Origin of the sequence: Sphingopyxis sp. (assembly GCF_035686825.1) — a bacterium.
Lineage (GTDB): Bacteria > Pseudomonadota > Alphaproteobacteria > Sphingomonadales > Sphingomonadaceae > Sphingopyxis.
On sequence record NZ_DASRYZ010000003.1, the window covers coordinates 559,331 to 614,994 of the forward strand.

The window sequence follows — 55,664 nt, forward strand, 5'->3', positions numbered from 1 at the left end:
TCTCATAGGCGAGCAAAGGATGATCCCACCGGTCCTCGCTCTCCCAGATCAGCCCCGCCAGATCCTGCTTCTGATAAAAGACCGCCTCGACCCGCAACGTGCCCGGCGCGTCGCTCGTCACGCTCGCCATCATCGGCCGCGCGAAATCCACCGTCCAGAAGCGCGGATCGAACCGCTTGAGCCAGGTTTTCCGATGATGCGGCTCGGCCGAAACCAGCGCCCAGCCCATTAATCCTCTCCCTGCGCCACCGCGCGCCGCACCGCGCGCGCCAGCTGCCGCCCCGTCTGCGCCAGCCGCTGCGGTTCGCTGCCCGCCTCGCCCCGCACATTCACCGTGATCGCGATATTGCGCACGCCGCCGCCCGCCGCCTCGATCCGGCCGCTAGCGGTCGGCACGAACAGCTCGGGCCCGCGCTCGCCGACACGATAGGCGCGCCCGGCGCTCACCGGCCCGCCGGTTGCGCGGCCCGGCGCGCCGAACAGCGCCATCGCGATCGACGTGCCCAGCGACAGCAATCCCCCGCCGCCCGAGCCGCCCCCTACCGCACCAATGCCGTTCGAAATCGCCGCCCGCGCGATATCGGCCATCACCGACAGCGCGAGCCGCTTCAGATCCTCGAACCCCATTTTGCCGTTGACGATCGCGCGCGACAGCGCCCGCTCGATCGCCCGCCCCGCCCGATCGGCTTCCACGACCAGCGGCCCGCCCAGCTCGGCGCGCAGCGCCGCGATGTCGCGCCGGAACGCTCCGGTATCGGCGCGCACCGCGACGACCATTTCGTCGACCTCATCCATCGGGAAATCTCTCCATCATCGCCGCCAGCGCCGCACCGTCGAAACAGGCCGCCTCGCCGGGGTCGACCCACCCCGCCAGCACCGCGCGGGCATCGGCCGGCGTCGCCGCCCAGAACTCGCCCGGCCGCCATCCCGCTACGCGCGCCATCACCCCCGCGAGCCTGATCGCCGCGGGTCCCAGCCGATCGTCCGCCACCTCATCGTCCCTGCAATATCTGCCCCAGCAGCACGCGCAGCGCCGGCGTCACCGCGGCCAGCCCCTGCGCGACCACGGCTTCGCCCACCGCCTCGCGCGTCAGCGCCTCGGGCCGCTCGCCGACGCAATGCCAGAACAGCCCGGCCAGCTCGCCCAGCCCCAAGCGCCCGTCGGCGGCGCGCTCGACCAGGCCAAATAGCGGCCCCAACTCGGCCTCGGCGGCGACCAGCGCCGCAAAGCTCGGCCGCAACACCAGCCGCCGCCCGCCGACCATCAGTTCGGCCTCGCCGCGGAGCGCATTGGCCCCGCTCACAGGCTCACCACCGCGCCGCTCGATTCCAGGTTCAGCGTGTAATTGCGCTCGCCATTATAATCGCCGGCATAGTCGAGCCGCGTGACGAGGAAACGCCCGCGCATCCGCTCGCCGCTTTCGAAGCTCAGCTCATAATCGTCGATGGTCCCCGACAGGGCATGACCGCGAAGCCGCACCTCGGCCTCCGAGCCCGTAAAAATGCCCGCCGCGCTCACCGAAACCGACCGGACGCCGGCCCCCGACAGCAGCTCGCGCCAGCCGCCCGACTCCTTCGTCGTGACGTTCACCGCCTCGCCGTTCACCGACATCTGCGTGGTGCGCAGACCCGCGACCGTGCGATAGGTCGGCGGCGCTTCGCCGTCGCCGATCTTGAGCAGAAAATCGCTCCCATTTTCGATAGCCATGGTCTAACCTCCTCAAAATATAGTCATGCGGAATGGGGAGTCGCAGGATGCTGATCACGACATTGCTTTTGGCCGCCATGGTGCAGTCGTCGCCCGCGGCGACCGTCGCCACGACGCGCGTTGCCTTCACCAAATGCCTGCGCGACGACATGAAGAAGGCGCTCGAGGCCAAGGTCGAAGACGTCCAATATGAAATGCAGGTGAAATCGAACTGCGGGACCGAGCGCGACGCCTTTCGCAAGGCGGTGATCGCGCTCGGCCGCGCGAGCGGCGATTCCGAGCAGGTCGCGACCGAAGACGCCGACCTGCAGATCGAGGATTACCACGCCAATTTCACCGAAAAATTCAAGGACTATAAGTCGACCAACACGATGCCCGGCGAATAGCGAAAACTTCGCCCTATCCCGCCAGGCAGCGACACCGCACGATCGTCTCTCGGCGCCAGCCGCCGTCGCGCGCGAAGGTGAACCGCGTCCGCACGACCCGCGTGCCGACGACCGTCCAGCCGTCCGCCGCGCCGCGCAACGCCCCGGCCGCCGCTTCGATCCGTGCGGCGGCACCGCCGTCCGCGCTCTCGCCGACGCCGTTCAGCACCAGCGTCAGCTGCACCTCGCGCCCCGCCCGGTCCTTCGTGCCCCAGTCGCGGCCTTCCGTCCCGCCCACCGAGACATAGGGCGCGCTCGCCCGCGGCGGCACGCCATCGAACACGCCATGCACCAGCCCCGCGAGCGCCGCGTCGCCCGCCAGCAGCGCGAGCGCCTTCGCGCGCACCGCCTGCTCGGCGCCGCTCATCGCGCGCCGCCAAGCGTCAGCCGCCGCCACGGCTGCCACAGCGCCGCGATCACCGCGGGCGGGCCCGCCCCCGCGCCGTCGCGCGCGTCGTGCAAATGCTGCGTCATCCGCACGATGCCCTGGCGGATCGCTTCGGGAACGCCGTTCGCGCCCTCGGCCATGCCGGCGCGATAAGCGATGCGTACCCGCGCCGCCTCGCCCGGATCGGGCACGGCGACGCAGGCGCTGCCGTCGCGCGCGATCGTCACCCGATACGCGTCCTCGCCGAGCGGCTGTTCACTGCCGTCCGGCAACAGCAATGTCACGCCGTCGACCGCGACGACCGGGCGGACGCGGAGCGGAATGCCATCCGCCGGCAGCGGCGCCTCCTCCTCGCCCGCGCGCACCACCAGCCACTGGCCGATAAACGCCTCGCAGATATTGGTCGCCGCGCGCACCAGCCCCGCGATCACCGCGTCGTCGGTCGTCGCGCCCAGCCGCAGCCAGCCGCGCGCTTCGTTCAGGCTCACCGGGGCCCCGCCCGGCAGCAAGCTGTCCGCCATCATCGCTCCTCCACCCGCAAGGTCATCGACCGTTCGTCGATCTGCCCGTCGCTCATCGTCACGCGGTTGGTGACGCGATAGACACGCCCCGCGATCCCGCCCGCCAGCGTGACGGTGACCTCCTTCAGGTCGTGCGCGCTACCGATTACGATGACGCCGCCCTCCTCATCCGGCGCGACCGACCAGTCGCTCGCCAAGACCGCCTGGCCGCCCGGATAGGCGGCCGCCCAGTCGAACTCGAAATCGATCCGCGTGCCCGGATCCTTCACCATCATCGTCATCGTCTTTCCCCTCCCGTCAGGGCTTGCGCACCGTCACGCGCCGCGGTGCCTCGCGCGCCAGCGGCAGCGCCGTCTGCGGCGCCGCCGGCTCGGGTCCCGCCCATTCGCTCGCGAGATCGCGCCGCGCGGCATCGCCGATCGCGCGCGCGGCCAAAGCCGATCCGTCCGTCATGCCGCGGCCTCTAATGCTGCGAGCCGCGCCGCCTGCGCCGCGATCAGGAACAGCGCCAGCTGGTCGGTGCGCACACCGAAACGGTCGCCCGCGGGCGGGTCTTCGCCGGCTGCGTCCTCGCCCCACTCGTCGTGGCAGAGAAAGGCATAGCGGCTGTCCGGCGCAGCGCCGTCGGTGATCGGCTCGATCAGTCCCTCGTCGGACATGATCGCCCACACCGCCTGCGCGCGCGCGCCGAAGTGCATCCGCGCACCGTCTTCGCCCTTTACGGCGATCGCGTCGTTCCACTGGAAAAAGCCCAACTCACCGATGATCCGGCACGCGGCGCGCAGTTCGGCCTCCGTTGCCGCGCCGCGCCAGCTCTTTTCGCGCGCGTCGGAGGTGTTGATTGTTCCCGTCCCGGCGTAAACGACCGACCATCGAAAGGAACCCGAGCCCAACGTTTGACCATTATCGGCGCCCGGCTGCAAAGTTCCGCCGCTGGTGATCTGCGCGACCTGTGTTCCGTTCACAAGAAACTGGTGGCTCGACGCCGCCGCGACGTCATATTGCATCGTCGCGGAGGACCGTAGCTTGACCGAGCTCGAACCGGCCTGCTCGGCGAACATCTTTCCCGCGTTCGGCATGGTCAGTTCGAGACCGGCAGCATTGAATCTACCGCGTTCGCTCGCCGCAATGTCAAAGGCGACCCCGCCGTCGAGGATACGAAGACCGTCCCGGCCCGCACTGGCCCCGGCGACGTTGAACAACCCGATTATATCCGCATTTGCGAAAACGCGCAGGCGCTGCCCGCCATCCTTGCCGATGTCGAGCGCGTCGCCGTCGGAAGCGCGCCGCACGTTCACGGCATTTCCGGATGTCGCCGCCAGCGCGCCGTTCAGCGCGTAGCGGCCGTCCGCATCGCGAAACGCCAGTGTCGACAGCGGGATATTGACCCAGCCGGCGCCGCGGCGAACCGTCACTGCGTCGGTGGCTTCGCCCGCGCCCGCGCTGCCGTGCGTCGTCGACAGCGGCTGCTTCGCCTCGACCGCATCCGCCAGCCCTGCCAGTTCGGCGCCGCAAGCCGTAACGTCGGCCGCCATCGCCGCCGCCTGCGTATCGTGCGCCGCGAACCAGCCGGCGCCAACGGTCAACGCGATCGTTTTCAGTCCGGCAGCGAAATCGACCGCCGCGCCATCCGCCGACGACGCCGCCACCATCTCGCGAAGCAAACGGCCGTCGCCGCCGATCCGGCCGGTTCCGACCTCCCATTGTTCGGGGCGGGCGATCCCCGCCACGGCATAGTGAAACGAAGCGCCGGGCTGTACCGCGTCGGCAAAGCGGCGATGGCCGGGCACCGCGCCGGTCGGCGTCAGCGGCCCGGTCCCGCCCTCCTGGGCGAGCTCGCGCACCAGGTCGGCGAAAAAGGGGGTCGGCATGGCAGGGCCATCCTTTCCAATGCAATTTATGGAGAAAATGCCGGTCGCCATTTCGTTCAGACCGAGTCGAAAATGACTGTCGCCCGCGACCCGGCGCGCAGCGTACTATTGTACGTGAGCACCGGAAGCGCGGGCGGCAGGCATTTGCAGGCCGGTATGGACGGAATGGCAACCGGCATTTGGCGCCCGGCTCCGCCCCGAAAGGGTTGGACGGGCCGGGCGCCCTTCGCGCACCAGCGCCGTTTAGCTGGCGGCGAACTTCATCAGCTTGATGGCCTGCGAATCGATGATCGCGCCGCCAACCCTTTTGGTTGCATAGAAATGCACGAAGGGCTTGTTGCTGAACGGATCGCGCAGAGCGCGTCTCGCCGCGGTCGGCGATCAGGTATCCGGCGCCGAAATTGCCGAAGGCGATCGACAGGCTGTTCGCAGCCACATCGGGCATGTCCTCGGCCTCGACCACCGGATAACCCAGCAGCGTCGCCGCCTGCCCCTCGACCATTCCCGGCTGCCAGATGAAGGCGCCGTCGCTGGTCTTGAACTTGCGGATGCGCGCCAGCGTGTCCGAATTCATCACCCAACACGCGCCTTGACGATAGGGTGCCTTCAGCGAATGCACCAGTTCGACCAGCTTGTCCTGCGGGTTCGACGCCGGAAAGGCGCCGGCGGTCCCCGTCGCCAGATGCTGCAGCGTGCCGAAGGCGCGGACGCCGTCGAGCTCGTTCGTCGTCGCACAGGTCAGGAAACCCTTCGGCCGGTTCGTCCCGTTGCCGGTCACGAACGCCGATCCTTCCGCGACCGCGAACTCGCGCCCCAGTTGCTCGGCCAGCCAGTCCTCGACGTTGAACATCGCATCGTCGAGCATCGCCTGGCTCGCCGCCGGATTGGCGTAAAGCTCGCCCGACGGCGGCACAATCTCGGCAAAGCTGCGCGTCGCGGTCTCTGGCCGCGACGCCGTCTCGCCGACCCAGCCCGCGCCCATCGATCCGGTCGCGACCAGCTTGCGATAACCGCTCGTTCCCGTCTGCACCACCGTCGCGATCGACCGGATCGGCGACAGCGCCTTCAGCGTCGCGCCGATCGAGCCATCGATCTCGCGCGGCACCGCATAGCCGCCCTCGCCGCCCGACGCCCCCGACAGGCTCTTCATCTCGACCCCGGCATCGATCCCGCGCCGCAAATATCGCTCGACGAACGCATCGCGCGCCGGGTCGGCCGCCTTCGCCCCGTCGAGGGGCAGCCGCGACGCGGCGACCGCCTGCGCGTCGACCTGGCGCTGTAGCGTTGCCACCGACGCCTTCAGCTCATCGACCGCCTCGGCCGCCAGCACCGCATCGAACGCCCCCTCGAGCACGCCCGCCTTCACTTCCATATCGTCCATGCTTGTCACTCCTTCACCAAATCCACCGCGATCACCCGCGCCAAGGGCTGCATCGGCGCCGCCACCAGGCTGACCTCCGCAAGATCGAGCGCCGTCAGCTCGCGCGGATTTTCTCCCCGCGCGCCGCGCACCCGATATCCAAAGCTCAGCCCCGTCAGCGCGCCCTTGGCGACCAGCTTCGCCGCCGCCGGATGCGTCACCCGCGCCACGACGCGCAGGCCCCGCCCATCCTCCGCCAATGTTTCGATCGTCCCGATCGGCGCCCCCGGCCGATGCTGCCAAAGCAGCGGCACCGCGCGTCCCGCGGCGAGGCTCGCGGCAAAGGCCCCGCGCCGCACCACATCACCTCCGCGATCGACGCGGTCGAACACCGACGCATAACCCGCGAAGCGCAGGCTCACTTCAGCAGCCCCGGCAGCCCAAGCTTCACCGCCAGCCCAACGACGACGAGCGCGAGCACGCAGCGCACCGCCCAGTCGACGACCGCCGCCCACACGCTCTTCTTCGCATCGCGCCACGCACCCAGCAGTTGCCGCAAATCGCTGACGTCATCGCGTGCCGCCTCGTCGGCGAGCCCGAGCCGCGCGAGCGCCCGCCGCGCGCCGAGCTCGCTCGCCTCCTCGACCACCGCACGCAGCAAGGCCGCGTCGGGCGCACCGGAAGCGCCGGCCGCACTCGTCCCCGCCAGCGCGACCAACCGCGCCAGCGCCTCTTCCTCATCCATGTCGATATCCTCATGAAAATCCCTCCCCCGGGGATGGGGGAGGGTTGCGCAGCCTTGGCAGCTTGCTGCTTAGGCGAAGCTGGGTGGGGGTGGGCCGCGGCCCGCGAGAGCTAACCCATCCCCAACAGCGCCTTCTTCTCGTCCGCGCTCAACCAGTCCGCCGCCGACACCTCGCGCCACAGCGCCATCCGATCCTCGGCCAGCGCCGGCACCCGATCGAGATCGACGCGCAGCTCCGCCCCGTCGAACCACCCACTCAAACCTTGCGAAATCGCTCCCAAAATCTTCGCGCACAGCGGCAGCACGGTCAGCCGCCACAGCGCCCGATTGGCCTCGCGATAATTAGCATAGGTCGCATCCCCTGGCAGTCCGAGCAGCATCGGCGGCACCCCGAACGCCATCGCGATCTCGCGCGCGCTCGAATCCTTGAGCGCCAGAAAATCCATCTCCGCCGGCGACAGCGACAAGGTCTGCCATTTCAATCCGCCCTCGAGCAGCAACGGCCGCCCCGCATTCGCCCCGCCGGCGAAACTTTCGGCCAGCTCCTCGCGCAGCCGGTCGACCTGCTCGGTCGACAGCGGCATCCCCTTGTCGCCCGGATCATGCACCAGCGCCCCCGAAGGCCGCGCCGCATTCTCGAGCAGCGCCGCGTTCCACTTCGCGGCGGCGTTGTGCGACGCGATCGCGCCCGCCGCGGCGCCCAGGCACCCCGCACCATAATGATCGTCGAGCGGATGCAGCGCCTTCACATGCACCACCGCGACGCGCCCCGCGCCATCCTCGGCGGGCAGCACCGCCGCCGACCCGCCCGCCTTGTAACGATAGGCCACCGGCCACCCGCGCGCGTCGGCCTCGACCGTCACCCGCTCGGGCCGCAGCGCAAACAGCTCGGCCGGCGCCCCCGCGCCGTCGGTCAGGATTTGCACATAGCCATTGCCGTGCAGCAGCAGCTGCGAGGCCAAAGTCTCGACCAGCCCCCGCCCGCCCGACGGCGCCGCAACGAGCGCCGCCAGTGTCGGATCGCTCGCCACCAAGGGCGCACTGCCCGCCGCCTCGGCGACCAGCCGCACCGCCCGCTGCACGATCGCATTGCCCAGATACCCCTCGCGCACCTGCGCTTCCCAGCTGAGCGGCGCGGGCGCGCTCCCCACTATTCCATATGTCCCGTATACACGCGACAAAGCAGGCCGCGCAGGCACCTGCGCGGCCTTGCGGCCAAACCAGTTCATCATGGTCTCCCCAACTCGTCGCCCCCGCGAAGGCGGGGGCCGCTGTCGTTTACGCTACACCGCCGCGTCGGGCCGCTTGCGGCTCCACCTGCGCGGTGGGGATGGCTAAATTCTCCGCACCCCCGGCTCCCGCCCCTTCTTCAGCCCGTCCAGCAAAGCCGCCAGCGCCCAGACACACGCATCCGCCCGGTCCGGCGAGCGTCCCGGCCCCGCATAGCCGCCACCAACCTGCAACCCGCAAAGCTGATCCTCGAGGCTTCCGAATACCCCCGCATGCACCACTTCGCCGCGCTCATATGCGATCGCGACCGGCTCGGCGCGCCGGCCCTTGCCGACGCTCGCATGCACCGGCACCACCGGCAGCGTCAGGTCGGCGTGGCGCAGCGTGCCCTCGACCATCTCGCCGCCCATATTGCTCTCGGCCACCACGCGCTCGGCGCACCAGCGCGCCGCCGCGGCCGCGACCGCCTGCGCCCACATAGCGGGCGGCGGATTCTCGACGCTTGCATCCTCGACCACCGCCAGCCGCCCGTCGCGCAGCTGCGCCGCGACCACGATTCCGCAAGCATCCCCGTTCGCCGTCGCCGGCGGATCGACCCCGATCACCACGCGCACGGGCTTGCCGACTGCATCGGCATCGACCCGGCACCGCTCGACCAGCGCGCGCGTCCACAGCGCGCCCTCGACATCCTCGAGCAATTCGCCGCCCAGTTCCTGCCGCCCGAGCCGCGTGCCGCCATAGAGCCTGTCCATCGTCGCCAGCCATTGCGGCGACAGATTGTGGTTGTTGCTCCGCGTGCTCCCGCCGGTCGTTTCAACACCCTTCTCGTCGATCAAACGCCGCACCAGCGGTACCCCGCGCGGCGTCGTCGTCGCGACGACGCGTGGGTTATCGCCGATCCGCATCGTCAGCATCAAATTGTCCCACGCGGCCTCGCCCTGCGGCCATTTCGCGATCTCGTCGCACCAGGCGGCCGAATGCTCGGGCCCGCGAAGGCTCTCGGGCTCCGCCGCCGAATAGAGCGTCGCCACCGCCCCGTTCGCCCAGCTCAGCCGGCGAAGGCTGCTTTCATAATCGGGGCGGTCATGGTCGGGCGCGATCGCGAGCAGGCCGCTCTCGCCCTCGATCATCACCTGCCGCCCTTCGTGCAGCGACGCCGCGACCAGCGCGATCCGCGCGCCCGGATGGGTTTCGGCATAGCCGCGTATCCATTCGGCGCCGGTCCGCGTCTTGCCGAACCCGCGCCCCGCGAGCAGCATCCAGACATGCCAGTCGCCCGCGGGCGGGCATTGATCGCCGCGGCGCCACCAGGACCAGTCGGTCAGCAGCGGTGCAGCCTTGTCATCGTCGATCCGGCGCACCCATGCCGCAAAAGCGGCGGGCGGCATGTCCCGCAGCTCGGCAAGACTCGTCAAGATGGACCATCCTGCTCGGCGACGTCCGCTGCCGCCTGCGCCCGTATCGTTTCGAGCTTCGCGACGAGCCTCGCCTTCGCGCCTGCGTTCGCCGCCGCCCCCACGGGCAACCTTGCACCCCGCACCGCCGCCCGGTGTGCCGCGAGCAGCGAAAGGCCGAGCCGGTATTTCTGCGCCCGCGATTTCAGCGTCGCGTCCTTCACATTGCCCGACGGCGCGATCAGCGCCTCGGACAACAGCTCGGCTTCCAGCCGGGCGAAACCCTCGCACAGCGCCTCGTGCCAGCGCGCCGCGAAGCCGGGATTGCGGCGCCGCTCGCGGTACATCGCGTTGGCCGGAAGCCCTGCCGCGCGCGCCGAAGCGGCCACGTTGGAGGTTTCGGCGAGCACTTCGAGAAAAACGCCCATCTGCCGCCGGCTGGGGCGTGTATTTGCGGAGCCTTCCGCCGCCTTACCGGTCCGTCCCATCGCCCGTCTCCCGAAAAAATCCGGGCCGGAAGCCTCCCGCAAAACGGAAGGCCGCCGGCCCGACTCGCAATTCTTCATGATGTGTCACTTGTGCCATATCAGCGTGACGATGTCAAGATATTTTAACCCATTTGGTTTTTTGCCGAATAATGTGAACAGGACGTCCGGCGATTTCCTGGGCCGTCGCGACGGAACCTACCGGGACGGCGGGCGTATCGATGCGGGGTCTCGCTCATTCTAGGCTGGAGTAACCACCGTGGAACCGAGAATCCTTGCCGCCTACGCTATCATCGTCATCATGGTGGGCGGCGCAATTTATCTCATCGCCCGGTTCAGGCGCGAGCGGGCGCGGCGGCGTGACATGATGCGCGGACGGTATCGCAAGCACCTCTAGGACCGACTGGCGCAGCGTCGACGGCTTCGCCGGGCCTTGCGCCAAGCGGCAGCTATTTCGCGATCAAAACCGATAGCGCAACGTCACGCGCGCGTTGCGCGGCTCGCCATAGATGAAGCCGCCGAACCAGCTATTGGTGTTGTAATAGACCTTGTCGAAGACATTGTTGACATTGACCTGGAGCGACACGGCTTCGGTCAGGTCATAAGCACTCATCAGGTTCACCAATGCATAGGCCTTTTGCCCAACCGGTTCATTCTGCTCGGTCACAGGATTAGGCGCCGTCTGCGGCGGCCGGCTTTCCCAGCGGAGCGAGCCGCCGAGGCTGAAGCCGCCCAGCGCACCGCCGAATTCATATTTCGTCGCCATGCGAAACACGCGCCGCGGCTGATGCGCCTGCACATCGACGCCATCCGGATCCTTCGCCTTGAAATGGCTCCACCCGACGCTGATGTCCCAGCCCCGAAGCGGCTCGCCCTGCATTTCGAGTTCATAGCCTTTCGACACCACACCCTTGGCGGGGCGTGAAGCGACGTCGGGGGTGCCGGGAATCAGATAAGGGTCGCCCGTTTCGGGGTCGATGTCGGGAACGGCAAAATTGCTCTGCTCGACGCGGAAGACCGCCGCCGACGCGCGCAGGCGGCCGTTCATCAGGTCGGCCTTCAGCCCCGCTTCGTAATTGTCGCCCTCGAGCGGATCGAGATAGCGGCCGGTCCGGTCGCGCGCGGTCTGCGGATTGAAGATGCTCGTATAGCTCACATAGGCCGAGAGGAAGTCACCCAGGTCGAGGATCAGCCCCGCATAGGGGGTGAATATATTCTTGTGCTCGATCCGATAGGGCTCGGGCGTGTAGAGTGCTTCCTGCTCGTCGCGCGTCCACGAACTCAGCCGCCCGCCGGCGATCAGCTTCAGCCGGTCGAGGATCTGGAAGCGCGTCGCGCCATAGATGGCGGTCTGTTCGGTCGTGCCGAACCCGCTCATGCGATAACGCTCACCCCAAACAGGCTCGGGATAGCTGCCGTCCCATGCGTGAAAATCGCCAACCGGGGCGACGCTCGCGGGGTCGGGATCGCGATTGGTCCAGCCGCCCTTCTGGTGGCTGTACATCGCGCCGAACACCAGCTCGTGCTGGCGTCCGAAGAGCTGATAGTCGCCCTTGACCTGCAGGTTGGCGCTCCATTGCTTCGGCTTGGAAAGATACCAATAGGGCCATATTTCCATGCCCGTCCCCGTCTCGCGGTCGGGGTTGCCCCACAGCCAGATCAGCTTCGAATCCTCGACCTGCTCGAAATAGGAGAGGTCGCCGCGCAATTGCCAGCTGCCGCCCAGGTCCTGCTCGAGCGACACGAACGCCGCCTTTTCGGTGGTGTCCCATTCGTTCCAGTCGGCGCCGGTGGTCTTCGAACGCGACCAGTCGGGACGCGAGCCGTCGGCGTACCAATAGGGCAGCTGCGCCCACATCACCCCGTCGCGCTCGTCGCGTTGATAGCTCGCCCCGGCGCGGAGCCGCGTGCCCGGGCCGAGATCGGCGGCGATCGTGCCATAGAGGGTGAAGCCGTTGCTGCTTTCGAGGTCGACGAAGGCATCCTGCGAATAGACCTCGGCGACGAGGCGCGCGCGCACCGAGCCGTCGGCGGTCAGCGGCGCGCCGATGTCGATCAGCCCCGAAACATGATTCCACGAACCCGCTTCGAAATTCACTTCGCCGGTCAGCTCGCGGGCGTCGGCGCGCTTGCGGACCATGTTGATCGACGCAGAAGGCTCGCCCGCACCTTGCAGCAGGCCGGTGGCACCGCGGATGACCTCGACCCGGTCATAGATGGCGGTGCTGGTCTCCTCGAGCCCGACATTGCCCGTCGCAAAGGGCAGACCGTCAAGCTGGAAAGCGGTGATGTCGAAACCGCGCGCCGACAGCAGGTTGCGCCCGCGATCGACCCGCTTCACCGAAAGCCCGGTGGTATATTCGAGCACGTCGGCGACCGTCGACGCCCCCTGGTCGTCGATCTGCTCGCGCGTGATGATCGTGATCGATTGCGGCGTCTCGCGCGGCGTCAGGTCGAGCCCGGTCGCGGCGGTGTTGCGGTCGATGCCGCTGCCATAAACGACGATCGTGTCGTCCTTGCGGCCGCTCGCCTCGCCCTCTGCCTGTTCCGGGGTCGCTTCCTGCGCGAATGCCGGAACCGAAAGGGCGCTGGCGGCGAGCAGCGCGAATTTGAAGACTGGACGAAACGAACGAAACATGATGCCCCCGGCTATCCCTGCAATGAACCGGGGCCGCCTAGACTAATTGCAACTGCGACGCAATAGAGTCAGATCGTGACAGGACTGCGAGCCGAGCTTGGGCCTATGTCAGACGCGTCAGATGCTCGACGAGCAGCGGCTGAAGGCGACGAATCTCTTCTCGGTGCGCCGCCGAAAGGTCCGACAAAATCTCGCTGGCCTGCGGCGTCAGCCGCAGCAGCGCCCGCCGCCGATCCGATCGCGTCGGCTCGCGCCGGACCAGACCCTGCGTTTCGAGCCGATCGATCAACTCGGACGCCGAGTGCGGCTTCACGATCAGGCGCTGCGCCACATATCCGACGGTCGCCTCGTCCGGTTCGGCGGCACGGATCGCGAGCAGCGCCTGATGCTGTTGCGGCGTCAGCCCGGCTTCGGCCGCTCTCGCTTCGCTGAACACCTGAAATTGCCGCAGTGCAAAGCGGAATTCGGCGAGTGCGGCATAGTCGATATCGGTCGAATTCGCGGTCATCAAAGCCTCGGTTGAATCATGTCGTATTACGATATAATGGCTCCGCCCGCCCCCCTGAACAATCGAAAGAGCCACGCGGTGCGCCTTCATTCTGCACGACCGGACAACAGCCAGCAACTTGCCGACCACAGCGTCGACGGCCGAATGCTGCTTCTCGCCCTGCTGGCGCCGATCGTCGGGACGGGCGGCGCGTTCGGCGCGTGGATATTGATCAAATCGATCGCGCTCGCCACCAACCTCTTCTGGTTCGGCCGGATTTCGGCGGCCGAAGCCGAAATCTCCGATGCCGCGGTCGGCCTCGCCGTTGTGGCGATCCCCGTGATCGGCAGCCTGATCATCGGATTGATGGCGCGCTTCGGGTCGGAAAAGATACGCGGACACGGGATTCCGGAGGCGATCGAGACGATCCTCTTCGGCGAAAGCCGCCTTTCGCTGAAGGTCGCGATTCTCAAGCCGATATCGGCCGCCATATCGATCGGAAGCGGCGGGCCGTTCGGGGCCGAGGGGCCGATCATCATGACGGGGGGCGCCGTCGGCTCGCTCTTCGCGCAATGTTTTCACCTCAGCGCGGCGGAACGAAAGACGCTGCTGGTCGCGGGTGCCGCGGCGGGCATGACGGCGATATTCGGCACGCCGATGGCCGCGATCCTGCTCGCGGTCGAGCTTCTCCTGTTCGAATGGAAGCCGCGGAGCTTCGTGCCCGTCGTCATCAGCGTATTGGTCGCCGCGGCGTGGCGGCCCGAGCTAATCGGCCATGGCCCCATGTTTCCGGCGGCCTGGCCGTTGCCCGAAACCGGCTGGACTGTCGGGGTCTCGGCCGCGATCGGCGTTCTCGTCGGGTTTCAGGCCGCGCTCCTCTCCACCTGCCTCTACCGGATCGAGGACCTGTTCCACCGCCTTCCCGTCCACTGGATGTGGTGGCCGGCGATCGGCGCCGTCGTCGTCGGCGTCGGCGGGCTGATCGACGCGCGCGTTCTGGGCGCGGGCTATTCGAACATTCAAGCGCTGATCGACGGCAGCATGGCGCTGCGCGCGGTGCTCGTCCTCCTGGTCGTGAAGGCCGTCGTCTGGCTCGTGGCGCTCGGTTCGGGCACCTCGGGCGGCGTGCTCGCCCCGCTCCTCATTCTCGGCGGAGCGACCGGCTATATCGCCGGCCTGTGGCTTCCGGGCTCGGCGGGCTTCTGGGCGATGGTCGGCATGGCGGGCGTGATCAGCGGCGCTATGCGCGCGCCGCTCACGGGTATCCTCTTCGCCGCCGAACTGACCGGGCGCTTCGACGCGCTTCCCGCGGTGATCGCGGGATCGGGCTTCGCCTATGCGATCAGCGTGCTGACCATGCGGCGGTCGATCCTGACCGAAAAAATCGCCCGCCGGGGCCGGCATATCTTGCAGGAATATACCGTCGACCCGCTCGATCTGCGGCAGGCCGGCCAGCTGATGACGCCCAACCCCGCGACCCTTCCCGCCGAGATGACGATCGCCTCGGCGCTGCGCTTTTTCACCGGGGAGGCGACGCATCGCAGCTATCCGGTGGTCGATGCCGATGGCCGTCTGGTCGGGCTCGCGTCCAGATCGGACGCGCTCAGATGGCAGGTGGGCGCGTTCGACGAAGCGGCTACGCTCGGCGAAACGCTCTCGGACGCCTCACAAACCATCGCCCATCCCGAAACCCCCTGCGGCGTCATCGCCGACCTCATCGTCGAGACGGGGGTCGCGCGCGTCCCGATCGTCGACCGCGACACGGGCAAGGTCGTCGGTATCCTCTCGCGGCAGGACCTGCTCAAGGCGCGCCGGGCGCAACAGAGCGCGGAGACCGAGCGGACGCGATTTGGCCGATAGACGCTTTCGTCATTCGGCGGTCGCATAGCTCGCTTCATAGGACACGGGGAAGTTAACCGAGCGCGCGATAAAACAGACCTTGTGAATTTCATGGTGAATCGCATCCGCGCGCTCCAGATCGCTGCCGCGTTCAACGACGATATGCGGTTTGAGGATCGCGCGAACGAAGCGGCCCGCACCGTCCGGCGTGCTCTCGCCCGCCCCGATCGGCGTGTCTTGATAGGATTGCACGACGATCCCCGCCTCGCTGGCCAGATGAAGATACCAGAGCATGTGGCAGGCGGCGAGCGCCGACAGCAGCATATCCTCGGGATTGGGCAGCGCCGGGTTCCCGCCCAGCCGCGGATCGTTCGAACAGTGAATGACCGGCTGGCCCGGCGTGGTCACGCTCCACGTGCGGTCATAGCCGCGATAGCTGCGCGTTCCGTCGCCGCGATTGCCGGTCCACTCGATACGGCTCGTAAAATCATGCTGGGTCGCCACCATCAGTTCTCCTCTTGAATTCATTGCGCCAATGATCGGGCGCTATCGCCTCAGGCCGCTGCGGGAACCATTCGGATCGCGTCGCCGGGCACCAGATAGTCGTCGAACCAGATATGGGGAAGCGCATCCGCCTCGCGCATCCATTCGGCAACGGAGGCGCGTTCGAGCAACGCCGCGGTCCAACGTTGCGACCGGGACCAGCTTGCGAAATCGAGGTCGTGACGCGTCAGGCGCACCACCGTCGGCACGAGCATCAGGTCCGCAAGGCTCAGCGCCCCGAACAGATACGGCCCGCCGCTCAGTTCCAGCACCTGATCGAGGTAGTCGAAGAGGCGTCCGCATTCGGTGCGCTCGGCATCGGTCAGCGTTCGCTTGAGCGGATAGAAAGCGCTTTCGAACGAGATTCGCGTGCAAATGCCGGACAGCCCCGAATGCTGCCAGGCGACGAGAGACCGCGCGCGGGCGCGCGTCGCGCGGTCGGCGGGGAGCAACGCTCCGTCCGCGATATCGTTCGCATATTCCATGATGGCTACCGAATCGAAGATCATCATTTGGTCGTCGACCAGCACGGGAACCATGGCGGGGGGCGAGAAGGCCCCGATCCGCTCCAGATTCGCGAACCGCTGCGGCCGCCGGATGTCGACGACCTCCTCGTCAAAGGCAACCCCTGCCTCGCGCAGCGCAAGCCACGCGCGCATGGCCCAGCTCGAGGCGTTCTTCGTTCCCGAATAGAGAAGCGGTTTCATAGCGAATATCCCAAATCGTTGCTACGGATTTCATAGCGCGCTATCGAATCGATAGCAAGGATATTTCAGGCCCCGCGCCTTCCCAAGCCGGGCTAGCTATCAAAATGCTAGCGCGCTACCAGAGGAGCAACGAACGTCCGCACTCGCACAGGACCGAGCCCGGCGCAGGAGACATCATGGCGAAACTGCCCAAACCCGGCCAGCCCGTTCGCGGATCGCGCTCGGGGGCGCCGATCATGGCGCTGTTCGATCTGCTCGGTCGCCGCTGGGCCATGGGCGTACTCTGGACGCTCAGCGAAGGCGGAGCGATGACTTTCCGGGAGCTTCAGGACCGGTGCGAGACGATCTCACCCTCGGTGCTGAACCAGCGCCTCAGCGAGCTGAAGGAGGCCGGATTCGTGACGCGATCGGAGCGCGGATATGTTCCGACACCGCTCGGCGAGCGCATCTACCGGCACCTCGTTCCGCTCGGCGCCGCAGCACGCGATTGGTCCGCTGCGCTGGATCAGCGCGGCCCAGACTAATCTCCAGTCAGGCAACGTCGCGGCGCCAGCAGTTCAGCGGCCCGTCCTGTTCGTCGAGCCGCTCGCCGACCTTGCTAAAGCCGTTGCGCAGCAGCACGCGCTCGGACGGCTGGTTCGCGACGCTCGTTTCCGCGGTGATCGCCTCGACCGCGGGTTCGCGCATAGCCCAGGCGACGATCTCGCTGATCGCGCGGCCCGCGATGCCGCGCGCATGGCGGCTTGGAGCGACGCCATAACCGATGTCGACCACGCCGCCGCTGGGCGGACGGGTGATCGAGCAAAGCCCGACCGCCTCGCCATCCTCGACGATCAGCCATGATGCGGGCGCGAAGGATCGGCGGACGTCAGCCGCCACTTCGGCGAGCATCTGGAGCACGCCCGGCGGGCCGATCGGCGTGTCGGCGAGCGCGAAGTTCCGTGGCCCGCGGCCTGCGATCAAGGCCGCATAATCCTCGGCCGTCGTTTCAAAAATCATCTTCACTCTCTCGAATTCGGGCGGCGTCTACGCGGCCTCCTCCAGATAATCGGTGATCGAATCGCGGCCCGGAGCCAGCCCCTTCAATTGCAGCACCGCCCCCGCGTTGCCGCGATGATAGGTGCCGTGAAGGCAGACATGCAGCAGGATATCGCCGCGCCGCATCCGGGCGGCCTTGCCGCTCGTGAAGGTGAAATCGACATATTCGTCGAATTCGTCCGGCGAGAGGCCGCCGGCATAGGCGCGATACCAGTCGTCGACCTCCTCTATGCTCTTGGCGAGCGCCTCGAAGGCCGGCGGCACATCGGACCGCGCGGCCCGAAAGCCGTGCGCGCGGCCGAGCAAATGATGCTGGAATATCTGGTCCACCGCGTGGAAATGATCCAGAATCTGGATCAGGATCGCCATTTCCCCGGGGGCCAGCCGATCGGCATGGTCCGCGATCGCTTCGCAAAGGCCGCGATCCGCCCAGCATTTCACTTCGATAAGCTGAATATAAGGCAAGTCGGCCATGGTTCGTCCCTTCCAATCTGTTGAACTTGCTTCGCTATCGCTATAATATGAGCGATAGCTCACCTTATCTACTCGCTTTCGGAAAAAGGACCGACGGTGGCGCGAAAACCGCTCACGACTCCCCGCAAAACCGCGACCCAAGACCGCGCGCGTCACACCGTCGACGCGCTCGTCGAGGCGACCGCTCGCATTTTGGTGCGCGATGGATTCGACCGCGCGAGCACGAACCGGATCGCCGAAGAAGCCGGCGTGAGCATCGGGTCGCTCTATCAATATTTCCCGTGCAAGGAGGCGCTGACCGCGGCGGTCATCGAGCGGCACAACCAACAGCTGATGGCGATCGTCCACGGCGCATTTCAGCAAGCCGAAACCGAGCCCGTCGAAACCGGGATCAGGCTTCTGGTCGCCGCCGCCATCGAAGCCCACCGCATCGCGCCGGCGCTCCACTGCGTGCTCGCCGAGCAGACGCCGCGTTCGGGCGTCCTTGCGAACGTCGAGCTATTTCAGCGCAGCGCCTACAGCCTCTTCCAATCCTATCTCGAGGCGCACCGCGATCAGGTCGGCGTCGACGACCTCGATCTCGCCACTTTCATCTGCGTGACGTCGATCGAAGCCCTCACCCACACCGCGGTCATCCACCGCTCCGACATGCTCTCGGAAGGACGCGCGGACGAACTGGTCGAGGAAGCGACCCGTCTGATCGCCGGCTATCTCAAGCTCCCCGCACGGCGCGCCGCCTGACCGGCCCGATCAGCCCTTCGCGGGAGCAGCCTCCGCCGCGTCGGCATATTTGATCGCGCAACCATAGGGCTGCGCGAAGGCCGTCGCCACCGGCCGGCCGGCAGCGTGATCGTCGAGCGCCGCGCGGACGAAATTCTTCGCGCCGTCCAGATCCTCGACCTTGTTGGTCGGCTTGTCGTCGATGCCGCCGGCGTAGATGATCCGTCCCTCGCCATCGATCACCCGCATGTCGGGCGTCGTCTTCGCATCATAAGCCTTACCCGTCGCGCCCGTCGGGTCGAGCAACAGATGGGTGAAGCCCGCATTGAAGCGCTGTTTCCAGTTTTTCGCGCTATCGCCCTCGACGAAGCCCTGCTCCCCGGGCGCCGATGAAATGATCGTCAACCAGACGACGCCATCGGCGACCGCCTCCTTCTGCAACGCCTGCATCGCACCGCTATAATGTTTCTTCACATAGGGGCAGCCTTCGTTCGTCCATTCGAGAACGACGGTCTTGCCGCGGAAATCGGCCAGCGAGACTTGCTGACCATCGGCATTGGCGAGGGTGAAGGCGGGCGCCATCTGGGCCCCGGCGGTTTCAGTCGCCTGCCCGGCGGGGGCGTCGGCCGTCTTTTCGGCTGGCTGTCCGCAACCGGCGAGCAGCAGCACCGACGCGGCGGCGATCGAAAGCAATGCATGTTTCACGGCTAATCTCCTCTCGGTCTTCCTCGTCATATCAACTCTTTTTCCCCGGCCCGCTTCACCGCATCGGCGACGATGCCCGGGGTCAGCAGCTGCGGCAATATTTCCGGCGCGGCCTTGCCCGGCGAATAGACGAGGTAAAGCGGGACGCCCGATCGGCCGAAGCGATCGAGTTCGCGCGCGATCAGGTCGTCGCGCCGCGTCCAGTCGGCGACCATATAGACCGCGTCGGGGCCGGCGAACAGCGCCCGCGTCCCATCATTGGCGAGCGCCGCACGTTCATTGACCTTGCAGGTCACGCACCAGTCGGCGGTAAAATTGACGAACACGACCTTACCCTCGGCCCGCGCCGCCGCGACGGCATCGGGCGACCAGGGCGTTTCCGAGGCCGTTTGCGTAGCCGCCGGCCCTGGGCCGGGCGCGAGCGTCGCCGCCGACGCCGTGACGGCGACCGCTGCCAGCAGCGACGCCATCGACGCGGCGGTCGTTCCGAACGTCTTGCGTCCCGCCATGCGCGCGCTCTGCCGCCAGCCCCACAGGGTGAGGCCGAAGGCCAGCAACAGGCCGCCCGCCAGGATCAGCGCGAGCGCTTCGCCGCTCGTCTGGCGCGCGAACACCCATACCAGCCAGAGCGCGGCGCCGTACATTGGAAAGGCAAGGATCGATTTCAGGCGGTCCATCCACGGTCCGGGCTTCGGGAAACGCGCGAGCAGACCCGGCGACAGGCTGACGACCAGATAGGGAAGCGCGAGCCCGAGCCCGAGCATCGCGAAAACGGCGAGCGCCATCGGTGCGGGCATCACGAGCGCCGCGCCGAGCGCGAAGGCCATGAAGGGTGCGGTACAGGGCGCGGCCACGACCACCGCGAGCACGCCGGTGAAAAAAGCGCCGGTTCCGCCGGGCAGCCGCGTCAGCCCGCCGCCCGCCCCGCTTCCCGAAAGGCCGGCCTCGAAAGCGCCCGAAAGGTTGAGGCCGACCGCAAGCATCAGCAGCGCCAGCGCCGCGGTGACCGCGGGGTTCTGGAGCTGGAAACCCCAGCCCGCCGCCTCGCCCGCCGCGCGCAATGCGAGCAGCGCGCCCGCCAGCAGGACGAAGGTCGTCAGCACGCCGAGCAGGAAAGCGATGCCGTCGCGGCGTGCTTCGCGCGGATCGTGCGCCGAGGCCGACAGCGACGCCGCCTTCATCGCGAGGATCGGGAACACGCACGGCATGAGATTGAGGATGAGCCCGCCGATCAGCGCGAACAGCGCGGCCTGGGCGAAGAGCGGGATGCTCGCTTGATCGGTGCGCGCCGACGGCGCCCCGCCCGCGTCGGCGACAATCTCCCAGGCGCCGCCCGAAGTCGCGACAACGCCCCCCACCACTTTGCCGAGACCGCTGGCAAGCACCGCACCCCCTGCCTTCATCCGGAGGACGAGGTCATCGCCCTTCCGCTCGCCGCGCTGGGCGGCCGGATGCTCGACGACGCCCCCGTCGAAGGGAAAGAAATAGGCATCCGCTGCGTCGACACCGCGCAATGCCGCGCCGCGCAGGGTGAGCACCAGATCGGCGCCATCGTGCGCGATATGTGCATCGATGTCGGCGGGCCGGGGCGCGGCACCGACGACGCGTTCGATCGCGGCGCCTTCGCCGGCGGTCAGCGGCGGCACCCCGTCGCGGATCGCAAGGTCGAGTTTCACCGTCCGCTCGTCGGGAACGCACATATCCTCGCTGCACACCATCGAGAGGACCGTGACGCTCAGCGGCACGACCGATCCCGCGTTTGCCGTCCGCGGCACGTCGATCGGCACCGGCAGATAGACCTGGCGCGAATAGCCGTAGTTCATCAGCCCCTTGACCGGCTGGCGTTCGGGGAGCGGCCACAGGATCGGCCCCGCCGAAAAGCCGGCCGGAAGCGTCCACGTCAATTCGGTCGCGCCGCCCGAGTCCCCCGGATTGCGCCAATAGGTGTGCCATCCGGGCTCGATATCCTGACGGACCGCGACGATCGCCGTCGACCCCGGCGCTGCCCACTGATGCATCGGCACCAGCGCCACCTCGACGTTCGGCGAAAACATCGGCTGCGCCGAACTGGGCGCGACGCCCGTCATGGCGAGGAAAAATGCAAGGAAGATCAAACGGAGCGAAGCGAGCATGGATCGACCTGTCGACAGCTTTCCAACGCGACGCCCCGGTTTGCCGCGGGACAGGAGCATCACGACTTTGTCGCAAGTTTATGGCAGAATCAAATATCCTGATCGAAGCTGACCGCGACGCAAGGCCCGCCGGGCGGATTCGGGACATGGGGTGAGAAGGCCGCGCCCTCCCACCCCATGCCGTCTTATCGCGTGCCGCCGGCCAGCCAGTGTTCGTGCAGCGCCTCGACCTTTCCGCCGGTGAGGAGCGGCATCGCCGCGTGCAATTGCTCGTCGCTCCAGTCCCACCACCGCATCTCGAGCAGCAAGGCGATGCGCGCCGCGTCGAACCGCGTCCGGATCGGCGCGGCGGGGTTGCCGCCGACGATCGAATAGGGCGCGACGTCGCGCGTCACCACCGCGCGCGTCGCGATCACGGCGCCGTCGCCGATCCGCACACCGGGCATGACGATCGCCTCGGACCCGATCCACACATCGTTGCCGACCACCGTGTCGCCCGCCGGCTGAAAGCCGTTGCGGGCGCCCTCGAATGCGCGAACCTCCGGCATCCAGTAAAAGGGAAAGGTGCTGATCCAATCGTGCCGATGGCCCTGATTGCCGGCCATGATGAAGGCGGCGCCCGACCCGATCGAGCAGAAACTGCCGATGATCAGCTTGTCGGCATCGTCGTCGGGCAGGAGGAACCGCGCGCAATCGTCGAAGCTGTGCCCGTGATAATATCCCGAATAATAGCTGAAGCGCCCGACGCGAATATTGGGGTGGCTCACCTGCTTGTCGAGCGTGATGCCCTTGAACGGGCTTTCGAAAAAATTCGTCATTTCCATGTACCTGAGAAGAGGCGGGCACTCATGTGCCGCGCCGCGAAGGCAATCGCCTCCATCCAGGCGCCCGGCAGAGGCGCCTGCTCATGTTCCTCGCGTCAGCCGACCGGGAACCCGATGGAGGTGGTACATGGTGCCGATTTCATCGCGGCGACGCCTAGCACCCGGCTTCGAGCAAGGCAATTCGGGTCAATCACCCGTGCGGGGTCGCTTGCCGAGCGTCAGCCGCGCTGCGACGAAATATTGCCGCCGTCGACGACGAGTTCGGCGGCGGTGATATAGCTCGCCTCATTCGACAGCAGGAAGCGGGCGACGCGGCCGATTTCTTCGGGCACGCCGATCCGTTCGAGCAGGATGCGCTTCTCGAAAAAACCTTCGGGCAGATTGTCGACCGCGGGCTTCATCATCGGCGTCATGATCTGCCCCGGCGAAAGTGAATTGATCCGGATATGATCGCGCGCCAGCCGGTCGGCGAGCGAACGGACGAGCGAAAGCATCCCGCCTTTCGCCGCGCTGTAGACCGGGTTCATCGCGTTGCCCAGCGTCGCGTTGATCGAGGTGATCGCGACGATCGCCGACCCCGGATTTGCGGCGAAGTCGCCATGAAGTTGCTGCGTGAGCAGCGCGAGAGGGCGCAGATGCGTGTTGATCCCCGCCGCCCAGCTTTCGGGCGTGATCCCTTCGAGCGACGCCGTGTCGACGATCCCCGCGGCGTGGACGAGCCCGCCGATCGCGCCGAGCGCATCGCGGCTGGCCGCGATCGCGGCGAGATAGGCGTCGAGATCGGTGAGGTCGATGCCGAAGCCGACGGCCTTGACGCCGAACGCCTGCGCAATCGCGGCGGCTTCGCCCTCGGCCTTCTCGGCGTTGATATCCCAGAGCGCGACCGCCCGGCCGACCGCGGCGAGCGCGCGCGCGGAGGCGAGCCCGATCCCCGACGCCCCCCCGGTGACGATCACGGCGGTGTGGGGCGCGCCGAGCGCGGGCGAAAGATCGGTAGAATTCATTGCGAAACAATCTCCATCATGTGATCGGTCGGATCAGTCCGGACGGACGATCGCGGCGGGCCCCTGTTTTCCGAAAAGGCCGTCGAGCTTCAGGTTGCTGACACGCGGCGCGTCCTCGGCGACCGAAACCCACATGACGTGATCGACCACCGCTGGATCGTCGGCCGTACCGCCGGGGATGCCGCCCGTCGTCCCGAGCTGGATATAGTCGGTCCCGCCGTGCGCCTCATAGGCATATTTATGGTAATGCCCCGCCAAAACGGTGTGCGGGCGCCCTTTCAACATTTGTTCGATCTCACGAAACGCGGGCGAATCGACCTTCCACGCCGGCCGGTGCATCAGCACGAAGGTCCAGCGCACCTCGGGATATTTCGCGAGCGCATCGCGCACCATTTTCACCTGGTCCGCGCTGAACGCGACATTTTCCGAACCGCGGATCTTGGCTGCAAGCTCGGCAAGCTTGGGATCGCCCGCGAACAGCGCCTCGGCCTTGGCCGGATCGCCCTGAAGCGCCTCGAACACCGCCTTCATCGCCTCGCCGCCATATTGCTCGAACAGCTTCATTCGCGCGATCTTGGGCTGCGGCGGATCCTCGGTGTTGAGCACGAGGAAGAGTGCGTTCTTGTAGGTGAAGCTATAATAATCGGCGCCCAGCCGCTTGCGCCATTCGGTGCGCTGGACCTCGTTGGTCAGGTCGTGATTGCCCGGCACATAGAAGAAGGGGACGCTGAGCCGGTCGATCGCGGCGCCCACCTCGGCCCACTCCTTGTCGAGCTGCGCCAAATCCTCGGTGTTGCCTTCGATCAGGTCGCCGATGTTGATGACGAAATCGGGGCGCAGCCGTTCGACCTTCTCCATCGCGTCCTCGAACACGCCCGGGCGGTGCTTGCCGGTGCGGTCGCCGATGACGACGAAGCGGAACTCGCCCGCACCGCCCGCAAAATCTTTTTGCGTGCGCGCGACATCGGCGGCGCCGGGACGATAATCCTTCGCCCCCTGCCCGGCGCCGAATGCGGCGCCGGGCAGCGAGAGGGCGAGCGCGCCGAGCGCGATCGCGGGGATCCTGACCCTGTTCATCGGCTCAGAACTCGACCGTCAGGTCGACGCCATAGGTGCGCGGTTCGCCGAACAGCGCGCCCGGGAGACCGATGTTGAACTGCATGATATAATATTCGGTGTCGGTGAGGTTGCGGCCCCACAGCCCGACGCGCACCCCGTCGACGCCCGGGATTTCGGCGAGCGTCAGCCGCGCGTTGAGCAGGCCGTAATCGCCGGTGATGAATTTTCCGCCGGCGATGGTCGATCCGGTGAATTTGTCGCTTTGCATCGTATAGTTGACGTTGGCCGACAGCGTCCCCACCGGCAGGTCGGGCAATGTATAGTTGGCGTCGAACGCCAGCGTATTCTTCGGCGCGTTGGTGAAGCGATAGTCGGCCGAAATATCGTCGCCCGCGGCGTCGATGATCTGGTCATATTGCGCGTCGAGATAGCCGTAGTGGATGCCGAAGCGCAGGTCGCGCGTCGGCGCCAGCGTCAGGTCGACCTCGACACCCTTCACCGTCGCCTTACCCGCGTTGAGCACGTCGGTGATCCGGACGTTGGTCGGGTCCGACTGAACGTTGATCTGGATGTCCTTATATTTTGACTGGAAGGCCGCGACGTTCAGGCGCAGGCGGTCGTCGAGCCACTGGCTCTTCAGCCCGAGTTCGTATGACCACAAAGTTTCGGAACCGAAACCCTCGTTGAAGCGCGGAATCGAGCTCGCGCGAATATTATAGCCCCCCGACTTATAGCCCTTCACCGCCTTGGCGTAGATATTGACATCGTCCGCGACGTCATAGGCGATCACGAAACTGGGGCTGAAATCGGTGAACTTGCGGCTGCCGTCGCCGAACCCCGGCACCGGCGCGATCGGCCCCGCGTTGACCTGCGTTTCGCGCCGCAACGTCGCCTCGCGCTCGTCCCAGCTGTGACGCGCACCGACGGTCAGGTGGAGCCGGCGATCGAGCCATTCGGGACTGTAGGTCGCCTGACCGAACACGGCCCAGCTTTCGTTCGCGATCGTCGCCGTCGTGAAGCTGCGCGTCAGCCTAGGCGGGCTGTAGCTGTTCGAAAAATTGCTGCCGTCTTCGGAGAAATAATAGACGCCGGCGACATATTCGAGCTGGCGGTCGAAGAGGTCGCCGACCAGCTGCAGTTCCTGGCTCCACTGGTCCTGCTTGGTGAGGCTGCTGTTCTTCTGCAGCGGATCGGGACCGGTGACGCCGCTCAGATAATCCTGGTTCTGGAAATTGCTGAGCTTGCGATAACCGGTGATCGAGCGGACCGTCAGCGCGTCGGCGGCGTTCCATTCGGCGATCAGGCTGTGCCCCTGCGAGGTGATGTCGTTGGGCAGCAGGTCGCGAACCAGCGGGCTGCCCGCCTTCGGTCGCGGCGCCTTCAGCGGGTGGAGCGGCGAAAAGGCGACATAGATCGGCGTGTCCTCGATCTCCGACCGGTCGTATCCATAGCGCAGGCTGAAGGCGTCGGAGGGTTGCCACAGCACGTCGGCGCGCATCGCCTGGCGATCCTTGTCGCCCCAGCGCTTCACCCCGGTGCCGAGATTCTTCACAAAACCGTCCTGCTGGATATTCGCATAGGAAAAGCGCGCGGCGAGCGTATTGCCGACCGGCACGTTCACCGCCGCCTTGAACCGGCGATTGTTGTAATTGCCGAGCGTCACCTGCCCCTTGAAGCCGAAATCCTCAAGCTCGGGCTTTTTGGTGATGAAGTTGATCGCGCCGCCCGTCGCGTTGCGGCCATAGAGCGTGCCCTGCGGGCCGCGCAGCACCTCGACGCGCTCGAGTTCGGCGACTTCGAGCGCCTGCCCCTGGCTGCGCGCGACATAGACGCCGTCCATATAGACCGCGACGCCGCCGTCCTGCGTGATCTGGTCGTCGCTGAGCCCGACGCCGCGCATGAAAATTTGCGTCGTCGCGGCGCTGTTCGGGTGCGGCGTAAGCTGGAGGTTGGGAACATTGGCGCGTAGGTCGGTGAGCCCGGTGATCGCCTTGGTTTCGAGCTCTTCGGCGGTGAAAGCCGCGATCGAGATCGGGGTGTCCTGCAGCGATTCGGCCCGCTTCTGCGCGGTGACGACGATTTCGCCGAGGCCCTGGCTGTCGTCGGTCGCGGTTTCGGCCGTTTGGGCCAGCGCGGGCTGTACCGCGGTGATCGCGAGCGTGCTCAGCAGCAGGCGCACCTGCGGCCCGGAAACCTTCTTCATCGTCTTCCCCTCCATGAACATCGGAGACGCGCTTTCGCCTCCGCTTCGCGATTCTACCTTCGCGTAGGTAGATTTCTACCTGCATGAAGGTAGATTGCAAGCGCGATTTGATTGCGCCACAAGGGGCGCTGCGCGAGAGCGCGGAAACGGAAGGTTTTTGAGCATTGAATATGAAGCCCATCAGGCATGTGCGCGGCGAAGCAACGCGCCAGGCAATTCTCGAGGCGGCCGAAACGGTTTTCGCCGAGGTCGGCTTCACCACGGCAAGGCTCGAGGATGTCGCCGCGACGGTCGGCATCCGCCGCCCCTCGATCGTCTATTATTTCTCTAACAAGCAGGAGCTTTACGACGCGGTCGAGGAAGACATCTTCGCCGCCATGCACCGCGAAGCGATCAGCCGCATCGCCCAGCAGGAGCGGCCCATCGACAAGCTGCTCGCGCTGTTCGACGGGTGGCTCGACTTTCTCGTCGCGCGGCCGTCTGCCGCCCGCATCATTCAGCGGCTCGTCGCCGACGTCACCCCGCGCGGCGGCGACCCCACGCAATTCTCGAACGTGCTGCTGCGCGATGTCGAGACCGTGGTGAACGAAGGCGTCGCCGCCGGCGACTTTCGTCCGCTGCCGCCGATGCATGTCGTCAACGCAGTGGGATCGAGTTCGCTCTTCTACGTCTGCAACAGCAAGCAGCTGGGCTCCAACCGCAGCTACGACGCCGCCGACCCCAAGGAACTCGAAAGCTTCCGCGAACTGCTCCACCTGCTGACCCGCGCGGCCGTCGCTCCGGCCTAGGGTCATATCATGGATCAGGGCAGCACGGCGGTGCGCGCAAGCTTGTGCAGCAAAGTCCGGAAGACCACCTTGTCCGCCGGATCGGAAGGATCGTAACGCCGCTGCTCGCCAACCTGGCGGCTGTTGCAGACAAAGAACAGGATTCCCGCCGCGACCCCGTTGACGAACGTCATCGTGGATAGGGGAACAAAAGCACCGCGCGCGATTCCATAGGCCAGCGTCCGGTCCATATCTTCGAGAGCGACATAGGAAAACTCCACCGGATTGTCGCCGCGAACGGCCGTATCGGCGACAAGGCGCTGAAGGATTCGGGCGGCGGGCGGACGGTCGATGAAGAAGTCTAGCCAAGCGTCGAGATGCGCAAGCAGCCGGGCCGTCGGATCTTCGACGCCGGCGGTGCGCGCCTCGCAGACCGCGTGCATATTTTCGAATATGCGCTGCTCGACGGCATCGTAGAGCATTTTCTTCGTCGAGAAATGATGGAGCAGCGAGGGCCGCCGAATGCCGACGGCATCGGCAATATCCTCCAGCCGCGCTGCCCGGAAACCCGTCGCAGCGAATACGCGCTCGGCTTCGTGGAGGATCGCTTCGCGGGTTGCATCGGCGCGCTCCTTGCGCGTCGCCGGCATGGGAATGGTCATGTGCATCGCGCCTTTTTGGCGCATTCGAATGACGCTTGCAAATCTCCCTTCTCCGGTTACAAATTCGTCTACTCATCAGTAGGTGAATCGACGCGGGCGACAAAAGCCCGCGCAAAATGGGAGGGAAAATCTATGTCGAACGGAGGATTGCACCTTTTACGCATCGCGCTCGCGGCGTCGGCCGCCACCTGGCTCGCAACGCCAGCCGCAGCGCAGGAAAGCACCGGAGACGAGACGATCGGCGTGACCGACATCGTGGTGACCGCCCAGAAGCGCGAAGAGAATCTGCAGGACACGCCGATCTCGATGGTCGCGCTCAGCTCGGAGACGCTCGAGGAAAAGGGCATCGGCTCGCTGTCCGACCTGTTCACCGGCGCGGTCCCGTCGATCCGCATCGCGCCCTTCGTCGGCCGCGTGTCCGCGGTCAGCATCGGGATGCGCGGTCTGGTCCCGGTCGACGCCACGCAGGTCAGCCGCGATCCCACCGTCGGCATCTATATCGACAGCGTCTATCTCGGCCGCGTGTCGGGGCTCGGCATGGAGCTCGCCGACATCGAGCGGATCGAGGTGCTGCGCGGGCCGCAGGGCACATTGTTCGGCCGCAACACGATCGGCGGCGCGATCAGCGTGGTGTCGAAGCGGCCGACCGGCGAGGCGAGCGTCGACGTCAAGGCGGGCATCGGCAATTATCGCGGCCGGTCCCTTGCGGCGCACGTCAACCTGCCTGAGGCTGCAGGGCTCAGCGTCAAGGTCGACGGCGTGTTCGAGGGCCGCGACGGTCTGGTGAAGAATCCGCTGGGCGGCGACGCGCTCGATTATGGCGAGATCAAGCGATACGGCTTCAAGATCTCGGTGCTCGGGCGGCTCGCCGAGAATCTGTCGCTGCTCTATGCCTATGATCTCTCGCGCGACAAATCGACGGGCTATTATCATTATATCACCGCGTCGGACCAGTCGCCCGCGGTCACGCCATCCTTCATCACGCTCGATACCGGCCGCGTGCGCACCGGCCGCTTCGGCTTCCCCGTCTTTCGCAACCCGCAGGAGGCCAAGGGCCACAGCATCACCGCCGAATGGGACGTGAGCGACGCGCTGACGATCCGTTCGATCTCCGCGTGGCGGAATCTCGATTCGACCCAGCTCGACACCGACGAAGGATCGAACACGACCTGGGGCCCGAACCGCCGCTTCGGCCGCCTGAGCTATGCCAATGTGAAGCAGAGCCAGTTCAGCCAGGAAGTGCAACTCGTCGGCGATGTCGGCGAGTTGAAATTCGTCCTCGGCGCCTATTATTTCAAGGAAAAGGGTCAGGACGAGGCGATCGTCTATTCGCTCGGAACGCTCAATTCGACGCTGACGGGGGTCAATTTCTTCCCCGAACCGTCGCCCGATGACGGCGCCTCCCGGCTTCCCGATCGCGCGGCGCTGGTCGATGTCAAATCCAAGGCGCTGTTCGGCCAGGCGACCTGGTCGCCCGAGGCGCTGCGCGGACTGCATATCACCGCCGGCGCGCGCTACACCGACGATCACAAGGACGGCCGCCTGCTGTTTATCGCAGGCGTCGATCCGAATCTGACATTCGTCTTCGATTCAAGCCGCATCGATCCGATGGCGACGATCGCCTATGACTTCAGCGAGGACATCAACGCCTATGTGAAGTGGAGTCGCGCTTATCGCGCCGGCGGCGCCAACACGCGCTCGGTCATCTTGCGCACCTTTGGCGAGGAAGAGCTGACAGCGTGGGAAGCCGGGATGAAGGCGGACTTGTTCGACCGCAGGCTGCGCGTCAACGTCGCAGCCTATATGAGCCGCCTGTCCAACCAGCAGGTCGACTTCCTGAACCCCGCTTTCATTTCGAACACCGAAACGGTCAACGCGCCCGAAAAGCGCAAGATCAAGGGGGTCGAGGCCGATATCACGCTCGTTCCGGTGCGCGGCCTGTCGCTGTCGGCCAATTATGTCTACACCGATGCGCCGCCGACCCCGGTGCGGAACATCTTTACCGGCGAGATCGAACAGACTTCCTCGGCCTTCACCCCGAAACATGCGGCGAGCCTCTCGGCCGACTATGTCTTTCCCGCCTTTTCCTTTGGCCAGCTGCGCGCCTATGTCGGCCTCGATACCGCCGGAAACTACATTCCCAACGGCACCGTCGACGTCAAAGCGGACAAGGCGCTGCTGCTGAACGGCCGGCTGACGCTGGGCGACATCGACCTCGGCGGCGGCACGCTGGAAGTGGCGCTGTGGGGAAAGAACCTGACCAACGCGACCTATAATCTCTTCGATTTCCGTATTCCCAGGAGGACGACCGCAACGCTGTACAACGAACCGCGAACCTATGGCCTCGAAGCCCGGGTGAGGTTCTGAAGAACACCGCCCGGCGGGCGGATTATTGGAGGAACGATATGAAAAAGGCATTTCTCGCACTGCTGCTGCTGGCGCCCGCGCCGGCAATGGCATGGAGCGAAACCATCGCCGCGCGCGACACCAGCGAAGCGCCCGCAAAGCGCGAAATCGCGCTCGCCGGCGGCGACAATTTCCGCGACGTCGGGGGCTACCGCACCAAGGACGGCCATGCGGTGGCGTGGGGCAAGCTCTACCGCTCGGCGTCGGTCGGGCGTTATACCGCCGACGATCAGGCCTTGATCCGCAAATTGTCGGTGGGGTCGATCATCGACCTGCGCTCGACGCGCGAACGCCAGGCCGACAAGACGCCGTGGATGCAGGAAGCGGAGGTCGGCTACTGGACGCGCGACTACGACCTGTCGGGCGGCAATCTGGGCGCGCTGTTCGCGAAAGGCGCCAAGCTCGATGCGGCGATGATGCGCGATGTGATGATCCACGGCTATCGCGGCTTCCCCAAGGAACAAGCCGCATCCTACCGCGTGCTGTTCAATCGGCTGCTGAATTCCGACAAGGCGGTGATCGTCAATTGCACCGCGGGCAAGGACCGCACCGGCGTCGGCGTCGCACTGGTGCTGAGCGCACTCGGCGTGCCCTATGAGACGATCATGGAGGATTATCTCCTGAGCAACACGATGCTCGACGCCGAGGCGTTGCAGGCCGACGCGGGGATGAAGGCGGCGATGACTGCGCTGCCCCCCGATGTCGCCAAGCCGCTCCTCGGGGTCGAGCGCGCCTATCTCGACGCCGCCTTCGACCAGATCAACAAGGACTATGGCAGCGTCGAAGCCTATCTAGACCGCGAACTCGGGGTCGACGCGGCGGCGATCAAACGGCTGCGCCAGCAGATGCTGGGTTGATCGGCGGCTCGTGAACACCCGGCAACGCCGCCCCGACGGGCGGCGTTGCCGGTCGCGCCGGCTCAGCGAAGCTGGACCTCGACCTTCGATATCGTGCCGTTGAAGACGTCGCCGCGCTGGTAATCGACCACCGGCGACCCGGTGTCGCGGCCGATGTCGAAGGTTTCGCCGAGCCCGGCGGCTACGAGGATGGTGCGATCGACCGTGCCCGATGCCATCTCGCGGCCATTGGCGCTGATCCGCAGCGTGCCGCCCTGCCCGGGCCCGCGCGCATAGTCGAAATCGAAACGAAGCTGCACCGGCCCCCCGGGGAGTTTGTCTTTCGCCGCGACGCGATATTGATGCTGCGGCTGCTGCGAAAAGGCGTGGACCGCCACAGGGCGCCCGCGGTCGAGGAAGAAACTCCAGCCGCCGAACCGGCTGCCGCTCGCGACGACAGCGCCCTCGCCGCCGGCCTTGGGGATCACGATGTCGGCGGTGATGCTGAACGAGCGGACGTTGATCGGCGGCGCCGCGGCCTGCGCCACGCTGACGCCCGCGCCCCAGAAGACCGATTTCGCGCGCATCGGCGGGATGCCGCCCGCCATGACCCGCGCCATGCCGAAACGATCGTCGAGCGGCAGCACCTTGTTCGCCTGCGCCTCGCGCTTCCAGAGCGCCTGAAGCTCGGCCAGTTTCGCCGGATTGGCCGCGGCGACGTCGCGCGACTGGCTGAAATCCTTTCTGAGGTCGTATAATTCCCAATCATAATCCGTCGGCAAACCCTCCACCGGACGTGGATCCCAAGGCGCGCGCTTGGGCGTCGTGTTGGCGAACCAGCCGTCGGCATAAATGCCGCGATTGCCGAGCAGCTCGAAATATTGGGTGCGATGGCGTTCGGGTGCGGCGGCGTCCGCGAAGCTGTAGACCATGCTGACGCCATCGACGCGCTGCTGGTCCGCGCCGTTGACACGCGTGGGCAGCGGCAGGCCGGCCGCCTCGAGGATCGTCGGCATGATGTCGGCGACATGGGTGAACTGGCTGCGAACACCGCGCGCCGCGATCCCCTTGGGCCAGGAGACGACCAGCCCGTTGCGGATGCCGCCCAGATGCGACGCGACCTGCTTGGTCCACGGGAAGGGCGCGTTGGTCGCCCAAGCCCAGCCCGCCGAGAATATCTGATAGCTGTCCGGGCCGCCCATGTCGGGCATCGCCCGAAGCAGCCAGCCGGTATCCTCGGGCACATTGTTGGCGAGTTTGCCGATTTCGTTGCTGTCGCCGGCGGGGCCGCCCTCGGCGCTCGCGCCATTGTCGCCTTCGATGAACAGAACCAGCGTATTATCGCTTTCGCCCATGCGGTCGAGTTCGTCGAGAACGCGGCCGATCTCGGCGTCCTGATAGGCGAGCATGCCCGCGAACACCTCCATCATCCGCGCATGGACGCGGCGCTCGTCGTCCGACAGCGCATCCCAAGCGGGGATGGCGGCGGGGCGCGGCGTGAGCATCGTGTCGGCCGGAACGAGCCGCAGCGCCTTTTGCCGCGCGACGCTTTGCTCGCGCAGGGCATCCCAGCCGGCGTCGAACCGGCCCTTGAACTTCGCGATCCAGTCGGCGGGCGCCTGGTGCGGCGCGTGCGCGCTGCCCGGCGCGAGATAGGCGAAGAAGGGTTTTTCGGGCGCCGCCGCCTGCTGGTTATGCAGCCAGTGGATCAGGTCGGTGGCGAGGTCGGCGTCGAGCGTCGTTTCGGGATGGTGACGGCGTTCGACGGGCGAGATGCCGCGATAGAGGTTGGGGCGCCACTGGTTGGTGTCGCCGCCGATGAAGCCATAGAAATATTCGAAGCCCAGCCCCGTCGGCCACAGGTCGAACGGCCCGGCGGCCGATGTCTGCCCGCCCGGAACATTATGGTGCTTGCCGAAAAAGCCGGTGTTCCAGCCGTTGAGGCGCAGCACTTCGGCGACCGTCGCGGCCGAGCGCGGCATTTCGGCCCAATAGCCCGGATAGCCGGTGGTAAGGTCGGTGATCAGCCCGGTCGAAACAGCGTGGTGGTTGCGCCCGGTGAGCAGCGCCGCGCGGGTCGGCGAACACATCGCGGTCGTGTGAAAGTGGTTGTACAATAGCCCGCGCCGCGCGAGGCGATCGAGATTGGGCGTGGGCACCGGTCCGCCGAAGGTGCTGGCGGCGGCAAAACCGACGTCGTCGGTCAGGATCAACAGCACATTCGGGGCGCCCGCCGGAGCCTGGACCCGCTTCGGCCTCGCGGGTTTCGAATCCTTCCACGTCTCGCCGATCGTGCCCGCAAAGGGCTGTTCGGGCGCGGGCAGCACCGTCCGGTCCCGCGCCCCCGCCGCCGATGCCAGCGATAGGGCGGCCAGCGCCGAATAGCGCATTCGTCTGCCGATCATGGGGCTCAGGCCTTTCGCGCGAGGTCGAGAAACGCCGGACGCTCGCCGCCGCCATGCACCGCGATCCGCGCGCCGCTGACATAGGCGGCGTCGTCCGAGGCGAGGAAACTTACCACCCCCGCGATGTCGGCGCCCTGCGCCATGCGGCCGAGCGGCAGCATTGCATCGATGCGTTTCATGCCCTCTTCGCCGCCATAGTGATCGGCCGCCGCTTCGGTCGCGACGAGTCCGACGACGACCGCGTTGACGCGGACCTTCGGTCCCCATTCCATCGCGAGTGATTCGGTCAGGCTGAGAAGGCCCGCCTTCGCCGCACCATAGACTGCGGTTCCCGGCGAGGGGCGCACCCCCGACACGCTGGCGATGTTGACGATGGCGCCGCCTTCGGCCTGCGCCTGCATGATCCGGTTCGCCGCCTGCGCGACGTGCAGCGGTCCCAGCAGGTTCAGCGCGAGGACGCGTTCTGAGAAGCGCGACGACGCGGTCGCGGCATCGGCCTCGGGCGAGCCGCCGGCATTGTTGACGACAAGGTCGAGCCGGCCGTGGCGCGCGAAGATGCGCTCGACCATCGCCTGCACCGCGTCGGCGTCGCGCACGTCGCAGGCCTCGAATTCGGCAGCGTGCCCCTCGTGCGAAGGTAGCTCGGTTGGCGCATTGCGTCCGCAAATCACGACGTCGAAACCGTCGGCGAGCAGGCGCTCGGCAATCGCGCGGCCGATGCCCTTGCCGCCGCCCGTAACGAGCGCCACGCGCCGATTTCCGTCCGCCATATCTGCCTCCATCATTGGGCCAACCTCTCCGCTCCGGCCCGGCGAAAGTCTCCCCCCATATGGCGGTATCGAACCCGCCGCCACAGTCCCTAATCGCTTCAGGCAATGGCGGAGGCGCGCGGGTTCGCCGCATGAGTGCTGGAGAGTGGATTGAACAAGCAATTGACCATCGAGCAGTTCGTCGCTTCGCTGAAAAGCGGGATGACGGTCGGAATCGGCGGCTGGGGGCCGCGCCGCAAGCCGATGGCGCTCGTCCGCGCGATCCTGCGCTCGGATCTCAAGGACCTGACCATCGTCGCCTATGGCGGCCCCGAGGTCGGCATGCTCTGCGCCGCCGGCAAGGTGAAGAAGCTGATCTTCGGCTTCGTCTCGATGGACGCGATCCCGCTCGAGCCCTATTTCCGCAAGGCGCGTGAGGCTAGGACGCTCGACATCCTCGAACTCGACGAAGGCATGCTGCAATGGGGGCTCAAGGCCGCGGCGTTCCGCCTGCCCTTCCTGCCGACGCATGTCGGGCTCGGCACCGACATCATGACGCACGGCGGGTTCAAGACCGTGCAGTCGCCGTATGACGACGGCGAAGTGCTGCTCGCCATGCCCGCGCTGCGGCTCGATGCCGCGCTGCTCCACGTCCACCGCGCCGACAAGCTCGGCAACATCCAGGCACTCGGCCCCGACACCTATTATGACGAATGGTTCGCCCGCGCCGCGGACAAGACCTTCGTTTCGGCCGAAGAGATCGTCGACCGCATGGACCACAGCTATCCCGAGGACGCACGCGCCAACATCGTCGAGCGCTGCTTCATCCACGGGGTGGTCGAAGCCCCGCTTGGTGCGCACCCGACCTCGATGCCGCCGTCGTACGGCTGGGACATGAAGCATCTCAAATCCTACGCCGCGAGCGCGCGCGAGGACGGCGGCTGGGATGCCTATTTCGCCGACACGATCGGCGCCGACGAGGCGGGCTATCTCGACCGCGTCGGCGGCAGGGATGCCGTCACCGCCCTCCCCCTTCCCATTTTCTGAGGCGGCCGACACCATGACCACCGCACCCGATTTCACCTTCTGCGAACAGCTTATCGTTGCCGCGTCCGAGGCATGGCGCGGCAATGGCGAGCTCGTCGCGACAGGCATCGGCCCCGCGCCGCGCCTCGCCGCCTCGCTCGCCAAGCTGACGCACACCCCCGAGCTGATGATGACCGATGGTGAGGCGTATCTGGTCGAGGATCCGGTTCCGCTCGGCCCGCGCGGCTATGATGACCGCAAGGCGGCGGGTTACCTGCCCTTCTCGCGCTTCTTCGATGCCGCGGTGTGGCCCGGCAAGCGCCACGCGATGGTGACGCCCAGCCAGATCGACCGCTTCGGGCAGACGAATATTTCCTACCTTGGCGGCACCTATGACCAGCCGAAGGTGCAGATGCTCGGCGCGCGCGGCTTTCCGGGCAACAGCATCTGCCATATCAATTCGATGTTCATTCCCGCCCATTCGAAGCGCGTCTTCGTCGAGGGCGAGGTCGATATGGTGTCGAGCGTCGGCTATAATCCGGCGCGTCGCACGCCGGGCGTCAATTTCAGCCGCGTCGACCTGCGGCTGATCGTCACCGACCTGTGCGTGATGGATTTCGGCGGCACCGATAATGCCATCCGCGTCGTGATGCTGCACCCCGGCGTCACTTTCGACGAAGTGCAGAACGCGACCGGCTTCGCGCTCGAAGACGCGGCCGAGATCAAGACCACCCCCGCCCCGACCACCGAGCAGCTCGCGATCATCGCGCGGCTCGACCCGCACAATCTGCGCGCGGGCGTGCTCAAGGACAACCCTGCGGGCAAGAGGAGCTGAGCGATGAGCGAGCAGAATGACGGGCTGGTCCCGCCGGTCGACGAAGCGCCGGTTTACGAGACCGATACGCCGGTCCTCTACGAGGCGGCAGACGGCATTGCGTGGGTGACGCTCAACCGCCCGCAATATCACAATGTCCAGAACAGCCAGATGACCTATGCGCTCGACGACGCCCTCTTCCGCGCGGTCGACGACGATGCGGTCAAGGTCATCGTCCTGAAATCGGACGCCAAGCATTTCAGCGCCGGGCACGACATCGGCACGCCGGGTCGCGACTTTCACTCTCGCGTCGACCGCCGGCTGATGTGGTACGATCACTCGACCAAGGCGGGCGCCGAAAAGGCCTATGCCCGCGAGCATGAACAATATCTGGGCATGTGCAAAAGGTGGCGGGACATTCCCAAGCCCACGATCGCGCAGGTCCATGGCGGCTGCATCGCCGGCGGGCTGATGCTCGCCTGGGTGTGCGACCTGATCATCGCCTCCGACGACGCCTTCTTTCAGGACCCGGTACTCCAGATGGGCTTTCCGGGGCTCGAATATTTCGCTCATTGCCATGAACTCAATGTCCGGCTGGCAAAGGAATTCCTGTTCCTCGGCGAACGGATGAGCGCCGAGCGGGCGCGCGAAGCCGGGATGGTCAACCGCGTCGTGCCGCGCGCCGACCTCGCCGATGAGGTCAAGCGCGTCGCCGAGCGGATCGCGACGCAGCCGCGCCTCGCGCTGCAGCTCGCGAAGCAGGCGTGCAACCATATGGAGACGCTGGCGGGCAAGAATGCCGGGATCGACGCGGCGTTCGGCTATCATCATTTCGCCCACGCCAACAACAGCCTCGTAAAGGGCGACTATATCGCTGGCTTCGACGGCAAGAAGATGGCCGCGGCGAACAAGAAGGACGTCGGCCAAAAGGATCAGGGGGAAGGCTGATGGCCGACCCGCTCGCCACCTTGCTCACCGAGCGGCTCGGCTGCCAGCTGCCGGTGATCCAGACCGCGATGGGCTGGATCGCGACGCCGGGGCTGGTGATCGCGTCGAGCGAGGCGGGCGCCTTTGGCTTCCTCGCGGGCGCGGTGATGCAGCCCGCCGAACTCGAAGCCGCGATCCTCGCGGTCAAGGCGGGCACGAAGCAACCCTTCGGCGTCAATTTCCATATGTTTCAGCCGGGCGCTGCGGAGATCGTCGAGATCATCCTGAAGCACCGCGACCAGGTGCGCGCAGTCAGCTTCGGGCGGGGGCCCGATGCGAAGATGATCGGGCGCTTCAAGGATGCGGGCATCCTCTGCGTGCCGACCGTCGGCGCGGTCAAACATGCGCAGAAGATGGTGCAGCTCGGCGTCGACATGGTGACGGTGCAGGGCGGCGAAGGCGGCGGTCATACCGGCTCGGTCGCCTCGACGATCCTGCTCCCGCAGGTGCTCGACGCAGTGAAGGTGCCGGTGATCGCAGCGGGTGGCTTCGGCGACGGGCGCGGGCTCGCTGCGGCGCTGGCGTTCGGCGCGGTCGGCATCGCGATGGGCACGCGCTTCCTGATGACGCGCGAAAGCCCGATCCCCGACCTCACCAAGGCGCGTTATGTCAAGGCGGGCACCGACGATATTCTCGTGTCGACGAAGGTCGACGGCATGCCGCAGCGGATGATCAAAAACGCGCTGCTCGACCGCATCGAGCGTTCGACCGGCCTCGGCATCTGGCGCCGCGCGGTCGAGAGCGGGCTTCAGATGAAGCGCCAGACGGGCGCTTCGTTCGGTGAGCTGTTCCGCGCCGCAAAGGGCATGACTAGCCACGGCGGACTCACCTTGCCGCAAGCGATGATGGCCGCCTCGGCGCCGATGCTGATCCAGAGGGCGGTGGTCGAGGGCGACCCCGATCACGGGCTGATGGCGACGGGCCTCGTCGCCGGGCGTCTCGACGATCTGCCAAGCTGCGCCGAGCTTCTTGGCGGCATCGAACGCGACGCACACGCACGCCTCGCCGCCCTCTCCTCTTCTTCGCCAACAGGGGTCTGACCCATGCCGATCCATACCGAAATCAAGGACCGCATCGCCGAGATCGTGTTCGACGTCCCGCCGGTCAACGCGTTCGACAGCGAAACGTGGAACAGCCTGCCCGCGATCATTAGCGAGGCGGGCGCCAATCCCGAGGTCAATGTCGTGCTGATCCGCGCCGCCGAAAGCGCGCGCGGCTTCTGCGGCGGCGTCGACATCAAGGAAATGCAAGCGCATCCCGAGCGCATCACTTTGCTCAACCGCGGCAATTACCTGACCTTCAAGGCGGTTCGCGATTGCGAAGTTCCCGTCGTCGTCGCGGTCCATAAATTCGTGATCGGCGGCGGCATCGGCATCTGCGGCGCGAGCGACACGATCATCGCCGCAGACGACGCTTATTTCTCGCTGCCCGAGGTCGATCGCGGCGCGATGGGCGGCGCCTCGCACCTCTCGCGCATGCTGCCGCTGCACAAGGTCCGCGCCGCCTTCTTCACCGGCGGCAACATCCCCGTCGAGGAGGCCTATCGGCTCGGCGCAGTCGAGCAAGTCGTGCCGCGCGAGCAGCTCGTCGACGAAGCGCGCGCCTTTGCGGCCGTTATCGCGGGCAAGTCGCGCAAGGCGCTGGTGATCGCGAAGGAAGCGCTGAACGGGCTCGAAGCGCGCGACGTCGATCGCGGCTATCGCTGGGAACAGGGCTTCACGCTCGAAATGTATATGCACGAGGACAGCCAGAAATCGCGCGACGCCTTTGTCGAGACGGGCAAGGCGGCCGAATTCTGATGGATCTCGCCTACACAACCGAACAACAGGATTTCCGCGCCGAAGTGCGCGCGTGGATGGAAGCGAACGTCCCCAAGGACCCGCTCGTGACGCTCGAGCGCGAGGACGGCTATCACCAGCATGTCGAATGGGAGCGCAAGCTCGCGAGCGGCAATTGGGGCATGGTGACATGGCCCGAGGCCTATGGCGGGCGCGGGCTCGACCTGATCCAGTGGCTGATCTTCGAAGAGGAATATTATCGCGCCGGGGCGCCCCTGCGCGTCAACCAGAACGGCATCTTCCTGCTCGGCCCGACCGTCATGGAATTCGGCACCGACGAACAGAAAGCGCGCTTCCTGACCCCGATGGCGAGGGGCGAAGTCATCTGGGCGCAGGCGTGGTCCGAACCCAATGCGGGCTCGGACATGGCGGCGATCACGTCGAAGGCGATCCGTGACGGCGACCATTATGTCATCACCGGCCAGAAAACCTGGTCGAGCCGCGCGAGCTTCGCCGACTGGGGTTTCGGCCTGTTCCGCACCGACCCCGAATCGAAGCGGCACAAGGGGCTGAGCTTCATCCTGTTCGATTTGAACGCCACCGGCGTCACGCGCCGTCCGATCCGCCAGCTTCACGGCGACCCCGGCTTCGCCGAGCTGTTCTTCGACGAAGTGCGCGTGCCGGCCCACAACCGCATCGCGGGCGAAGGCGAAGGCTGGAACGTCGCGATGGCGACCGCGGGGTTCGAGCGCGGGCTGATGCTACGCTCGCCCGCGCGCTTTCAGGCCGCCGCCGAGCGCCTCGTCAAACTGTTCCGCCAACATGAAGCAAAGGCCGCGCCCGCCGCGCGCGAGCAGGTTTGCCAAGCGTGGATGGACGCGCAGGCCTATGCCTATAACACCTATGCCGTCGCCTCGAAGATCATGGCGGGCGGACATATCGGCGCCGAGGCGAGCCTCAACAAGATTTTCTGGTCCGAACTCGACCGCGCCGCGCACCGCACCGCGATGCAGCTCTTGGGCGCGTCGGCCGAGCTTCGCCATCTCGACGGCGGCGCGCTCAATAGCTGGCTCGAAGGCTATATCTTCTCGCTCTCGGGTCCGATCTACGCCGGGTCGAACGAGATCCAGCGCAACATCATCGCCGAGCGGCTGCTCGGCCTGCCGAGATAAGCGGGCCCCATGGATTTCACGATCACCGAAGATCAGGCGACGTTGACGCAGGGCGTGCGCGACTATCTGGCGGGCGTTCACGCGCCCGAACTGCTCCGCGCGCTCGATGCCAGCGACAGCCGCCGCTCGGCCGACGTCTGGCAAGGCCTGACCGACATGGGCCTGCCCGGCCTGCTCGTTCCCGAGGCCGATGGCGGGCTCGGCCTGTCGTTGCTCGATGCGGTGCTGATCGCCGCCGAACTCGGCCGCGCCGGCGTCGCCGAACCGCTCGCCGACACCGCGCTCGTCGCCGCGCCGCTGCTCGCCAAGGCGGGCGGGCAGGACGCGCTGCTCGCGGCCATCGCCAGCGGTGAAGCGAAGATTGCGCTTCAACACCCCGTCAACCCGTGGGTCGCCGACCTCGAGGACGCAAGCCATCTCCTGTCGGCAAAGGATGGCGCGCTGCTGCTCGCCGAGCATAGCGGCGGCGCCGACCTCCTCGACAGCGTCGATCCGCTCCGCCGCCTTTATGCGCCCATCCCGCCTTCCGGAGTCGAAGTCGGCTCGGCCGACGCGCTGCTCGACCATGCCGCGCTGATTGTCGCCGCGCAGCTTGTCGGCGTCGCCGATGCGATGCTCGAACAGGCGACCGATTATGCGAAGAACCGCAGCCAGTTCGGCCAGCCGATCGGCAGCTTTCAGGCGGTCAAGCATCACCTCGCGACCGCGGTGGTCAAGATCGAGTTCGCCAAGCCGGTGATCCAGCGCGCCGCGGGAGCACTCGCCGAAGGATCGGCCAGCGCCCCCGTCCATGTCAGCCACGCCAAGCTCGCCGCCGCCGACGCGGCGTGGGCGATGAGCGAGACCGCGATCCAGACGCACGGCGCAATGGGCTATACCTATGAAGTCGACCTGCATTTCTGGATGAAGCGCGCCTGGGCGCTGTCCGGCGCATGGGGCGACCGCGCTTTCCACTTCGCGCGCATCGACGCCGCCGTCATCGGCGGCGGGCTGCCGATCGGCCCCGGCCACAGCTTCGCATAAAGGATAAGAACATGGCTGAAGCCTATATCATCGACGCCGTCCGCACCCCGATCGGGCGCAAGAAGGGCAGCCTCGCCGCCGTCCACCCCGCCGACCTCGCCGCGCACCCGATCAGGGCGCTGGTCCAGCGCACCGGCATCGACGCAGGGCTGGTCGACGATGTCGTCTGGGGCTGCTGCGACACGATCGGGCCGCAGGCGGGCGACATCGGCCGCACCGCGTGGCTCGTTGCCGGCCTGCCCGAACATGTCCCCGGCACGACGATCGACCGCCAGTGCGGATCGTCGCAGCAGGCGGTGCATTTCGCGGCGCAGGGCGTGATGAGCGGCACGCAGGACCTCGTCGTCGCGGGCGGCAGCCAGGCGATGAACGCGATCCCGATCTCAGCCGCCATGTATGCGGGACAGGCCTATGGCTTCGACAGCCCCTTCATCGGCTCGAAGGGCTGGAACGCCCGCTACGGCACCGAGGAAATCAACCAGATCAAATCGGCCGAGATGATCGCGGGCAAGTGGCAGATCAGCCGCGAAGCGATGGAGGCCTTCGCCACCGAATCGCACCGCCGCGCGCAGGCCGCGATCGATAACGGCTGGTTCAAGGCCGAGATCGCGCCGCTCGAAGGGCTGGAGCAGGACGAGACCGTCCGCCCCCAGACGACCCCCGAAGGGCTCGCGACACTCCGCACCGTCAACGAGGGCGGCGTGATCACCGCAGGCATCGCCAGCCAGAATTGCGACGGCGCCGCGGCGCTGCTGATCGCCAGCGAGGCGGCGGTGAAGGCGCACGGCCTGAAACCTCGCGCGCGCATCCATCATCTGTCGGTGCGCGCCGACAATCCGGTATGGATGCTCACCGGCCCGATCCCTGCGACGAAATATGCGCTCGAAAAGGCCGGCATGACGGTGGGCGACATCGACCTGTTCGAATGCAACGAGGCCTTCGCCAGCATCCCGATGGCGTGGATGCAGGAACTCGGCGTCCCGCACGAGAAGGTCAATGTGCAGGGCGGCGCGATCGCGCTCGGCCATCCGATCGGTGCGACGGGCGCGCGCCTGATGACCACCCTGCTCGGCGCGCTCGAACGCACCGGCGGTCGCTATGGCCTCCAGACGATGTGCGAAGGCGGCGGCCAGGCGAACGTCACCATCATCGAAAGGCTGTAAGCGACATGGGCATCTGCGACGGACGGACCGTCATCATCACCGGCGCTGCGCGCGGGCTCGGGCGCTCCTATGCGCTCGCCTTCGCCGCCGAGGGCGCCAATGTCGTCGTCAATGACATCGGTACGAGCCTGTCGGGCGAAGGCCGCGATACGTCGGCAGCCGACGGCGTCGTCGCCGAGATCAAGGCGGCGGGCGGCAACGCCATCGCCAATTATGAGGACATCACCGACTGGGATGCGGCGAAGCGCATCGTCGATGCCGCGGTCGCGGAATTCGGCGACCTGCATGTCGTCGTCAATAATGCCGGCATCGTGCGCGACCGCATGTTCGTCTCCGCGACCCCCGAAGAATGGGACGCCACGATGCACGTCCATCTGCGCGGTCATTTCTGCGTCGCCCGCCATGCGGTCGACTATTGGCGCGCGCAGCAGAAAGCAGGCAGCCCTGTCGACGCGCGCATCATCAACACGACGAGCGGTGCGGGCTTGCAAGGGTCGATCGCGCAGGCGGCCTATTCGACCGCGAAGGGCGGGATCGCGGCGCTGACTTTGGTGCAGGCGGCCGAGCTTGGCCGTTACGGCATCACCGCCAACGCGCTTGCTCCGGCGGCGCGTACGCGGATGACCGAGCAGGCCTTCGCCGACAAGATGGCGGCGGTCGAAACCGGGTTCGACGCGCAGGACCCCGATAATATCGCGCCGACCGTGGTGTGGCTCGGCTCCGAACAATCGAAGCATGTCACCGGCTGCGTCTTCGAACTCGAAGGCGGACGCATTACGATCGAGGACGGCTGGAAGCTCGGCCCGACGGTCGACCGTCAGGCAAAATGGAACCCCGTCGACGTCGGCGGCGCGGTCGACAAGCTGCTGTCCGAACGGCGCGAACCGCGCAAGGTCTGGGGCAGCTGAGATGCATTTCGCCTTCACCGACGAACAGGCGATGATCGCCGAAACGGCGAAGGCGTTCTTCGCCGAGCAGGCGACGAGCGAGCGCACCCGCGCCGCGATGGCTGGCACGGGCGCCGACGAGGCGCTGTGGCGGGCCTTCACCGCCGAACTCGGTCTCGCCGGGGTCGCAATCCCCGAGGCCGAGGGCGGCGTCGGGCTCGGCATGGTCGAACTCGCGATCCTCGCCGAAGCGGCGGGGCGGCACGTCGCCGCGCTGCCTTTACTCGCGAGCGTCGGCCTCGCCATCCCCGCGATCCTCGCCGGTGGCAGTTCCGAACAGAAAGCGCGCCTCCTCCCCCGCCTCGCCGCGGGCGAGCTGGTGGCAAGTTTCGCCGAGGCTGCGCCGGGCACAACATCGAGCGACGGCACGCTTACCGGCGCCGCGCTGCACGTCCCGCACGGCGCGCGCGCCGATCTGTTCATCGTCGCGGTCGAGGGCGGCGCGGTGATCGTCGAGCGCGACGCGCCCGGGCTCACCATCACCCCGCGCACCAGCATGGACCAGACGCGCCCCTATGCGCGGCTCGATTTCGGCGGCGTCGCGGCCGAACCGCTCGCCGATCCCGCGGCGGCGCTGGCGGCAGCGCACGCAACTGGCGCGCTCGCCATCGCCGCCGACGCGCTCGGCGGCGCGCAGGCGTGCCTCGACCACACGGTCGCCTATGCAAAGGAACGCATCCAGTTCGGCCGCGCGATCGGCAGCTTCCAAGCGATCAAGCACCGTCTCGCCGACATGATGGTCGCGGTCGAGCAGGCGCGCTCGGCGCTTTATTGGGCGGCATGCGCAATCGACGAGGGATCGGAGGAGGCAGCGTTCGCGGTCCATGCCGCCAAGGCCTTTGCCTGCGACACCTATTCGCTCTGCGCGGGAGAGATGATCCAGCTCCATGGCGGCATCGGCTTCACCTGGGAGCATGACGCGCATCTCTATTTCAAGCGCGCGCGCAGCAACGCGAACCTGCTCGGCACTCCCGACTGGCACCGCGAGCGGATCGCCGCGCTCGCCGGATTGGATCAGGCCGCATGAAGCTGGGTTTTTCTCCTGAAGAGGAAGCTTTTCGCGCCGAAGCGGCCGCATGGCTTTCGGCCGAACTCGGCGGGCCTTTCGCCGACGTGCGCGGGCTCACGAGCCTGACCGAGAGCCCCGAACGCCGCCGCGACTGGGAAAAGCGGCTCGGCGAGGCGGGATGGAGCTGCGTCGGCTGGCCCCGCGACTATGGAGGCCGCGACGCGACGCTCGCCGAGCAGGTGATCTTCGCCGAGGAATATGCGCGCGCCGGCGCTCCGCCGCGGCTCAACCATATCGGCATCGAACTTGCCGGCCCCACCATCCTCGCCTTCGGCACCGACGCGCAAAAGGCGCGCTTCCTGCCGCCGATCGCGCGCGGCGAGGAAATCTGGTGCCAGGGCTATTCCGAACCGGGGGCCGGCTCCGATCTCGCCAATGTCCGCACGCGCGCATGGCGCGAGGGCGAAGACTGGGTGATCGAGGGGCAGAAGGTCTGGACCAGCCTCGCGCAATTTTCCGACTGGATTTTCGTGATCGCGCGCAGCGAGGAGGGATCGAAGGGCCCCAAAGGCCTTTCCTTCCTGCTCGTCCCCGTCGACCAGAGCGGCGTCACCGTCCGCCCGATCCACCAGATCACCGGTGAGGCCGAGTTCAACGAAACCTTCTTCGACGGCGCGCGCACCGGTGCCGCGAATATCCTCGGCGCGCCCGGCGATGGCTGGAAAGTCGCGATGGGACTGCTGGGCTTCGAGCGCGGCGTCTCGACGCTCGCGCAGCAGATGGGCTTCCGCAACGAACTCGACGCAGTGATCGTTGCCGCCCGCGCCAATGGCGAGGCGAAGAACCCGCTGATCCGCCAACGCATCGCGAAGGCCGAAATCGGCCTCCGGCTGATGCGCTATGGCGCGCTCCGCATGCTCACCGATGCGGAGGGGGGCAAGCTCGACGCGTCGGCGCTCACCTACAAGATCCAGTGGGCGACGTGGCGACGCGACCTCGGCGAGCTGGCGATGGACGTGCTCGGCCCGGCAGGCGAAACCACAGCGGGCCGCGACTATGCCTTCCCCGCGCTCCCCAACCTCTATCTCTACAGCCGCGCCGACACGATTTACGGCGGCACGAACGAGATTCAGCGCAACATCATCGCCGAGCGCGCGCTCGGCCTCCCGCGCGAGCCGCGCGGCGACCTCAAATAAAGGAACGAAGCGTGGCACGACCGGCCCCCGAATATCCGACCCCGACCGGCCTTCTGAAAGGCAAGACCGTGCTGATCACCGCCGCCGCGGGCAGCGGCATCGGCGGCGCGGTCGCGCAGCGCGCGGCGGAGGAAGGCGCGTCGCTCTTCCTCTCCGACATGCACGAGCGGCGCCTCGGCGAGACCGCCGACCGGATCGAAGGCCTCGGCTTCGCGCGTCCCGGCACGCGCGTCTGCGACGTCACCGACGAGGCGCAGGTACAGGCGCTCGTTTCGGGCGCGATCGGCGCGATGGGGCATGTCGACGTGCTGATCAACAACGCCGGGCTCGGCGGCGCCGCGCCCGTCGTCGAGATGACCGACGATCAGTGGCACAAGGTGCTCGACGTCACGCTCACCAGCGTCTTCCGCATGACGCGCGCGATCCTGCCGCATATGTACGAACGCCAGAAGGGCGCGATCGTCAACAACGCCTCGGTGCTCGGCTGGCGCGCGCAGAAATTGCAGGCGCATTATGCCGCGGCGAAGGCTGGCGTGATGGCCTTCACGCGCTGCTCGGCGCTCGAGGCGGCCGAGCAAGGCGTCCGCATCAATGCCGTGTCGCCGAGCCTCGCGATGCACGCCTCGCTGTCGAAGGTCACCCCGCCGGGCCTGCTCGAGGAGCTGACCGAGAAAGAGGCCTTCGGCCGCTATGCCGAGCCATGGGAGGTCGCGAACGTCATGCTCTTCCTCGCGAGCGACCTCTCCTCCTACATGGCCGGCGAAGTCGTGTCGGTGTCGAGCCAGCAGGCATGAGCGCCCGCGTCTTCGACACCCCCGCGGCGCTGCTCGCGGCAGTGGGCGAGCAATTCGGTCCGAGCGAGTGGGTGACGATCGAGCAGGATCGCATCGACCTGTTCGCGCAGGCGACCGACGATCACCAGTGGATTCATGTCGACCCCGAGCGCGCGAAGGACGGCCCCTTCGGGCGCACGATCGCACACGGTTACCTCACGATGAGCCTCGTCAACCGCTTCCTGCCCGAGCTGGTCGAGGTGCGCGGCGTTGCGATGGGCGTCAACATCGGCACCGACAGTCTGCGCTTCCTCAGCCCCGTCCCCGCGGGCAGCCGAATCCGGGGGCGCGGCGAGCTGGTCAAGGCCGAGGAAGCCAAGGGCGGCGTCCAGGCGGTGGTTCACGTGACGGTGGAGATCGACGGCGAAGCGAAACCCGCCTGCGTCGTCGATACGATCAGCCGCTTTTATCCGGAGACGTAACAAGGGCGGTTTTCGGGTGTGGAGGTGTCGCTTACCTTTTTCGTCATCCCGGACTTGATCCGGGATCCATTAGGGCGACGGTAGCTGTGGACCCCGGATCAAGTCCGGGGTGACGATGAAAGAGAGGCAACTTCCGGCCGAAACCCTTCATCCCCGCAAAAGAAACTTCTGCACCTTGCCCGCCGCGTTCATCGGCAGCGCATCGACAATCTCCACCCGCCGAGGCACCTTGTAATTCGCCATATTCTCGCGGCACCAGGAGATGACCTCCTCGGGCGTCGCGCTCGCGCCGGGGCGCAGCACGACGAAGGCCATCGGCACTTCGCCCAGCCGTTCGTCGGGTACGCCGATCACCGCCGACTGCATCACCGCGGGGTACGCCGCGAGCAGCCCCTCGATCTCCGCCGGATAAGCGTTGAAGCCGCCGACGATGAAGATGTCCTTCGCACGGTCGGTGATCTTCACATTGCCGCGCGCGTCCTGCACCGCGATGTCGCCGGTGCGCAGCCAGCCTTCGCCGTCGATCGCCGCCGCGGTCGCCGCCGGATCGTTGAAATAGCCGCGCATCACATTGGGCCCGCGCACGAGCAGTTCGCCCGCTTCGCCTTCCGCCACTGCCTTGCCCACCTCGTCGACCAGCCTGACCTCGATCCCGCCCAGCGGCCGGCCGGCGGTGTTGGCGATCGTCGCGGCGTCATCGCCCGCGCCGCACATCGTCACAACACCGCAGGTTTCGGTCAGGCCATAGGCGGTGAGCACGACATCGATGCCGAGCTTGCTGCGCATCTCCTCGATCAGCGTCACCGGCACCGACGCCGCGCCGGTGATCGCGACGCGCAGCGACGAAATGTCGAACGTCTCATAAGGCCCGGCGAGCAGGCTCTGATAGATGGTTGGCGGCCCGGGGAGCAATGTGACGCGCTCGCGCTCGATCCGTTCGAACACCCGCTCGGTCTGAAACACCGCATGGGGTAATACGGTCACCCCGCGCATCAGCGCGACCAGCCAGCCCGCCTTGTAGCCGAAGCTGTGGAAAAAGGGATTGATGATCAGGAAATTGTCGCCGGGCCCATAGGTCAGCGTTTCGCCATAGGCGAGATAGAGCCGGACATTCTGGCCGTGCGTCGTCACCGCGCCCTTGGGGTTGCCCGTGGTGCCCGAGGTGAAGAGGATGTCGCAGACCTGATCCTCGCCCAGCGCATCCAGGCGCGCGTCGACCGCGGCATCCGAAAGCGCGGAGCCGCGATCGAGGAAGACCTGCCAGGGCGCGCCGCCCTCCTCGCCCTTGATCAGCACGATGCCGCGCAGATCGGGCAGATCCTCGCCCGCGAGCAATTGCGGATAGGCGGTGCCGAGAAAATCGGACACAGTGAACAGCAGCCTGGCGCCGCTGGTGCGCAGGATATAGCCCGCCTCGCGCCCTTTCAGCCGCGTGTTGAGCGGCACGATCGCGGCGCCCGCCGCCTGCGCGCCGAGGGCGGCGATGATCCAGCCCGTCGCATTGGGCGCCCAGATTGCGATCCGGTCCCCTTGGGCGACCCCCGCCGCGATAAAACCCTTGGCGGCCGCGCGCGCCAGCGGTTCGAGGTCGCGATACCGGACCTCGGTTCCGTCCTCGCCCCGGATCGCGACGGCGTCGCCATGCGTGCGGGCGGCGGCGAATATCCTGTGGGGTATCGTGAACTTCGCGTCGGCCACGGCAGATCATCTCCTGCGCCGGGTGCTCATGGACACCGTCCATCCGCCCCGGTCGATTGCTCCTCGCTGCGTTACGCGCGGGCGGGACGGCGACAACCCCTATTCGGGGGGAGCATGATCGGATCGCCCCCCCTTGCCGCCCCGGCCCGGACGGTTCATTGCCGACCGGGGGCCGACTCTCCTAATATCAGTGCAGGGACGCGAACAGGAAGCAAAAGCCGGAATGCGGATCGGAAAACCTCTGGCCGACGTCGACGAACTGGTGACCCTGCTTTATCGCGGGCCGCTCGAAGCGACGCCATGGCTGGGCTTCCTCGAAGCGCTGAGCCGGCGGATGCGCTGCGCCAGCGCCGCGATCACGCTGCGCCTCAGCCGCCAGGGCACGCCGCCGCTGATCATCTGGGGACCGCCCCCTATGATCGACGAGCGCGAAGCGCGCCGCATTCATGCGGTCCATGCCGAACTCGGCGATCTCGACCCCCTGCGCAACGCCTTGACCAAGACTGGGGACATCTACCGGCTGAGCGAGGTGATTTCGCCCGACGATCTTCGCGCCAATCGCTTCTATCGCGAGATTTTGCAGCCCTATGGCATCGAATATCAGCTCGGCATGTATATCTCCGAACCCGGCGGGTGGGAGGGCAATGTCGGCCTGACCAACGGCCCCGACGAAGACGATTTCACCGACGACGACAAACAGGTGCTGCTCGCGCTGCGCCCGCATCTCGAACAGTCGCTCGCGCTCTTCTCGCGCATCCGCCGCGACGAGACCGAGCTTCAGGTGATGATCGACACGCTCGACCGGCTGACGCTCTGCACCTTCATCCTCGACGGCGCGGGCCGCGTCCTGCGTACCAACAGCGCCGGCCGCGCGCTGGTCAAATCGAACAGCGCGGTGCGCGCCGCCGACGACCGGCTGGTGCTCGCGAGCAAGGCGGGCAATGCCCAGCTTCAGCAGCTGATCGGCAAAGCGATCGCGGCGCGGCGCGACGGCGGCAGCTTCGCCGAGGGACTGCGCGTCGAGGCCGACATCGATCGGCATCTGGGGGTCCTCGTGCGCACGATCGAAACCCCCTCGCGCTACAGCAACGAGGCGGGACCCGCCGCGGTGGTCTATGTTTCGGGGCTCGACAACAACCAGCCGGTCGAACGACTGGTCAGCCAGATCTTCGACCTCACGCCGTCCGAAGCGCATCTGGCGGCGCTGCTCGCGACCGGGCTCAGCCTCGCCGAGGCGGCCGCCAGGCTGGAGCTGACCGAAAATACGGTGCGCAGCTATTGCAAGACGATCCTCAGCAAGACCGGGGTCAGCCGGCAGGCCGACCTCGTCCGCCTGATCCTGCGCAGCGTCGCCGTTCTCGGCTGACAGCGCGCGGGCCGGAGCCTCGTTATCTAGTCCAATTGAGCGATGCGCGGCCGGAACCGGGCGATAGTCTCCTGTCATACCCGCCCACCCAACGCGGCCGGATGAGGAGCAAGATGACCATGGCCGCCAACCCCGATGCCATTGCCTTCCGCGGCGCGCTCGGCGCGTTCGCGACCGGGGTGACGATCGTCACGACGCGCGACGATGCGGGTGTGGATTGCGGGCTGACCGCGAACAGCTTCAACTCGGTCTCGCTCGATCCGCCGATGGTGCTGTGGAGCCTCGCGCGCACGTCGCAGAACATGGAGGCTTTTCGGGGTGCGCCGCATTTCGCGGTGCATATCCTCGCCGCCGATCAGGAGGCGCTCTCCAATGGCTTCGCCAAGCGCGGCGCCGATAAATTCGCGGGCGTCGAGGTCGAACGCGGCGAAGGCGACGTGCCGCTGCTGACCGGTTGCACCGCGCGGTTCCAGTGCCGCACCGCCTATCAATATGAGGGCGGCGACCATATCATCTTCGTGGGCGAAGTGATCGCCTTCGATCATGAAGACCGCGCGCCGCTGCTGTTCCATGGCGGCCGCTATGCGATGGCCGCGCGCAAGGCCGCGACGCTCACCGCCTACGACCCCGGCGCGCAGCCCGCCGGCAGCTTTGGCGAGGACTTCCTCGGCTATCTGCTCGGCCGCGCGCATTTCCAGCTCTATGGGCGGATGCGGGACAGCCTGAGCGAACATCATCTCGACGCCACCGATCATTTCATCCTGAGCGTGCTCGGGATCAACGACGGGCGCACGGCGGCCGAGATCGACGGCGTGATCGGCTATACCGGCGCCCACATCAGTTCCGATCGCATTACATCGCTCGCGGCGCGCGGCATCGTCCGGACCGATCCGGCCGACCGGCTCTGGCTGACCGACACCGGCCGCCGCACGCTCGTCGAACTCGCCGCCGCGGCCAAGGCGGCCGAGGAGGATGCGCTTGGCGCCTTCGACGAGAATGAGACCGCGCTGCTCAAGCATCTGCTCAAGCATGTCATCCGCAGCACCGATCCCGGGCTTCCCGACCCGTGGGCGGCGCCGGGGACGCCTTAAACACAACAAAGAAGGACGGCACCGGGGATGGAGAGGACACAGACAATCGCGGGCCACGGGCCGATCGGCCAGATCGCATGGCTGACCGAGGATCTCGATCGCGCGATCGACCAATGGCGCCTCCTTGCGGGCGTCGGTCCGTGGATCGTCTATCGCAACGTCACCCTTGACGGTCTTTATCGCGGCGCGCCCGCCACGATCCGCATCGACGTCGGGCTGGCCTATCAGGGCGAGACCCAGATCGAGCTGATCGCGCCGCACGGCGCCGGTCCCTCACCCTATCATGACGACGATGGCCGCGTGCGCGTGGGGATGCACCATGTCGCCTGGCTGGTCGACGATATCACCGCCGCCGCGGCCGATGCCGCGGCCGCCGGCCTCGCCCCCGTCTTCAGCGCCGAGAGCGGCGGCGGCGCAACGCGCGTCGCCTATTTCGAGGCGCCCGGCGAACCCGCGATCCTGCTCGAACTTATCGAGGCGACGCCGATGATCCGCGAGGGTTTCGCCGCCGGAACCGCCGCCGCGCGCGACTGGGACGGCAGCAATCCGGTCACCATCTTCGACTTCGCAGCCTGAGGGAGCTTCCATGGAAAAGATCATTTACGCGCTGTGGAAAGACCCCGCCGAGGAATATGCGCGCTTCAACGCGCGCCTGATCGGCGATATCGCCGCGCGGCTCGGCGGACTGGCGCATGCGGTGCGCGTCAATGTGCAGGACGACAGCGTCAGCGCCGGCAGCTCGCCGCGCATGACCTCGACGCGCCCGCAGATGGACGCCGTGATCCAGCTCTGGCTGCCGAGCGCCAACGATCCCGAGCGCGCCGCCGTCGATGCCATCATCGCGGACGCCGCGCCGCGCCACGCCGCTTGGCTCGTCAGCGAATCGACCATCATCGCCAATACGCAGCACCCGCCCGCGCCCGGCGCGCGCACCGAGGGCTTTTCCCAGATCGTGTTTCTCGGCCTGCCGCCGCGGCTGAGCCATGATGGCTGGCGCGACATATGGCAGCGCCAGCATTCGGCGGTGGCGGTCGATACGCAAAGCAACTTCGAATATGTCCAGAATCTGATCATACGCCCGCTGAGCTACGGCGCCCCCGCCTATGCCGCGATGGTCGAGGAATGTTTCCCCGCCGCCGCGCTGACCGACGAAGCGGTCTATTTCGACGCAGCGGGCGACCCCGCGCGGCTGGCCGAAAATCAGCGGCTGATGATGGAAAGCTGCGCGCGCTTCATCGATTTCGACCGGATCGACTGCATCCCGACCAGCCAGTTCGATATCCGGCCTTTCGCGCGCTGAAACCCCGAAAATCGAAAGGACAGATCATGCGTAATGTCGATGAAACGCTGACCTGGCTCGATCCCGACGCCATCGTCCGCTCGGACCGCGTCGAGATCGCCGCTCCCGCCGCGATCGTCTGGGAGATATTGATCGACCTTCCGCGCTACGGCGAATGGAATCCCTTTTGCATCGCCGCCGAATCGACGCTCGAAATGGGCGCGCCGGTGCATATGACGCTCCAAAGCTATACCGAGCCGGATGCGGTCTTTCCCAATTGCGAATATGTCTGCGCGTTCGAACCCGAACGGCTGCTGTCGTGGGAACTGCCGCACGACGACGCCTGGCCCTATCCCGCGCGGCGCGACCAGATCATCGAAACGCTCGGCGACGAATCATGCGCCTATCACTCGACCGACGCCTTCCTCGGCCCCAACGGCATTCACGTCATGCGCTTCTGCGGCCCGTGGGTGAAGCGCGCCTTCGACGACACCGCCGCCGCGCTCAAGGCGCGCGCCGAAGCCCTGCACCGCGAACGCAAGACCGCTTCCTGAGCCATCGCCCGCGCGCGTCGCACGGCTCGCCCTCGACCAAAAAAGAAGGCCGGATACCGCTTGGCGGTATCCGGCTTAGTTGCTCCTGAGTGCCCCCAGAGAGGAAAGATCAGGTCAGAATTTGAACCCCAGCTCGACGCCGAAGCTGCGCGGATCGCCGTACATGACGCCGGCGAAGCCCAGCGAACCGAAGTCGATCCCCGAGAGCAGATAATCTTCCTTGGTCAGATTCTTGCCCCACACCGCGATCGAAGCCCGCGCGCCGCCCACCGCGATCTCGGAAATCGACAGCCGGGCGTTCAGCAACCCGACGCCGCCATCGGAAATTTCCTCGTTATACGGGTTGACCGGGTGCCAGTAGATCTTGCTGCGATAGGTCCAGTCGGCGCGCGCAACCAGCTTGCCGAAATTGCCGAGCTCGGCCTCATATTGCGCGCCGAGATTGGCGGTGGTCGCCGCCGAATATTGGAACTTAGCGACATCGGAAATATCGGTGGCCACGCCGGTCATCGGGTCGACGAAGGTAAATCTCTTATATTTGCGGTCGGTATAGCCGAACGACGCGTCGACGGTGAAGCCGTCGGCGATCTGCGCCAGAATCTCGCCCTCGATCCCCGTATAAGTGGCCTTCGCCGCATTGACCGTCGTGCTCGCCGCCCCGCCGGTTCCGGCGAGGAACTGCTGCACCTGCAGATCGTCGTAGATCGCGTGGAAGGCGGCGAGGTTGAGCCGCAAGCGCCGATCGAACAGCTCGCTCTTGATTCCGACCTCATAGGAGATGAGATCCTCGGGGTTGAAACCGTTGTTGTCGGCGGCGCGCGCGTTGAAGCCGCCCGCCTTGTAGCCCGTGCTGGCGCGGACATAGGTCATGATGTCGTCGCTCCAGTCGTAGGAGATGTTCGCGAGCCAGTTGATCCGGTCGAACTTGCGCGTCAGGTCGCGCGGTGCCGGCGGCACGGGCGAGGTCTGCATCAGATGCTTCTTGTCCTCGGTATAGCGCAGCCCGCCGGTGATGCTGAGCCGGCTGTCGAGCGCGGCGGGTTTCCAGGTGAGCTGGCTGAATGCTGCCATCGAGCGCGAGACGTGGCGATAGGACAGCAGCGTTTCGAGGTTGACGCCGAAGCTGTTCAGATCGACCCCCGGCGCGATCGGGATCGGCACCGGCGACGGGAGGACGAGCGTAAAGCTCTGCGGATTGATCTCGGTCGCGCGCTCGCGGAAATAATAGGCGCCCAGCACATAGTCGAACTCGTCGCCGATCGACCCGATCAGGTTGAACTCCTGCGAAAACTGCCGCTGGCGCCGTTCGTTGCGGGTGGCGAACAGGCTGATCGGGCCGACGCCCTGCGGAATGAAGGCGTTGGGCGGCACGAGGATCGCCGGGCTGACGAGAAAGCCGACGAGGCCGCCGTTGCCGTCAAGATCCGAGCTGTCGATCCGGTTGTCCCACTTGCGATAGCCGGTGATCGAGCGCAGCGTCGCGTCGCCGATCTCCCAATTGATCGTCAGCGCATGGCCCAGCACCTTGTCGTGCGCGTTGCCGTCGCGATCGAGGCGGATTTGCGAAAGCCTGTCCTGCGACACCTGCGGCGCCGTCCCGCCGAACGCGGGCGAGAAGTTCAGATATTCGAGAATGTCGGGGCGGATCGCGCGCAACTGGAAGGCGTTGGCGCGGCCGTTCCGGTCGCTGGCATCGAAGACATAGTCGACGGTAAAGCCGGTGCCCTTGTCAAAGCGCACCGCGGCGCGAACCGCGTCGGTGTTGCGCGCGCCCGGATCGCGCTTGTCCGACGGTTCGAGCAGATTGTCGACCGTCCCGTCGCGCTGACTGTGGTAATAGCCGAGCTTGAGCGCGAGCCCGGTGTCGCCGAGTTCGCCGGTGTCGATCAGCGCCTTCACCATATATTCGTCGAAGCTGCCATAGCCGACCTGCAGGCGCCCGCCGAAATCCTTCGACGGCTTGGCCGAGATCAGGTTGACCGCGCCGCCGGTCGTGTTGCGGCCGTAAAGCGTGCCTTGCGGCCCGCGCAGGACCTCGACGCGCTCGAGATCCATCATGTCGAACAATGCGCCCGCCGACCGGCCGACGATGACGCCGTCGACATAGAGCCCGACCGCGGGGTCGGCGGTCAGGATCGGGTCGTTGTCGACGATGCCGCGGATCGAGATCGAGGGGTTGGCCGTCGCCGACGGCGTTTCGGTGATGATCAGATTGGGGGCCGCGCTGCCGAGCGCGGCGACGCTGGTGATACCGCGCTGTTCGATCATTTCGGAGTTGATCGCACTGATCGCGAGCGGCGTGTCCTGAAGGCTTTCGGACCGCTTCTGGGCGGTGACGATGATCTCGTCGAGACCTCCGGTCGTGGTCTCTTCCGCGGCGGGCGCGGCCTCTTGCGCGTGCGCGGCGCTCGTCATCCAGGGCGCGATCAGCGCGATGGCGGCGATTTGCGCGCGGCAATATGTGCGATGCTTCATCAGTCCCATCCCTCTTTCTGTCCATTGCGGCGTATGATGCGCAATTTATGGGTCGAATATCACGACATGCGTAACGTAAGCAATATATAACTACGCAAGAAGGCAATTCCCTACCCCCTTTTGGTGGTAGGCGCGCGGACGAAAAAAAGGGGCGGCAAAGCCGCCCCAGTTCACCCAAGGAGTCTCCCCATGGCAAATCGTTCAAATTCCCGGCTGTTCTTTCGGGATATGGACCCGGAGGCCGTCGAGCTCCTCGGTGATATGGATCTGGCAGCTCAATCGGCTGGTCGGCTTGACCTCGATAAAATCGGCGAGCGCCTCGAGCATCTCGGCCTCGTCGTCGCCCGGCGGACCGACGCGCGCCGCCCAATCGTCGTCGACATAGACGTGGCAGGTCCCGCACTGGCGCACGCCGCCGCATAGCGCGTCGATCCCGTCGACGAGATTGCCGATCGCGAGATGCATCACCGCCATGCCTTCGAAATTGGTGCACGTCTTTTCGCTGC

Annotated in this window: 59 protein-coding genes and 1 pseudogene (2 of these 60 running past the window's edge); 25 read left to right on the top strand and 35 right to left on the bottom strand. The window is 66.6% G+C overall.

What is annotated here, in order from left to right; translation table 11 throughout:
• The 5 genes in view from VFG17_RS07295 to VFG17_RS07315 are tightly spaced (at most 1 nt apart) and all read right to left on the bottom strand, a layout consistent with a single transcriptional unit that may run on beyond the window.
• A protein-coding gene (locus tag VFG17_RS07295) for a DUF2460 domain-containing protein (RefSeq protein WP_325028791.1) crosses the window boundary here: on the bottom strand, positions 1–229 show its 5' end (the start). It extends 2,105 nt beyond the left edge of the window; only the first 229 of its 2,334 coding nucleotides appear in the window; the start codon lies at positions 227–229; its stop codon lies off the left edge, out of view.
• Positions 229–795, bottom strand: coding sequence for a tail tape measure protein (locus VFG17_RS07300; RefSeq protein WP_325028792.1), 567 nt, complete (start codon positions 793–795; stop codon positions 229–231). The genes VFG17_RS07295 and VFG17_RS07300 overlap by 1 nt, the downstream gene beginning before the upstream one ends.
• Complete coding sequence (locus VFG17_RS07305; protein ID WP_325028793.1) at positions 788–991, bottom strand: phage tail assembly chaperone; 204 nt, start codon at positions 989–991, stop codon at positions 788–790. The genes VFG17_RS07300 and VFG17_RS07305 overlap by 8 nt, the downstream gene beginning before the upstream one ends.
• Before the next feature lies 1 nt (position 992).
• A complete protein-coding gene (locus tag VFG17_RS07310) occupies positions 993–1,304 on the bottom strand; it encodes a GTA-gp10 family protein (RefSeq protein WP_325028794.1) in 312 nt (103 codons plus the stop codon).
• A complete protein-coding gene (locus tag VFG17_RS07315) occupies positions 1,301–1,708 on the bottom strand; it encodes a phage major tail protein, TP901-1 family (protein ID WP_325028795.1) in 408 nt (135 codons plus the stop codon). The genes VFG17_RS07310 and VFG17_RS07315 overlap by 4 nt, the downstream gene beginning before the upstream one ends.
• Positions 1,709–1,755: 47 nt before the next feature.
• On the opposite strand from VFG17_RS07315, the gene VFG17_RS07320 reads away from it, so the two are divergent.
• The gene (locus VFG17_RS07320; protein ID WP_325028796.1) at positions 1,756–2,094 is read left to right on the top strand and encodes a hypothetical protein; all 339 of its coding nucleotides are present in this window, start codon (positions 1,756–1,758) and stop codon (positions 2,092–2,094) included.
• A gap of 13 nt (positions 2,095–2,107) precedes the next feature.
• On the opposite strand, the gene gp17 is transcribed toward VFG17_RS07320, so the two are convergent.
• The 14 genes and pseudogenes from gp17 to VFG17_RS07385 all read right to left on the bottom strand — a co-directional run bounded on the left by gp17 (position 2,108) and on the right by VFG17_RS07385 (position 13,273).
• Entirely contained in the window at positions 2,108–2,530 is a 423-nt protein-coding gene (gene gp17 / locus VFG17_RS07325) for a tail completion protein gp17 (RefSeq protein ID WP_325028797.1), read from the bottom strand.
• Positions 2,497–3,042 (bottom strand): head-tail connector protein, encoded by a 546-nt coding sequence (locus tag VFG17_RS07330; RefSeq protein WP_325028798.1) that lies wholly within the window; start codon positions 3,040–3,042, stop codon positions 2,497–2,499. Before VFG17_RS07330 ends, gp17 begins: the two co-directional genes overlap by 34 nt.
• A complete protein-coding gene (locus VFG17_RS07335) occupies positions 3,042–3,323 on the bottom strand; it encodes a hypothetical protein (protein WP_325028799.1) in 282 nt (93 codons plus the stop codon). Before VFG17_RS07335 ends, VFG17_RS07330 begins: the two co-directional genes overlap by 1 nt.
• A gap of 16 nt (positions 3,324–3,339) precedes the next feature.
• A complete protein-coding gene (locus VFG17_RS07340) occupies positions 3,340–3,495 on the bottom strand; it encodes a hypothetical protein (RefSeq protein ID WP_325028800.1) in 156 nt (51 codons plus the stop codon).
• Positions 3,492–4,913, bottom strand: coding sequence for a tail fiber domain-containing protein (locus VFG17_RS07345; protein ID WP_325028801.1), 1,422 nt, complete (start codon positions 4,911–4,913; stop codon positions 3,492–3,494). The genes VFG17_RS07340 and VFG17_RS07345 overlap by 4 nt, the downstream gene beginning before the upstream one ends.
• A gap of 243 nt (positions 4,914–5,156) precedes the next feature.
• Complete coding sequence (locus tag VFG17_RS21610; protein WP_414712940.1) at positions 5,157–5,240, bottom strand: hypothetical protein; 84 nt, start codon at positions 5,238–5,240, stop codon at positions 5,157–5,159.
• Between the two features lie 4 nt (positions 5,241–5,244).
• Positions 5,245–6,294 (bottom strand): annotated as a pseudogene (locus VFG17_RS07350) (phage major capsid protein); the annotation flags it as partial.
• Between the two features lie 5 nt (positions 6,295–6,299).
• On the bottom strand, positions 6,300–6,695 hold the full coding sequence (locus VFG17_RS07355; protein WP_325028802.1) for an HK97 family phage prohead protease: 396 nt from the start codon (positions 6,693–6,695) through the stop codon (positions 6,300–6,302).
• Positions 6,692–7,018 (bottom strand): DUF6127 family protein, encoded by a 327-nt coding sequence (locus VFG17_RS07360; RefSeq protein ID WP_313911468.1) that lies wholly within the window; start codon positions 7,016–7,018, stop codon positions 6,692–6,694. The genes VFG17_RS07355 and VFG17_RS07360 overlap by 4 nt, the downstream gene beginning before the upstream one ends.
• Positions 7,019–7,128: 110 nt before the next feature.
• Positions 7,129–8,247 carry a phage portal protein gene (locus VFG17_RS07365; protein ID WP_325028803.1) on the bottom strand — a complete coding sequence of 373 codons (1,119 nt, stop codon included), beginning with the start codon at positions 8,245–8,247 and terminating at the stop codon, positions 7,129–7,131.
• 105 nt (positions 8,248–8,352) lie between these two features.
• Complete coding sequence (locus VFG17_RS07370; RefSeq protein ID WP_414712941.1) at positions 8,353–9,636, bottom strand: DNA-packaging protein; 1,284 nt, start codon at positions 9,634–9,636, stop codon at positions 8,353–8,355.
• A gap of 23 nt (positions 9,637–9,659) precedes the next feature.
• The gene (locus VFG17_RS07375; RefSeq protein ID WP_325028805.1) at positions 9,660–10,070 is read right to left on the bottom strand and encodes a hypothetical protein; all 411 of its coding nucleotides are present in this window, start codon (positions 10,068–10,070) and stop codon (positions 9,660–9,662) included.
• A 517-nt stretch (positions 10,071–10,587) separates the two neighbouring features.
• Complete coding sequence (locus VFG17_RS07380; protein ID WP_325028806.1) at positions 10,588–12,765, bottom strand: TonB-dependent siderophore receptor; 2,178 nt, start codon at positions 12,763–12,765, stop codon at positions 10,588–10,590.
• A 103-nt stretch (positions 12,766–12,868) separates the two neighbouring features.
• Entirely contained in the window at positions 12,869–13,273 is a 405-nt protein-coding gene (locus tag VFG17_RS07385) for a MarR family winged helix-turn-helix transcriptional regulator (protein ID WP_325028807.1), read from the bottom strand.
• Between the two features lie 78 nt (positions 13,274–13,351).
• Between VFG17_RS07385 and VFG17_RS07390 the strand changes: the two genes are divergently transcribed.
• Positions 13,352–15,112: a chloride channel protein gene (locus VFG17_RS07390; RefSeq protein WP_414712936.1), complete on the top strand. Its 1,761-nt coding sequence runs from the start codon at positions 13,352–13,354 to the stop codon at positions 15,110–15,112.
• Positions 15,113–15,121: 9 nt separating this feature from the next.
• On the opposite strand, the gene VFG17_RS07395 is transcribed toward VFG17_RS07390, so the two are convergent.
• Together VFG17_RS07395 and VFG17_RS07400 are read right to left on the bottom strand one after the other, a co-directional pair.
• Positions 15,122–15,598, bottom strand: coding sequence for an OsmC family protein (locus tag VFG17_RS07395; protein WP_325028808.1), 477 nt, complete (start codon positions 15,596–15,598; stop codon positions 15,122–15,124).
• 47 nt (positions 15,599–15,645) lie between these two features.
• Complete coding sequence (locus VFG17_RS07400; protein ID WP_325028809.1) at positions 15,646–16,341, bottom strand: glutathione S-transferase family protein; 696 nt, start codon at positions 16,339–16,341, stop codon at positions 15,646–15,648.
• A 176-nt stretch (positions 16,342–16,517) separates the two neighbouring features.
• Here VFG17_RS07400 and VFG17_RS07405 point away from each other — a divergent pair, with 176 nt between their 5' ends.
• Complete coding sequence (locus VFG17_RS07405) at positions 16,518–16,865, top strand: helix-turn-helix domain-containing protein (protein WP_325028810.1); 348 nt, start codon at positions 16,518–16,520, stop codon at positions 16,863–16,865.
• 7 nt (positions 16,866–16,872) lie between these two features.
• Here the strand turns inward: VFG17_RS07405 and VFG17_RS07410 are convergent, their stop codons facing one another.
• Together VFG17_RS07410 and VFG17_RS07415 are read right to left on the bottom strand one after the other, a co-directional pair.
• A complete protein-coding gene (locus VFG17_RS07410; protein ID WP_325028811.1) occupies positions 16,873–17,340 on the bottom strand; it encodes a GNAT family protein in 468 nt (155 codons plus the stop codon).
• Between the two features lie 27 nt (positions 17,341–17,367).
• A complete protein-coding gene (locus VFG17_RS07415) occupies positions 17,368–17,853 on the bottom strand; it encodes a DinB family protein (RefSeq protein ID WP_325028812.1) in 486 nt (161 codons plus the stop codon).
• A gap of 96 nt (positions 17,854–17,949) precedes the next feature.
• Here VFG17_RS07415 and VFG17_RS07420 point away from each other — a divergent pair, with 96 nt between their 5' ends.
• Positions 17,950–18,594 (top strand): TetR/AcrR family transcriptional regulator, encoded by a 645-nt coding sequence (locus tag VFG17_RS07420; protein ID WP_325028813.1) that lies wholly within the window; start codon positions 17,950–17,952, stop codon positions 18,592–18,594.
• 9 nt (positions 18,595–18,603) lie between these two features.
• Here the strand turns inward: VFG17_RS07420 and VFG17_RS07425 are convergent, their stop codons facing one another.
• The 6 genes from VFG17_RS07425 to VFG17_RS07450 all read right to left on the bottom strand — a co-directional run bounded on the left by VFG17_RS07425 (position 18,604) and on the right by VFG17_RS07450 (position 26,500).
• Entirely contained in the window at positions 18,604–19,278 is a 675-nt protein-coding gene (locus tag VFG17_RS07425) for a thioredoxin family protein (protein WP_325028814.1), read from the bottom strand.
• 26 nt (positions 19,279–19,304) lie between these two features.
• Positions 19,305–21,410: a protein-disulfide reductase DsbD family protein gene (locus VFG17_RS07430; protein WP_325028815.1), complete on the bottom strand. Its 2,106-nt coding sequence runs from the start codon at positions 21,408–21,410 to the stop codon at positions 19,305–19,307.
• Between the two features lie 185 nt (positions 21,411–21,595).
• Entirely contained in the window at positions 21,596–22,228 is a 633-nt protein-coding gene (catB, locus tag VFG17_RS07435) for a type B chloramphenicol O-acetyltransferase (protein ID WP_325028816.1), read from the bottom strand.
• 224 nt (positions 22,229–22,452) lie between these two features.
• Positions 22,453–23,238, bottom strand: a complete 786-nt coding sequence (locus tag VFG17_RS07440) for an SDR family oxidoreductase (RefSeq protein ID WP_325028817.1) — start codon at positions 23,236–23,238, stop codon at positions 22,453–22,455.
• Between the two features lie 33 nt (positions 23,239–23,271).
• Complete coding sequence (locus VFG17_RS07445; RefSeq protein ID WP_325028818.1) at positions 23,272–24,315, bottom strand: metallophosphoesterase family protein; 1,044 nt, start codon at positions 24,313–24,315, stop codon at positions 23,272–23,274.
• Positions 24,316–24,319: 4 nt separating this feature from the next.
• Complete coding sequence (locus tag VFG17_RS07450; RefSeq protein WP_325028819.1) at positions 24,320–26,500, bottom strand: TonB-dependent receptor; 2,181 nt, start codon at positions 26,498–26,500, stop codon at positions 24,320–24,322.
• Positions 26,501–26,670: 170 nt separating this feature from the next.
• Between VFG17_RS07450 and VFG17_RS07455 the strand changes: the two genes are divergently transcribed.
• Positions 26,671–27,288: a TetR/AcrR family transcriptional regulator gene (locus VFG17_RS07455; protein WP_325028820.1), complete on the top strand. Its 618-nt coding sequence runs from the start codon at positions 26,671–26,673 to the stop codon at positions 27,286–27,288.
• A 14-nt stretch (positions 27,289–27,302) separates the two neighbouring features.
• Here the strand turns inward: VFG17_RS07455 and VFG17_RS07460 are convergent, their stop codons facing one another.
• A complete protein-coding gene (locus VFG17_RS07460) occupies positions 27,303–27,929 on the bottom strand; it encodes a TetR/AcrR family transcriptional regulator (protein WP_325028821.1) in 627 nt (208 codons plus the stop codon).
• Between the two features lie 132 nt (positions 27,930–28,061).
• Between VFG17_RS07460 and VFG17_RS07465 the strand changes: the two genes are divergently transcribed.
• Positions 28,062–30,296: a TonB-dependent receptor gene (locus VFG17_RS07465; protein ID WP_325028822.1), complete on the top strand. Its 2,235-nt coding sequence runs from the start codon at positions 28,062–28,064 to the stop codon at positions 30,294–30,296.
• A 38-nt stretch (positions 30,297–30,334) separates the two neighbouring features.
• The gene (locus VFG17_RS07470) at positions 30,335–31,192 is read left to right on the top strand and encodes a tyrosine-protein phosphatase (RefSeq protein ID WP_325028823.1); all 858 of its coding nucleotides are present in this window, start codon (positions 30,335–30,337) and stop codon (positions 31,190–31,192) included.
• 62 nt (positions 31,193–31,254) lie between these two features.
• On the opposite strand, the gene VFG17_RS07475 is transcribed toward VFG17_RS07470, so the two are convergent.
• Positions 31,255–33,576, bottom strand: coding sequence for a sulfatase-like hydrolase/transferase (locus VFG17_RS07475; RefSeq protein ID WP_325028824.1), 2,322 nt, complete (start codon positions 33,574–33,576; stop codon positions 31,255–31,257).
• 5 nt (positions 33,577–33,581) lie between these two features.
• Entirely contained in the window at positions 33,582–34,346 is a 765-nt protein-coding gene (locus VFG17_RS07480) for an SDR family oxidoreductase (protein WP_325028825.1), read from the bottom strand.
• Between the two features lie 150 nt (positions 34,347–34,496).
• Here VFG17_RS07480 and VFG17_RS07485 point away from each other — a divergent pair, with 150 nt between their 5' ends.
• From VFG17_RS07485 to VFG17_RS07545, 13 genes are read left to right on the top strand one after another with little or no spacing between them, the layout of a single operon-like run.
• Positions 34,497–35,372 carry a CoA transferase subunit A gene (locus tag VFG17_RS07485; RefSeq protein ID WP_325028826.1) on the top strand — a complete coding sequence of 292 codons (876 nt, stop codon included), beginning with the start codon at positions 34,497–34,499 and terminating at the stop codon, positions 35,370–35,372.
• A 13-nt stretch (positions 35,373–35,385) separates the two neighbouring features.
• Complete coding sequence (locus VFG17_RS07490) at positions 35,386–36,186, top strand: ketoacid CoA transferase (protein WP_325028827.1); 801 nt, start codon at positions 35,386–35,388, stop codon at positions 36,184–36,186.
• A 3-nt stretch (positions 36,187–36,189) separates the two neighbouring features.
• Positions 36,190–37,113, top strand: a complete 924-nt coding sequence (locus tag VFG17_RS07495) for an enoyl-CoA hydratase (protein ID WP_325028828.1) — start codon at positions 36,190–36,192, stop codon at positions 37,111–37,113.
• Entirely contained in the window at positions 37,113–38,192 is a 1,080-nt protein-coding gene (locus VFG17_RS07500) for a nitronate monooxygenase (protein ID WP_325028829.1), read from the top strand. Before VFG17_RS07495 ends, VFG17_RS07500 begins: the two co-directional genes overlap by 1 nt.
• A gap of 3 nt (positions 38,193–38,195) precedes the next feature.
• Positions 38,196–38,951: an enoyl-CoA hydratase family protein gene (locus tag VFG17_RS07505; protein WP_325028830.1), complete on the top strand. Its 756-nt coding sequence runs from the start codon at positions 38,196–38,198 to the stop codon at positions 38,949–38,951.
• Positions 38,951–40,102 (top strand): acyl-CoA dehydrogenase family protein, encoded by a 1,152-nt coding sequence (locus VFG17_RS07510; protein WP_325028831.1) that lies wholly within the window; start codon positions 38,951–38,953, stop codon positions 40,100–40,102. The genes VFG17_RS07505 and VFG17_RS07510 overlap by 1 nt, the downstream gene beginning before the upstream one ends.
• A 9-nt stretch (positions 40,103–40,111) precedes the next feature.
• A complete protein-coding gene (locus VFG17_RS07515; protein ID WP_325028832.1) occupies positions 40,112–41,125 on the top strand; it encodes an acyl-CoA dehydrogenase family protein in 1,014 nt (337 codons plus the stop codon).
• Between the two features lie 11 nt (positions 41,126–41,136).
• Positions 41,137–42,288 (top strand): acetyl-CoA C-acetyltransferase, encoded by a 1,152-nt coding sequence (locus VFG17_RS07520; RefSeq protein ID WP_325028833.1) that lies wholly within the window; start codon positions 41,137–41,139, stop codon positions 42,286–42,288.
• 5 nt (positions 42,289–42,293) lie between these two features.
• A complete protein-coding gene (locus VFG17_RS07525) occupies positions 42,294–43,196 on the top strand; it encodes an SDR family oxidoreductase (protein ID WP_325028834.1) in 903 nt (300 codons plus the stop codon).
• Between the two features lies 1 nt (position 43,197).
• Positions 43,198–44,262 (top strand): acyl-CoA dehydrogenase family protein, encoded by a 1,065-nt coding sequence (locus tag VFG17_RS07530; RefSeq protein WP_325028835.1) that lies wholly within the window; start codon positions 43,198–43,200, stop codon positions 44,260–44,262.
• The gene (locus VFG17_RS07535) at positions 44,259–45,440 is read left to right on the top strand and encodes an acyl-CoA dehydrogenase family protein (RefSeq protein ID WP_325028836.1); all 1,182 of its coding nucleotides are present in this window, start codon (positions 44,259–44,261) and stop codon (positions 45,438–45,440) included. The genes VFG17_RS07530 and VFG17_RS07535 overlap by 4 nt, the downstream gene beginning before the upstream one ends.
• Positions 45,441–45,451: 11 nt before the next feature.
• Positions 45,452–46,234 carry an SDR family oxidoreductase gene (locus VFG17_RS07540; protein ID WP_325028837.1) on the top strand — a complete coding sequence of 261 codons (783 nt, stop codon included), beginning with the start codon at positions 45,452–45,454 and terminating at the stop codon, positions 46,232–46,234.
• Positions 46,231–46,695 carry a MaoC family dehydratase gene (locus VFG17_RS07545; protein WP_325028838.1) on the top strand — a complete coding sequence of 155 codons (465 nt, stop codon included), beginning with the start codon at positions 46,231–46,233 and terminating at the stop codon, positions 46,693–46,695. Before VFG17_RS07540 ends, VFG17_RS07545 begins: the two co-directional genes overlap by 4 nt.
• 147 nt (positions 46,696–46,842) lie before the next feature.
• Here VFG17_RS07545 and VFG17_RS07550 read toward each other — a convergent pair whose 3' ends face one another.
• Entirely contained in the window at positions 46,843–48,393 is a 1,551-nt protein-coding gene (locus tag VFG17_RS07550; RefSeq protein WP_325028839.1) for a FadD3 family acyl-CoA ligase, read from the bottom strand.
• A 223-nt stretch (positions 48,394–48,616) separates the two neighbouring features.
• Between VFG17_RS07550 and VFG17_RS07555 the strand changes: the two genes are divergently transcribed.
• The 5 genes from VFG17_RS07555 (at position 48,617) to VFG17_RS07575 (ending at position 52,683) form a co-directional block, all read left to right on the top strand.
• Entirely contained in the window at positions 48,617–49,759 is a 1,143-nt protein-coding gene (locus VFG17_RS07555) for a helix-turn-helix transcriptional regulator (RefSeq protein WP_325028840.1), read from the top strand.
• 113 nt (positions 49,760–49,872) lie between these two features.
• A complete protein-coding gene (locus VFG17_RS07560; RefSeq protein WP_325028841.1) occupies positions 49,873–50,850 on the top strand; it encodes a flavin reductase in 978 nt (325 codons plus the stop codon).
• A gap of 27 nt (positions 50,851–50,877) precedes the next feature.
• Positions 50,878–51,426 (top strand): VOC family protein, encoded by a 549-nt coding sequence (locus tag VFG17_RS07565; RefSeq protein WP_325028842.1) that lies wholly within the window; start codon positions 50,878–50,880, stop codon positions 51,424–51,426.
• A gap of 10 nt (positions 51,427–51,436) precedes the next feature.
• Positions 51,437–52,150 carry an EthD domain-containing protein gene (locus VFG17_RS07570; protein WP_325028843.1) on the top strand — a complete coding sequence of 238 codons (714 nt, stop codon included), beginning with the start codon at positions 51,437–51,439 and terminating at the stop codon, positions 52,148–52,150.
• Between the two features lie 26 nt (positions 52,151–52,176).
• A complete protein-coding gene (locus VFG17_RS07575; protein WP_325028844.1) occupies positions 52,177–52,683 on the top strand; it encodes an SRPBCC domain-containing protein in 507 nt (168 codons plus the stop codon).
• 114 nt (positions 52,684–52,797) lie between these two features.
• Here the strand turns inward: VFG17_RS07575 and VFG17_RS07580 are convergent, their stop codons facing one another.
• Both VFG17_RS07580 and VFG17_RS07585 read right to left on the bottom strand, forming a co-directional pair.
• Complete coding sequence (locus VFG17_RS07580) at positions 52,798–55,158, bottom strand: TonB-dependent receptor (protein WP_325028845.1); 2,361 nt, start codon at positions 55,156–55,158, stop codon at positions 52,798–52,800.
• Between the two features lie 201 nt (positions 55,159–55,359).
• Positions 55,360–55,664, bottom strand: partial view of a 2Fe-2S iron-sulfur cluster-binding protein gene (locus VFG17_RS07585; protein WP_325028846.1) — the 3' portion only. 31 nt of this gene lie beyond the right edge of the window; 305 of the gene's 336 nt are visible here — the last part of the coding sequence; its start codon lies beyond the right edge, outside the window — the gene reads right to left on this strand; its stop codon occupies positions 55,360–55,362.

Coding starts and splice junctions, on each gene's coding strand:
- VFG17_RS07315 (WP_325028795.1), bottom strand. CDS start 1,708: ATGGCTATCGAAAATGGGAGCGATTTTCTGCTCAAGATCGGCGACGGC.
- VFG17_RS07580 (WP_325028845.1), bottom strand. CDS start 55,158: ATGAAGCATCGCACATATTGCCGCGCGCAAATCGCCGCCATCGCGCTG.
- VFG17_RS07460 (WP_325028821.1), bottom strand. CDS start 27,929: ATGACCATTCCCATGCCGGCGACGCGCAAGGAGCGCGCCGATGCAACC.
- VFG17_RS07465 (WP_325028822.1), top strand. CDS start 28,062: ATGTCGAACGGAGGATTGCACCTTTTACGCATCGCGCTCGCGGCGTCG.
- VFG17_RS07400 (WP_325028809.1), bottom strand. CDS start 16,341: ATGAAACCGCTTCTCTATTCGGGAACGAAGAACGCCTCGAGCTGGGCC.
- VFG17_RS07415 (WP_325028812.1), bottom strand. CDS start 17,853: ATGGCCGACTTGCCTTATATTCAGCTTATCGAAGTGAAATGCTGGGCG.
- VFG17_RS07575 (WP_325028844.1), top strand. CDS start 52,177: ATGCGTAATGTCGATGAAACGCTGACCTGGCTCGATCCCGACGCCATC.
- VFG17_RS07555 (WP_325028840.1), top strand. CDS start 48,617: ATGCGGATCGGAAAACCTCTGGCCGACGTCGACGAACTGGTGACCCTG.
- VFG17_RS07510 (WP_325028831.1), top strand. CDS start 38,951: ATGGATCTCGCCTACACAACCGAACAACAGGATTTCCGCGCCGAAGTG.
- VFG17_RS07520 (WP_325028833.1), top strand. CDS start 41,137: ATGGCTGAAGCCTATATCATCGACGCCGTCCGCACCCCGATCGGGCGC.
- VFG17_RS07570 (WP_325028843.1), top strand. CDS start 51,437: ATGGAAAAGATCATTTACGCGCTGTGGAAAGACCCCGCCGAGGAATAT.
- VFG17_RS07530 (WP_325028835.1), top strand. CDS start 43,198: ATGCATTTCGCCTTCACCGACGAACAGGCGATGATCGCCGAAACGGCG.
- VFG17_RS07475 (WP_325028824.1), bottom strand. CDS start 33,576: ATGATCGGCAGACGAATGCGCTATTCGGCGCTGGCCGCCCTATCGCTG.
- VFG17_RS07490 (WP_325028827.1), top strand. CDS start 35,386: ATGACCACCGCACCCGATTTCACCTTCTGCGAACAGCTTATCGTTGCC.
- VFG17_RS07395 (WP_325028808.1), bottom strand. CDS start 15,598: ATGGTGGCGACCCAGCATGATTTTACGAGCCGTATCGAGTGGACCGGC.
- VFG17_RS07450 (WP_325028819.1), bottom strand. CDS start 26,500: ATGAAGAAGGTTTCCGGGCCGCAGGTGCGCCTGCTGCTGAGCACGCTC.
- VFG17_RS07330 (WP_325028798.1), bottom strand. CDS start 3,042: ATGGCGGACAGCTTGCTGCCGGGCGGGGCCCCGGTGAGCCTGAACGAA.
- VFG17_RS07505 (WP_325028830.1), top strand. CDS start 38,196: ATGCCGATCCATACCGAAATCAAGGACCGCATCGCCGAGATCGTGTTC.
- VFG17_RS07455 (WP_325028820.1), top strand. CDS start 26,671: ATGAAGCCCATCAGGCATGTGCGCGGCGAAGCAACGCGCCAGGCAATT.
- VFG17_RS07430 (WP_325028815.1), bottom strand. CDS start 21,410: ATGCTCGCTTCGCTCCGTTTGATCTTCCTTGCATTTTTCCTCGCCATG.
- VFG17_RS07340 (WP_325028800.1), bottom strand. CDS start 3,495: ATGACGGACGGATCGGCTTTGGCCGCGCGCGCGATCGGCGATGCCGCG.
- VFG17_RS07380 (WP_325028806.1), bottom strand. CDS start 12,765: ATGTTTCGTTCGTTTCGTCCAGTCTTCAAATTCGCGCTGCTCGCCGCC.
- VFG17_RS07360 (WP_313911468.1), bottom strand. CDS start 7,018: ATGGATGAGGAAGAGGCGCTGGCGCGGTTGGTCGCGCTGGCGGGGACG.
- VFG17_RS07545 (WP_325028838.1), top strand. CDS start 46,231: ATGAGCGCCCGCGTCTTCGACACCCCCGCGGCGCTGCTCGCGGCAGTG.
- VFG17_RS07560 (WP_325028841.1), top strand. CDS start 49,873: ATGACCATGGCCGCCAACCCCGATGCCATTGCCTTCCGCGGCGCGCTC.
- VFG17_RS07470 (WP_325028823.1), top strand. CDS start 30,335: ATGAAAAAGGCATTTCTCGCACTGCTGCTGCTGGCGCCCGCGCCGGCA.
- VFG17_RS07525 (WP_325028834.1), top strand. CDS start 42,294: ATGGGCATCTGCGACGGACGGACCGTCATCATCACCGGCGCTGCGCGC.
- VFG17_RS07335 (WP_325028799.1), bottom strand. CDS start 3,323: ATGACGATGATGGTGAAGGATCCGGGCACGCGGATCGATTTCGAGTTC.
- VFG17_RS07385 (WP_325028807.1), bottom strand. CDS start 13,273: ATGACCGCGAATTCGACCGATATCGACTATGCCGCACTCGCCGAATTC.
- VFG17_RS07300 (WP_325028792.1), bottom strand. CDS start 795: ATGGATGAGGTCGACGAAATGGTCGTCGCGGTGCGCGCCGATACCGGA.
- VFG17_RS07345 (WP_325028801.1), bottom strand. CDS start 4,913: ATGCCGACCCCCTTTTTCGCCGACCTGGTGCGCGAGCTCGCCCAGGAG.
- VFG17_RS07410 (WP_325028811.1), bottom strand. CDS start 17,340: ATGATTTTTGAAACGACGGCCGAGGATTATGCGGCCTTGATCGCAGGC.
- VFG17_RS07445 (WP_325028818.1), bottom strand. CDS start 24,315: ATGAACAGGGTCAGGATCCCCGCGATCGCGCTCGGCGCGCTCGCCCTC.
- VFG17_RS07515 (WP_325028832.1), top strand. CDS start 40,112: ATGGATTTCACGATCACCGAAGATCAGGCGACGTTGACGCAGGGCGTG.
- VFG17_RS07535 (WP_325028836.1), top strand. CDS start 44,259: ATGAAGCTGGGTTTTTCTCCTGAAGAGGAAGCTTTTCGCGCCGAAGCG.
- catB (WP_325028816.1), bottom strand. CDS start 22,228: ATGACGAATTTTTTCGAAAGCCCGTTCAAGGGCATCACGCTCGACAAG.
- VFG17_RS07370 (WP_414712941.1), bottom strand. CDS start 9,636: ATGCCGCCCGCCGCTTTTGCGGCATGGGTGCGCCGGATCGACGATGAC.
- VFG17_RS07565 (WP_325028842.1), top strand. CDS start 50,878: ATGGAGAGGACACAGACAATCGCGGGCCACGGGCCGATCGGCCAGATC.
- VFG17_RS07365 (WP_325028803.1), bottom strand. CDS start 8,247: ATGAACTGGTTTGGCCGCAAGGCCGCGCAGGTGCCTGCGCGGCCTGCT.
- VFG17_RS07405 (WP_325028810.1), top strand. CDS start 16,518: ATGGCGAAACTGCCCAAACCCGGCCAGCCCGTTCGCGGATCGCGCTCG.
- VFG17_RS07495 (WP_325028828.1), top strand. CDS start 36,190: ATGAGCGAGCAGAATGACGGGCTGGTCCCGCCGGTCGACGAAGCGCCG.
- VFG17_RS07375 (WP_325028805.1), bottom strand. CDS start 10,070: ATGGGCGTTTTTCTCGAAGTGCTCGCCGAAACCTCCAACGTGGCCGCT.
- VFG17_RS07500 (WP_325028829.1), top strand. CDS start 37,113: ATGGCCGACCCGCTCGCCACCTTGCTCACCGAGCGGCTCGGCTGCCAG.
- VFG17_RS07480 (WP_325028825.1), bottom strand. CDS start 34,346: ATGGCGGACGGAAATCGGCGCGTGGCGCTCGTTACGGGCGGCGGCAAG.
- VFG17_RS07320 (WP_325028796.1), top strand. CDS start 1,756: ATGCTGATCACGACATTGCTTTTGGCCGCCATGGTGCAGTCGTCGCCC.
- VFG17_RS07440 (WP_325028817.1), bottom strand. CDS start 23,238: ATGAATTCTACCGATCTTTCGCCCGCGCTCGGCGCGCCCCACACCGCC.